Source organism: Burkholderia sp. Nafp2/4-1b, from assembly GCF_003635165.1.
In the GTDB taxonomy this organism is placed as follows: Bacteria; Pseudomonadota; Gammaproteobacteria; order Burkholderiales; family Burkholderiaceae; genus Burkholderia.
Window position 1 is genome coordinate 57,386 of sequence record NZ_ML058606.1, and the last position, 55,455, is coordinate 112,840.

Below are 55,455 nucleotides of genomic sequence, written 5' to 3' on the forward strand. Positions count from 1 at the left end.
GGGAGCTGCGAGCATGCGCAGCAGCGAGGTCAGGCGAAAGGACACGGTGGATCTCCGGGTGGGTAGCGGGGTATTTCGTGGGGTATGTCGCGGCGTATCGCGCCACGCCGCGCACGATGGCGCGGCGCGTGCGCTCACGCGTGGCGCAATTGCAGGTCGGCGGCCGGCGCTGCGATCGTCGCGCCGTCGCGCACCGTGTGCGGCAGGATCAGCGACGTGCGCTCGATCGTCGCGCCGCCGATGCATTCGACGAGGCGCCGCCACGCGTGGCGGCCGATGTCCTGGTTCGGCGTCGCGACGCTCGCGAGCGGCGGCGCGAGCAGCTCGCCGAGCGCGATGCCGTCGAAGCCGAGCACCGACAGGTCGTCGGGAATCGAGAAGCCCGCGCGGCGCAGGCCGCGCATCACGACCATCGCGAGCACGTCGTTGCTGCAGAAGAGGGCGGTCGGGCGCGTTGCCTTCGCGGTGAGATGCGCGAGCACCGCGTCGGGCAGCTCGGCTGCATTGAAGTCGACTTCGACCGGCGGCAGCGTCGCGACGCCGGCTTCCTCGAGCGCCTGCGCGTAGCCGAGATGGCGCTGGCGCGCGCGATCCGACGCCACGAGCGAGCCGGCCAGCATCAGCACGCGACGATGGCCGCGCGCGGTCAACAGGCGCACGCCGTCGTACGCGGCGCTGCGGTTGTCGACCGACACCGACGGGCGCCGCTGCGTGTCGTTGTGCATCAGCACGTAGTGCGGGCCGTCGCGGTCGAGCATGTCGAGCAGCGGATGCGTGTCCGCATCGGCGACGGTCAGGATCAGCCCTTCGACGCGCTGCTCGCGCAGCGTCTCGATCGCGTGGCGCTCGCGCGCCGCGTCGTATTCGGTCGTCATCAGGATCAGCTTGAAGCCCGCCGCGGTCGCGAGTTCGTCGATGCCGTGCAGGCAGTCGGCGAACACCGGGTTCGACAGCGTCGGCAGCACGACGCCGATGAGGCGCGTGCGCTCGCCGCGCAATTGCCGGCCGAGCGGGCTCGGGCGGAACTGCAGCGTGTCGATGGCGGTGCGGATCGTCGCGAGCGTCGCGGGACTGACGGTATGCGGCGCGTTGATCGCGCGCGAAACGGTGGCGATCGAGAAGCCCGCGAGGGCAGCGACATCCTTGATGGTGGGGGTCATGGCGTGAAGCGATGTAAACGTTTTCGACGGGGAAATTATCGAAAACGTTTGTGACTTCGCGATGACGCGCGAGACGTCTGTTTCGCAAAAGGTGCGATACAAACTTCAGACGTTTTGCATCTGGTGAACGGGGCGGCTTCGATTGTATCGGCAGGATGTTGCGCCGCGGGAAGAAATCGCCAACGGTGTCGTATCGATGTCGATTGCGGCCGTGAATGGGGCCGCGAACGGCGCACGCGCACATGCTGCGTCGCGATGTGCTGCGCGGGAATCGGGGAACGCATGCGCAAGCAATGGTAGAATCGCGTCCGCCCTTTTGCCGGGGTGATGAAATTGGTAAACATAGCGGACTTAAACGATTGAGTGCCCGGCCGGAAACGGTCGGTGCAGAACCCTTCAAATTCGGCGAAACCCCTGATGCGCGACACGCGTCGAGGCAACGCCGAGCCAAGCCTCGCGGCACGACTGCAGCGAGGAAGGTGTAGAGACTAGACGGGGGGCGCCTAAGGCGCACGGGCGGCGATCACGCCCGCGCGCGATGGCGAAGGCATAGTCCAGCGCACGAACGGCGTCGTTCCGACGACGCCGACTTCGAAAGAAGCAGTGTGACGAAAATCCGCCGCCTTAATTGGCTTGCCGGTTCAAGTCCGGTCCCCGGCACCATCGATCGCGTCGACGCGATTCGAGCAAGGTCTGAAAACCCGCGAGCAGCGCTGCACTCGCGGGTTTTTTGTTTGGCATCGCCATGCGCCGGCGCTGCAACGGAATTCGCGCGGGCAGCATCGCTGCGACGAAAGCAACGCCATGTGATACTGGGCACGCCCGTCGCACGGCACGTCGGTGCCGGCGGCGGCACACGCGCTAACGTCGTTCGCCTCCAACGCAGTTCGCCTTCGTCCCGCAACACCACCCGCCATGACCGACTCGACCCATCATTATTACGAACCCGCGCAAGGCCACGGCCTCCCGCACGATCCGTTGAACGCGATCATCGGCCCGCGCCCGATCGGCTGGATTTCGTCGCGCGGCAGCGACGGCACGGTCAACCTCGCGCCGTACAGCTTCTTCAACGCGTTCAACTATCGTCCGCCGATCATCGGCTTTTCGAGCACCGCCGCGAAGGACAGCCTGCGCAACGTGCAGGAGACCGGCGAGTTCGTGTGGAATCTCGCGACGCGCGAGCTCGCCGAGCGGATGAACCAGACCTGTGCCGCGGTGCCGTACGACGTCGACGAATTCGAACTGGGCGGCCTGACCGCGCTTGCGTCGCGTCTCGTCAACGTGCCGCGCGTGGCGGAAAGTGGCGTCAATTTCGAATGCAAGGTGACCGACGTGATCCGGCTGCGCGATCATCACGGCGTCGACACGCCCGCCACGCTGGTGCTCGGCGAAGTCATCGCGGTGCATATCCGCCATGATCTGCTGAAGGACGGCATCTTCGATACCTTCGGCGCGGGCATCATTCTCCGCGCGGGCGGACCGACCGCCTACGTGCACGTCACGCCCGACAGCCGCTTCGACATCGCGCGACCCGACGCGTAATTCATCACCGGCCGGAACGATCCGGCACGCGCACGCTGGAGCGTGCGAGCGCAGCAGAACACGCCCACAGAATGACCCCGCCGATATCCAGGATTTCGCGGGGTCTTTTGTTTCGTATCCTCCGACATGATCTGAACGGCCGTTGACGCATCGCAGCACAGGCGAGCGTCGTTCATCACCCGGTCGGCGCCGGCCGCCCGTCCACCTTCGTCATGGCAAATCTGCTCACGGCAAACGAGCGGGTTGGGCATCGACGCGGCGCACCGCAAGGCATAGATTCCCAAGGTTGGCGTGCTTATCCGCGCGCCAGCTCGCGCGTGAGCCGGCAACCGGCCGCGCGTTTCATATCAGCGTGAGACACAATCGAGCGTGGAGACGACACGATGAGCCTGTCAGAGCCATTGCGTCTGCATGTGCCGGAGCCCACCGGGCGTCCGGGCTGCAAGACGGATTTTTCCTATCTGCATCTATCGCCGGCCGGCGCGGTTCGTCGGCCGCCGATCGACGTTGCGCCGGCGGACACCGCCCATCTCGCGCGCAGCCTCGTGCGCGTGCTCGACGACCACGGCCAAGCCGTCGGCCCGTGGGCACCGGACCTCGACGATGCGCGCCTGATCGCCGGGATGCGCGCGATGCTGAAGACCCGCATCTTCGACGCGCGGATGATGATCGCGCAGCGTCAGAAGAAGATCTCCTTCTACATGTTGAGCCTCGGCGAAGAGGCGATCGGCGCCGCGCATGCGATGGCGCTGCGTCACGGCGACATGTGCTTCCCGACCTACCGGCAGCAGAGCATCCTGATCGCACGCGACGTGCCGCTCGAGCGGATGATCTGCCAGCTGATGTCGAACGAAGGCGACCCGCTGAAGGGCCGCCAGCTTCCGGTGATGTACTCCGATCGGGAGGCCGGCTTCTTCTCGATTTCCGGCAACCTCGCGACGCAGTTCATCCAGGCGGTCGGCTGGGCGATGGCGTCGGCGATCAAGGGCGACACGAAGATCGCGTCCGCGTGGATCGGCGACGGCGCGACCGCGGAAGCCGACTTCCACACCGCGCTGACGTTCGCGCACGTGTATCGCGCACCGGTCGTGCTGAACGTCGTCAACAACCAGTGGGCGATCTCGACGTTCCAGGCGATCGCGGGCGGCGAGGGCACGACCTTCGCCGGGCGCGGCGTCGGTTGCGGCATCGCGTCGCTGCGCGTCGACGGCAACGATTTTCTCGCGATCTACGCGGCATCGACGTGGGCCGCCGAGCGCGCGCGCCGCAATCTCGGCCCGACGCTGATCGAGTGGGTCACCTACCGCGCGGGCGCGCACTCGACGTCGGACGATCCGACCAAATACCGGCCAAGCGACGACTGGGCCCATTTCCCGCTCGGCGATCCGATCGCCCGCTTCAAGCAGCACCTGATCGCGAAAGGCATCTGGTCGGACAGCACGCACGACGCGCTTACGGCCGAGCTCGAAGCCGAGGTGATTGCCGCGCAGAAGGAAGCGGAGAAGTTCGGGACGCTCGCCGACGATCGCATTCCGTCGCCGGCGTCGATGTTCGACGACGTGTACAAGGAGCTGCCCGCGCACCTGCGCCGTCAGCGCCAGGAACTGGGAGCGTGATCATGGCGCAACATGAAACGACGACGGCATCGGGGCAGCCGATGACGATGATCCAGGCGCTGCGCTCCGCGATGGACGTGATGCTCGAGCGCGACGGCGACGTGGTGGTGTTCGGGCAGGACGTCGGCTACTTCGGCGGCGTGTTCCGCTGCACCGAAGGGCTGCAGGCCAAGTACGGCAAGTCGCGCGTGTTCGACGCGCCGATCTCCGAAGGCGGGATCGTCGGCGCGGCGGTCGGGATGGGCGCGTACGGTTTGCGGCCGGTTTGCGAGATCCAGTTCGCCGACTACTTCTATCCGGCGTCCGACCAGATCGTGTCGGAAGGCGCGCGGCTGCGCTATCGCTCGGCGGGCCAGTTCACCGCGCCGATGACGATCCGGATGCCGTGCGGCGGCGGCATCTACGGCGGCCAGACGCACAGCCAGAGCCCGGAGGCGATGTTCACGCAGGTCTGCGGATTGCGCACGGTGATGCCGTCGAATCCGTACGACGCGAAAGGGCTGCTGATCGCATCGATCGAGAACGACGATCCGGTGATCTTCCTCGAGCCGAAACGCCTGTACAACGGGCCGTTCGACGGCCATCACGAGCGTCCGGTCACGTCGTGGCTCAAGCATCCGGGCAGCGCGGTGCCGGAAGGCTATTACACGGTGCCGCTCGATACGGCCGCGATCGTGCGGCCCGGCAACGACGTGACGGTGCTGACGTACGGCACGACCGTTCACGTGTCGCTTGCCGCGGCGGAGGAAACCGGCATCGACGCGGAAGTGATCGACCTGCGCACGCTGTGGCCGGTCGACCTCGACACGATCGTCGCCTCGGTGCGCAAGACTGGCCGCTGCGTCGTCGTGCACGAAGCGACGCGCACCTGCGGCTATGGTGCGGAACTGGTGTCGCTCGTGCAGGAGCATTGCTTCTATCACCTGGAAGCACCGGTCGAGCGGACGACGGGCTGGGACACGCCGTATCCGCACGCGCAGGAATGGGCGTATTTCCCCGGCCCGGCCCGGGTTGGCGAAGCGTTGCGACGCGTGATGGAGGCGTGAGATGGGCATTCATGTCATCAAGATGCCGGATATCGGCGAAGGGATCGCCGAGGTCGAGCTGGTGGCCTGGCACGTGCAACCTGGCCAGACGATCGCCGAGGATCAGCCGCTCGCCGATGTGATGACCGACAAGGCGGCGGTGGAGATTCCGTCGCCGGTCGCGGGCAAGGTGCTGGAACTTGGCGGCCGGATCGGCGAGATGATGGCGGTCGGCAGCGAGCTGATTCGTCTCGAAGTCGAAGGCGAGGGCAACCTGAAGCCGGGTGCGAAGGGGCGGGATGCGGCAGCGGAGGCGGCGCCGCGTCCGGCGCCGGCCGACGTGCACGCCAAGCCGTCCTCTGTCGAAGAGGAATCCGAAACGCATGCGTCGTCGCGGGCAAAGACGCACGCAACGCCGCCCGCGGCGCATCGCGCACCGGCCGAGCCGCATCGCGCGGAACGTGCGGCACAGCCGCGCGCGGCGCTCGCGCCGGCCGAACGGCCGCTTGCGTCGCCGGCGGTGCGCCAGCGCGCGTGGGACATGGGCATCGAGCTGCGCTTCGTGCGCGGCACGGGCGACGCAGGGCGCATCCTGCACGCGGACCTCGATGCGTATGCGCGCACGGGCGGCCATGGTGCCAGTCGTGGCTCGCAAGCGCACGGTTACGACGAGCGCAACGACGAAATCGAAGTGCCGGTGATCGGCTTGCGGCGCGCGATCGCGCGCAAGATGCAGGAAGCGAAGCGCCGCATTCCGCACTTCAGCTACGTCGAGGAAATCGACGTTACCGAGCTCGAAGCGCTGCGCGCGGAGTTGAATCGCCGTTACGGCGACACGCGCGGCCGGCTCACGCCGCTGCCGCTGCTGATCCGCGCGATGGTGATCGCGCTGCGCGACTTCCCTCAGATCAACGCGCGCTACGACGACGAAGCCGGTGTCGTCACGCAATACGGCGCGGTGCACATGGGCGTCGCGACGCAGACGGACGGCGGCCTCACGGTGCCCGTGCTGCGCCACGCGGAAGCGCGCGACGTCTGGTCTATCTCGGCGGAAATCGCGCGGCTTGCCGATGCGGTGCGCGCGAATCGCGCGCAGCGCGACGAGCTGACCGGCTCGACGATCACGATCTCGAGCCTCGGCGCACTCGGCGGCATCGTGTCGACGCCGGTGATCAACCATCCTGAGGTCGGCATCGTCGGCGTGAACCGGATGGTCGAGCGGCCGATGATCCGCGACGGCGCGATCGTCGCGCGCAAGATGATGAACCTGTCGTCGTCGTTCGACCATCGCGTGGTCGACGGCGCGGACGCGGCCGAATTCATCCAGGCCGTGCGCGGGTTGCTCGAGCGCCCGGTATTGCTGTTCGTGGAGTGAGCGCGATGGCGAACGAACACACCACATTGCTCGTCATCGGCGGCGGGCCGGGCGGTTACGTCGCCGCGATTCGCGCGGGGCAGCTCGGCATTCCGACGGTGCTCGTCGAGCGCGAACGGCTCGGCGGCACGTGCCTGAACATCGGCTGCATTCCGTCGAAGGCGCTGATCCACGTCGCCGACGCGTTCGAGCAGGCGTGCGGACAGGCAGGCGAAGGCATGCTCGGCATTCGCGTGCGCACGCCGGAGATCGATATCGCGAAAAGCGTCGCGTGGAAGGACGGCATCGTCGAGCGGCTCACGCGCGGCGTCGGCGCGCTGCTGAAGAAGCACGGCGTGCGCGTGCTGCATGGCGACGCGCGCGTCGTCGACGGCAAGACGGTCGACGTCGTCGCCGGCGATCACACGACGCGCATCGCATGCGAACACCTGCTGCTCGCGACGGGCTCGGAACCGGTCGCGCTGCCGTCGATGCCGTTCGGCGGTCACGTCGTGTCGTCGACCGAAGCGCTGTCCCCGACGTCGCTGCCGAAGCGGCTGGTCGTCGTCGGCGCCGGGTACATCGGGCTCGAACTCGGGACCGTCTATCGCAAGCTCGGCGTCGACGTGAGCATCGTCGAAGCGGCTGAGCGCGTGCTGCCTGCGTATGACGCGGAACTCGCGAAGCCGGTCGCCGATTCGCTCGCGCGGCTCGGCGTCGGCCTGTGGCTGGGCCACAAGGTGCTGGGCCTCGCGACCGACGGCGCGGTGCGCGTGCAGGCGCCCGACGGCGCGGAGCAGACGCTTGCGGCCGATCGCGTGCTGGTGGCCGTGGGCCGCCGGCCGCGCGTCGACGGCTTCGGGCTCGAAGCGCTGCCGCTCGATCGCAACGGCCGCGCGCTGCGTATCGACGACGAATGCCGCACGTCGATGCGCAACGTGTGGGCGATCGGCGACGTCGCCGGCGAGCCGATGCTCGCGCATCGCGCGATGGCGCAGGGCGAGATGGTCGCGGAGCTGATCGCGGGACGGCGCCGCAAATTCATACCCGCGTCGATTCCCGCCGTGTGCTTCACCGACCCTGAGGTCGTCACGTCCGGCTGGTCGCCCGACGACGCGAAGGCGGCCGGCGTCGACTGCATCAGCGCGTCGTTCCCGTTCGCGGCGAACGGGCGCGCGATGACGCTTCAGGCCACCGACGGTTTCGTGCGCGTCGTGGCGCGACGCGATACGCATTTGATCGTCGGCTGGCAGGCGGTCGGGCGCGGCGTGTCGGAACTGGCCGCGGCGTTCTCGCAGTCGATCGAGATGGGCGCGCGGCTCGAGGACGTCGGCGGCACGATCCACGCGCATCCGACGCTCGGCGAAGCGATGCAGGAGGCGGCGTTGCGCGCGCTGGGGCATGCGCTGCATGTGTGATCCCGATGCGGCATGCATGGCCGAACGGAGCCCCGCTGCGGCGGGGCTTTTTGTTTTGCGTGCCGGACGCGATGTACGCGCTGAGCCAGCCGGATCTCTCGCGACAGCGTGTCGTCGGTGCGTCGAAGAATGACGAGAACGCGCCGATGGAGGCGCTGGCGCCGATGCAGAAACCGATCCAAGCGGATCGTGCGGCCCGCACGTTGCCAGTCGCCGACTGGCACAGCGGCCATCGCTCCTCGACGGCGCCGACACGCGGTTCCACACGCGTGCGTGGCGGCATGACCGGCCGGTTGCAGCGCGGCGAAGCCGGTCGTTGACCGTGACGAGCGAACCGTTCATCGTGTCGATAGCGCGGCCGGTTGCCGCGCACGGGCGGGTGCTCTGCCGCACGACATGCGCGCGCGGCGGCGCGCGATTTTCGCTTCCCGGCCGCCTGTAGCGGCTCCACACGGAACTATCCGAATGAAACTGCTGCTCGTCGGCGCGACCGGACTCGTCGGGCGCCACGTTCTCGAACTCGCGCTGGCCGATGCGCGGGTCGACCGGGTCGTCGTGCTCGCGCGCCGGCCGTTGTCGCCGCATCCGAAGCTGCGCGCGCTCGCGGTCGACTTCGATCATCTGCCCGAGACGGCCGACGCGTGGCAGGCCGATGCCGTGATCTGCACCCTCGGCACCACGATGCGGGCCGCAGGCTCGCAGGCAGCATTCCGCCGCGTCGATCACGACTATCCGCTCGCGGTCGCGCGCCTCGCGCACCGGTACGGCACGCCGACCTACGTACTGAATTCCGCGCTCGGCGCGGATGCTGCGTCGCGCATCTTCTACAACCGCGTGAAGGGCGAGGTCGAGCAAGCGCTCGCGGGCATCGGCTTCACGTCGCTCACCTGTGTGCGACCGGGCCTGATCGGCGGCAGCCGCGACGAATTCCGGTTCGGCGAACGGCTGCTGGTGCTTGCGCTCAGTGCCGCCGGGTCGCTGTTGCCGCTGAAGTGGCGCGTGAATCCGGCGCCGCGCATTGCGCGCGCGCTGCTCGATGCCGCGCTCGACGCGCGCCCGGGCGTGCACGTGATCGGATCGGAACGGCTCGCCTGAACGAAAGGGCGGTGGGCGTCGATCAGTTGTGCCCGACACCATCGAGCGGGCCCAACTGCTCCGCGAGCGCATCGCGGAACGCGTCCAGCACTTCGCCGCCATCGTTGTTGCGCGGCGTCGCGAGCTGGAATTCCACCGTGTGGCGTAAGACTGTTTCGTCACACGATTCGATAGGGCGAACGCGGCATGCCGGCTGACCTACGATGAAGACATTGCGTCCATCCCGGCCGAACCGTGTGCACCCACTACCGCGCCCCCGATGAAGACCCCGGCATCAGCGAACTGAGGATCGGCATCGGCGACCTGTATCGCCGCGATCCGTGGCGGCCCGACGTGTATCCCGACTACGCGGCGCCGATCGCGCTTGCCGACGGCGACGGGCTCGCGGTCGTCAGCGCGGTGTTCGGCTTCTGGCCGAAATTCATGCAGCCCGAGCGCGTCGATGAAAACGGCCGCAAGCGAAAGAAGCTCGATACCGTCAACGCGCGCGCGGAAACGGTCGCCTCGTCGCGGCTCTACGGCAACGCATGGCGCAACGGCCAGCGCTGCCTGATTCCGGTGCGCTGGATCGTCGAGCCGTGCTACGAGACGGGCCGCAACGTGTGGCATCGGATCGGCGTCGACGGCTGGCAACCGTGCTGCGTCGCCGGCATCTGGCGGCGTTACGAAACGCCGGACGGCCGCGAGCGGATCGGCATGACGATGCTCACGGTCAATGCCGACGATCACCCCGTGTTCGCACGCATGCATCGGCCCGGCGACGAGAAGCGGGGCGTCGTGATGCTGCGTCGCGACGACTACGACGAATGGCTGCACGTGCGCGACATCGAAGCCGCGCGCCGCATGCTGAACCTGCTTCCCGTCGACGACCTCGTCGCCGCACCCGATCAGCCGCCCGCGGGCACCTGAGCTTTCATTTTTCATTCGCGCGACCCGCTGCTGCACAGGCACGCGCGCGCCGACCTTTCAGACGATTTCGAAAGTTGCCCGATATCGGGTAATCCCCGATATCGGGCAAGTTGTATATACAAGATCATCCGCTGGCAATGTCGGCACACGTCGTGCCGGTTGCGCGCCAGCGTGCAGACCGTGCGTGCGTGGCGCATGCCGGCGATCCACGGCGCACCGCACCCGACGAGCCGAAAGGGCGGCTCGGCACATTTTCGTCTCGTCCAAACCATTTGTGATCCTCAGTATCTTGGAGATTTTCCCGTGTCAACGAATCCCAGTGGAAAAGCCGGCGGTCTGATCGAGGTACGCTCGATCGATTTCATTCCCGACGCCGAACGCCACGGCGGACTGCTGAGCCAGTTCACGCTGTGGCTGTCGGCGAACATGCAGATCACGGCCATCGTCACGGGCGCGCTGGCGGTGGTGCTCGGCGGCGACGTGTTCTGGTCGCTGGTCGCGTTGCTGCTCGGCCAGCTGGTCGGCGGCGCGGTGATGGCGCTGCACGGCGCGCAGGGGCCGCAGCTCGGGTTGCCGCAGATGATCTCGAGCCGCGTGCAGTTCGGCGTCTACGGCGCGATGATTCCGATCGTGCTCGTGTGCCTGATGTACATCGGCTTTTCCGCGAGCGGCTCGGTGCTTGCCGGGCAAGCCGTCGCGCAACTGCTGCACGTCGACGACGCGGCCGGCATCCTGCTGTTCGCGGCCGTGATCGTCGTGCTGACGGTGTTCGGCTATCGCGCGATCCACTTCGTCGGCCGGATCGCGAGCGTGATCGGCATCGTTGCGTTCGTCTATATGTTCACGCAGCTGTTCGCGAACCACGACGTCGGCGCGCTGCTCGCGAACAAGCATTTCTCGCTCGCGAGCTTCCTGCTGTCGATGTCGTTGTCCGCGTCGTGGCAGATCGCGTTCGGCCCGTACGTCGCCGACTATTCGCGCTACCTGCCGCGCTCGACGTCGTCGGTCGCCACCTTCCTCGCGGTCGGCCTCGGCTCCGTGCTCGGCGCGCAGGCGGCGATGGTGTTCGGCGTGTTCGCGGCCGCGCTGGCCGGCAGCCAGTTCGCGCACCATGAAGTGTCGTATATCGTCGGCCTCGGCTCGACGGGCGCGGTGGCGGCGTTGCTGTACTTCAGCATCGCGTTCGGCAAGGTGACGGTGACCGCGCTCAACGCGTACGGCAGCTTCATGTCGATGGCGACGATCGTCAGCGGGTTCCGCGGCAAGGGCGCGGTGTCGTCGAAGAGCCGCCTCGTCTACATCTTCGGGATGATCTGCGTGTCGACGCTGATCGCGCTGGCCGGCCGCCATTCGTTCCTGAAGGAATTCACCGCGTTCATCCTGTTCCTGCTCGCGTTCTTCACACCGTGGAGCGCGATCAACCTGGTCGACTACTACTGCTTCACGCGTTCGCGCTACGACGTGCCGGCGCTGTCCGATCCGGACGGCCGCTACGGCCGCTGGAACGTGATGGCGATCACGATCTACGTGGTCGGCATCCTCGTGCAGGTGCCGTTCATGTCGACGCACATCTACACGGGTGCGCTCGTCGACGCGCTCGGCGGCACCGACATCTCGTGGATCCTCGGCCTCATCGTGCCGGCCGTGCTGTATTACATCGCCGCCCGCGCATCGCGCCGGAGCATCCCCGAGCGCCTGATCCTGCCGCTCGAACGCGGCGAGGTTTGATCGCGCATCGCATCGTCCGTCGGGCCGGCCAGCAGCCGGCCTGAGCGGCCCGCCGCGCCCGACCCCGGGCGCGCGCGGCAGTCACGCTGTACCCATCTTCGTTATTCGCGATGCCGGCATGGCAGACCACCGTGCCGGCATCGTTTCATTCCCTTATCATTGAATAGCATGACTAAACAAATGAACGCACGAGACAATCGTTCCGGGGCGCGGTCGGCGCATGCCGGTCTTCGCATCGCAGTCGCGGCCGCATGCGTGGGCGGCTCGGGTGCCGCGCTCGCGCAGGACGGCGTCACGCTGTACGGCGTGATCGACGAATTCGCGCAGTACGTGAACACGGGCAACGGCTATACGGCAGCGATCGGCTCCGGTGGCCAGTGGGGCAGCCGCTTCGGGATGAAGGGCGGCGAGGACCTCGGCGGCGGCCAGAAGATAGAGTTCGCGCTCGAGAACGGCTTCAACCCGAATGACGGTTCGCTCGCAAGCGCCGGCAGCATGTTCAACCGGCAGGCGTGGGTCGGCATCGCAGGGCAGTGGGGCAAGGTGCGCGCGGGCCGCCAGAATTCGCCGCTGTTCAACGACCAGGGCGGGCAGGATGCGTTCGGCGGCGTCACGCAGGCGTCCGGCATGGACAACCTGACCGTGTTCGCGTTTCGCACCAGCAATACGCTGTCGTACCAGAGCCCGGAGATCGCCGGCTTCCAGGCCGGGCTGTACTTCGGATTCGGCGACGCGGGCGGCGTGCGCTCCGCGGGTTCCAGCCAGCAGTTCGACCTGACGTACACGCACGGGCCGTTCGCGGCGTTCGTCGCGGGGCAGTGGCTGAAGAACCGGACGGCGACCACCACCGATCGCACGATCCTGGCCGGCGCATCGTACGAGATCGGCAAGGCAACCGTGTACGGCGGTTTCTCCGCGGTGAAGTGGGCCGACCTCGGGATCGATTCGCGCGTGTACGGGCTGTCGGTCAAGTATCAGCTCAACCCGGCGAACTACGTCGCGCTCGGCTATGCATACTTGCACGACCAGACGTCGCAGGGCGACCACGCGGACCAGTTCGGGCTGATGTACGAATACGACCTGTCGAAGCGCACGAGCTTCTACGGTGCGCTGTCGTACCTGCGTAACCGCAACCAGGCCGGCTACACGCTCGCCGGCGCGGCGAACCCGGGCCTGCCGCTCGCGTATCCGGGCGCGAACGCGCGCGGCGTGCAGCTCGGCATCGTGCATCGCTTCTGACGATGCAGCGGGCGCCGGGCCGGCGCCTGCTTCATCCCCGTTGCGACTGCGCCGATACGCGAATGGGCGTATTCGCGCGCTTACATCCCGAGCCGTTCCGCGAGCGAATGACGCTGCATGCAGCGCTCCATCGCATCGAGGAACGCCTGCTCGGCCGCGTTCATCTTGCGGTCGCGATGCCACAGCAGGAACACGTCGACGTCGACGAGCCCGTCGTCGGGCGGCAGCCGCCACAGCCGTTGCTGCGCGATGTCGTCGCGCACGATGTGCTCGGGCAGGCAGCCGATGCCGTAACCGGCGAAAATCAGCCGCCGCACTTCCTCGAGGCTCGGCGACGACGCGACGATGCGTCCGGTGAACCCCTTCTGGTCGCGGAACACCGTGAGCGGCGACAGGCTGTCGCCGATCTGGTCGCTCGTGAACGACACGAAGTTCTCCGCGAGGAGATCGTCCATCCGTAGTTGTGTCTGCCCGAACAGCCGATGATGGCGGCCGCAGTAGATCGCATAGCGCTGCCGCAGGAAGCAGCGCATCTGCAGCTTGTCGTGCGGCGTGCGGCACAGGCCGAGCCCGGCGGTGGCCGTTTTCTGCAGCAGCGACGACAGGATGTCCGACGAGCGCATTACTTCGATCTGCAGATCGATGCGCGGATACGCGCGATGGAAGTCGGCCAGGAATTCGTCGTAGACGGGCGACTCGATGCGGCTCACCGTCAGCAAGCGGATCGTGCCGGTGAGGTCGGCCGTGCTGTCGTCGAGCTCCGTCTCGAGCCGCGACACGCCACCGTAGATGTCGCTCGCGATCCGGTACACGGCCTCGCCCGCCGGCGTCGGTGCGAAGTGCGCGCCGCGCCGCTCGATCAATTTGCGCTCGAGTGCCTCTTCGAGCCGCCGCAGCGCCTGGCTGACGGCCGGCTGCGTCACGTGCAGGCGCGCGGCCGCGCGGCTCACGCTGCGCTCCTGCATGATCACCAGATAGGTGCGCAGCAGGTTCCAGTCGAGGCGATCGTTGAGGAAGGGAGCGAGATCGGCGCGCATCGGGTCTCCGGGCGAGGCAAGGTGGCAGTCATTAGTTAAATTTATACGCCGAATAATAACTTGAAATTTGACTAATGACGGGCGGTCGCCGATAAAGGAGGGGCGCCGCACCGTGCGGCGCGAGGCCGCGCCAGACGGCTGCCCTCACGATATTGCGTGCGCCGCGCCGCGGCGCGCGCCAGGAGCCAGCATGACCCAGTCCCTTCCTTCCGCCCGCCAGCCGGCGCGTGCCGCGACGGCCGCGTTCATCGGCACGATGATCGAGTGGTACGACTTCTACATCTACGCGACCGCCGCCGCGCTGGTGTTCGGCGAACTCTATTTCCCGTCGCATGACCCGTTCGTCAGCACGATGGCGTCGTTCGCGACGTTCGCGGTCGGCTTCTTCGCGCGCCCGCTCGGCGGCCTCGTGTTCGGCCATCTCGGCGATCGCATCGGCCGCAAGAAGGCGCTGATGACGACGCTGATGATGATGGGCGTCGCGACCGTGTGCGTCGGGCTGCTGCCCGACTATTCGAAGGTCGGCATGCTCGCGCCCGCGCTGCTCGTTCTGCTGCGCGTCGTGCAGGGGATCGCGGTCGGCGGCGAGTGGGGCGGCGCGGTGCTGATGGCGGGCGAACACGCGCCGCAAGGCCGTCGCACGTTCTTCGCGTCGTTCGCGCAACTCGGCAGCCCGGCCGGCCTGATCCTGTCGTTGGTCGCGTTCCGCGCGGTCACGTCGATGGACAAGGCCGACTTCCTCGCGTGGGGCTGGCGCCTGCCGTTTCTCGCGAGCTCGGTGCTGCTCGTCGTCGGCATCCTGATCCGGCTCGGCGTGAATGAGTCGCCGGAATTCGCGCGCGTGAAGGAAGCGAACCGCACGGTGAAGCTGCCGGTCGCCGAAGTGTTCCGCTCCGCGTCGGGGCTCGTGCTGCTCTGCATCGGCGCGAACACGATCGGGATCGCCGGCGTCTATTTCACCAACACATTCATGATCGCTTACACGACGCAGTACGTCGGCGTGTCGCGCTCGCTGATCCTCGACAGCCTGTTCGCGGTCGCGATCATTCAGTTCATCGGGCAGCCGATCGCCGCGTGGATCGCCGAACGCATCGGCGGCGCGCGTTTCCTCAAGATCGCCGCGCTGCTCGCGATGCTGTCGCCGTACCCGATGTTCATGCTCGTGCAGGGCGGCACGTCCGCTTCGCTCATCGCGGGCATCGCGCTCGCGGTCGTGTGCATGTCCGGCTTCTATTCGGTGATCGCGGGCTTCGTCAGCGGCGTGTTCCCCGCGCACGTGCGCTATTCGGCGATCTCGCTCGCGTACCAGGTGTGCGGCGCGATCGCGGGCGGGCTGACGCCGCTCGTCGGCACCTGGCTCGCACATCGCTTCGTCGGCCAGTGGTGGCCGCTCGCGGTGTTCTACACGTGTCTCGCCGGCATCTCGCTGCTGTGCATCGTGGCGCTCGATGCGCGCCGCGCGGCGCAGCCGGCCGCGGCCGAAGCGCTCGGCTCGCATTGACCGCGCGCAGCGACCCTCAACGCACAATTCAATCGGAGTTCGAATGAAAGACTTGCTGGAGATCGACGGTGCCCGGCTTTGGCAGAGCCTCGCCGACATGGCACGCATCGGCGCGACGCCGCGCGGCGGCGTGCGGCGCCTCGCGCTCACCCACGACGATCGCCGCGGGCGCGACCTGTTCGCGCAGTGGTGCCGCGATGCGGGGATGACGGTGAGCATCGACGCGGTCGGCAACCTGTTCGCGCGGCGCGACGGCGCCGATGCGCAGGCCGCGCCGGTGCTGATCGGCAGCCATCTCGACACGCAGCCCGAAGGCGGGCGCTTCGACGGCGTGTACGGCGTGCTCGCCGCGCTTGAACTCGTGCGCACGCTGAACGATGCGGGCATCGTGACCGACAAGCCGCTCGAGATCGTATCGTGGACCAACGAGGAGGGCGCGCGCTTCGCGCCCGCGATGCTGGGGTCCGCCGTGTTCACGGGTGCGCTGCCGCTTGAAGACGCATTGTCGAAGCAGGACGCCGACGGCATCACGCTCGGCGCCGCGCTGGACGCATGCGGTTATCGCGGTACGCGCGCGCCGGGCGGTGCGGTCGACGCGTATTTCGAAGCGCATATCGAACAGGGGCCGGTGCTCGAGGCGAACGGCACGACGATCGGCGTCGTCACGGGCGGGCAGGCGATCCGCTGGCTCGACGTGAGCGTGACGGGCGTGGCCGCGCATGCGGGCACGACGCCGATGCCGTATCGCAAGGACGCGTACTTCGCGGGCGCGCAGATGGCGCTCGAACTCGAACGGATCGTTGCCGGCTACGCACCGCGCGGGCTCGCGACGATCGGACAGGTCACGATCCGCAACGCGTCGCGCAACACGATCGCCGGCGACGTGACGTTCACCGTCGACTTGCGCCATCACGACGATGCACAAGTCGATGCGATGGAGCGCGACCTGCGCGACGCGTGCACGCGCGTGGCCGCCGCGCGCGGCGTGCAGGTGTCGATCGACACCTGCTGGCGCAGCCCGGCGACGCCGTTCGACCGGGCCTGCGTCGAACTTGTCGCACAGGCGGCTGACGCGTTCGGCTATACGAACGAGCGGATCGTCAGCGGCGCCGGTCACGATGCGATCCTGCTCGCGCGCCGCGTGCCGACCGCGATGGTGTTCATCCCGTGCGTCGACGGGCTGTCGCACAACGAAGCGGAAGATGCGCTGCCCGACGACGTGACGCGCGGCACGAACGTGCTGCTCAATGCGGTGCTCGCGCGTGCCGGTGTCGTGGCGCGCACGGTCGCGACGAACGCTGCGGCCGCGGCAGCACACGACGCATGACGCGGTAACCCGACGAGAACGAACGATGAACACCTATTTCCACCCCGAACAGTTGCTGCACCATCCGCGCACCTACCTGTCGCGCGGCAAGATGCGCGAGCCGCAGGAAGTGCCCGAGCGCGCGGCGCGGCTGGTCGCGGCCGTGCGCGCGCTCGACTTCGACGTGCGCGAGCCGCTCGATCGCGGCACCGCGCCGATCGCGGCCGTGCACGACACGAACTACCTGCGCTTTCTGGAAGAAGCGCACCGCGACTGGAAACGGATGCCCGACGACTGGGGCGACGAAGTGATGTCGAACGTGTTCGTGCGCGATCCGAATCCGCTGCGCGGCGTGCTCGCGAAAGCCGCGCGCTATCTCGCCGATGGCAGTTGCCCGATCGGCGCGAATACGTGGCGTGCCGCGTACTGGTCCGCACAGAGTGCACTCGCGGCCGCGGCGGACGTCAACGACGGCGCGCGCGACGCGTACGCGCTGTGCCGGCCGCCCGGCCATCACGCGCGCCGCGATGCGGCCGGCGGCTTCTGCTACCTGAACAATGCGGCGATCGCCGCGCAGGCGCTGCTCGGTCGCCATCGCCGCGTCGCGATCCTCGACACCGACATGCATCACGGGCAGGGCGTGCAGGAGATCTTCTACGGTCGCGACGACGTGCTGTACGTGTCGATCCACGGCGATCCGACCAATTTCTACCCGGTCGTCGCGGGCTACGAGGAGGAGACGGGCGCGGGGGCCGGCGACGGCTACAACCTGAACCTGCCGATGCCGCACGGTGCACCTGAATCGACGTTCTTCGAGCGGCTCGACGACGCGCTGCGCGCGCTCGCGCGGTTCCAGCCCGATGCGCTCGTGCTCGCGCTCGGCTTCGACATTTACAAGGACGACCCGCAATCGCAGGTCGCCGTCACGACCGACGGCTTCGGGCGGCTCGGCGGCGCGATCGGTGCGCTCGGTTTGCCGACGGTGATCGTGCAGGAAGGCGGTTATCACCTCGAGAGCCTCGATGCGAATGCGCGCGCGTTCTTCGGCGGGTTCGGCTCGGCGCGCTGACGCGTCGTTTTGACGGAGACGCCGGACACCCAGCAATCGACACGACGCCCGCGTCGATTTCCGACGCGGGCGTGGTGTCGATTGCGGTACCGCACATCGGTCCCCACGCCGGTCACGGCGCGGGACGCCGTGCACTTACGAGTTCGCGGCGACCGGCGCGCGGCGGCGCTGCATGACCTGCAGCGCGACCAGCGCGAGCCCTGCCGCGGCAATCAGTCCGCCCACGAGCGGCACCGCCGCGTAGCCGAAGCCGGCCGAGATCGCTGCGCCGCCGGCTGCCGCGCCGAGCGCATTGCCGAGATTGAACGCGCCGATGTTGACGGCCGACGCGAGGCCCGGCGCTTCGTGTGCGGCGCGCATCACGCGCATCTGCAGCGGCGGGACCACCGCGAACGTCGCGACACCCCAGACCAGCAGCGTGACCGCGGCACCGGCATGCGTTTGCGCGAGCAGCGGGAACGCGGCCATCGTCACGATCAGCAGCACCAGGAAGCCGATCAGCGTGCCGTCGAGCGAGCGGTCGGCGAGGCGGCCGCCGGCGATATTGCCGATCGAGAAGCCGACGCCGATCAGCACGAGCATCGCGGTCACGAAGCCGGGCGTCGCACCGGTCACGTGTTCGAGCGTCGGCGCGACGTACGTGTACAGCGTGAACATCGCACCGGCGCCGAGCACCGTGGTCCCGAGCGCGCCGAGCACGACCGGGCGCGTCAGTACCGACAGTTCCGCACGCAGGTTCGGCATCTTGCCGGCCTCGCCCTTCGGCAGCGCGGCGAAGAGGCCGGCGATCGCGATCAGGCCGAGCGCCGCGGTCGCCGCGAACGACATGCGCCAGCCGATCATCTGGCCGAGCCAGGTCGCCGCCGGCACGCCGCCGACGTTCGCGATCGTGAGACCCATGAACATCGTCGCGACCGCGCTGGCCTGTTTGTCGCGCGGCACGAGGCTCGCGGCGACCACCGAGCCGAGCCCGAAGAACGCGCCGTGGTTGAGGCTCGTGACGAGTCGTGCGAGCAGCAGCGTCGTGTAGTCCGGCGCGACGGCCGACAGCAGGTTGCCGATCGTGAAGATCGACATCAGCGCGATCAGTGCCGAGCGGCGCGACCAGCGCGCGAGCAGCAGCGTCATCAGCGGTGCGCCGACCATCACGCCGATCGCGTACGCGCTGATCAGCATGCCGGCCTGCGGAATCGACACGTGCACGCCGTCGGCGATCACCGGCAACAGGCCCATCGGCGAGAACTCGGTCGTGCCGATGCCGAACGCACCGGCGGCGAGCGCGAGCAGCGGCAGCGCGGCGCTGCCGCCCGGGCGGGAAGGAGAAGAAGTCGTGGTGTTCACGCGATGCGCTCCTGTAAGCATGAGGCAACGGCATCGAGCCATTGCGGACAGGGTGAAGTGTGCCCGCAGTACCTTTGCGGAAAAAGCCGCATCGGGGCGAAATTATCTTGATTTCATGTCAACAATGCGCGGTTGGGTCGGCATGCGTGCGCGGCCCGCCGGGGCTTTGCGGCGAGGGGGCGGCGGGCCGCCAGTCGCGCGCCGGGCGGGATGCGTGAGGTATTCCCATGCCGATGCGCGAGCCGGTTGCGCGGCGTACCGGCGAACACGGGGAAGGCCGTCGGCGCTCCCCGGTCTCCGGCCATTGGCCAGTTCAGCCATCAACCGAAGCTGATGCTGATGCTGATGCCGGTGATGGGGCCGCGTGTACCAGCGTTACTGCCCGTTCGCGCGCGGCCTCTCTGCCCGCGTGATCGACTTCAGGTCCGAACAGCGTTTTCTCGACGATGATCGATTCGACGTCGGTGATACCGACGAAGCGCAGCCACGCTTCGAGAAACGGCCGCTGAAAGTCGAACGACGCGGCGGGCGTGCTGGATTGCGTCGAATAGTCGAGGCCTCTTGCATAGATCACGACGGCTTTCTTGCCGTTCAGCAATCCCGCTAACCCACGCTCGTCGAATGAGAAGAGCAGGCCGCGGTGGGACACGGCGTCGATGAAATGCTTGAGCTTGTATGGGATGGAAAAATTCCACAGCGGCACGGAGAACAGCAACGTATCCGCGTCGTGCATCCGCTGCGCGAGCTGCCGGAAGCCTGCCCATGCTTGCTGCTGGCCTTCGCTGAGCGGTGTGCCGCTCAAGTCCGCGTATTTGGCATCGAGCGCATCGCCGTCGAGTTCCGGCAATGGCGTCGCCCACAGGTCGAGCACGTCGACCCGATGATCCGGATGCGCGTTGCGCCAGGCTTCCAGATACGCGCGTGCGACGTCGAGTGATGCGGACCGCGACTTGCGCGGGGAGGACTGGATATGCAGCAAGGTCGACATGAAAAAACTCCTGACGGGTTGACGGTCCTCATCAGAACATAGTTCGATTCGAAATATAAACGAAGTATCATCGCGGTACTCAGTAGAATTCGCACTGTATTGCGGGGCATCCCATGTTCGATACCGTTTTGCTGCGCTCTTTCGTGGCCGTCGTCCAGGAAGGCGGGTTCACGCATGCCGCGGCCCGTCTGAACCTGACGCAGTCCGCGGTCAGCGCGCATCTGCGGCGCCTGGAAAAACAGACCGGCCGCGACCTGCTCGTGCGCACCACGCGCTCGGTCACGCTTACGGTGGACGGCGAACTGCTGCTGGGCTACGCGCGCGCCATCCTCGCGCTCAATCAGGATGCGCGGGCGCAACTGCTGCGCGAACCGAGCGCGGGCACGATCCGCGTGGGTCTGTCGGAAGACCTCGCCAATGTCAGGTTGATGCATGTGATGCAGGCGTTTGCCGCGCGGTACCCGCGCATCGAATTCAGCATCAGAGTCGGTATCCCGGGCGAACTGCTCCAGGCGCTGGATCGCGGTGAACTGGATGTGGTGATGGGCGGACGCTGCCACGACGGGCGGGCCGGACGCGTGCTCTGGCGCGAGTCGCTTGTGTGGGCCGGTGCGGATTGGGCGTCGCTCACGCCTGGCGTACCGGTGCCGATCGCGCTGCTGCCGGAACCCTGCCCGTATCGTGAGGCCTCGCTGGCAGCACTGGCCCGTGCGGGCGTGGATTACCGGATCGTGCTCGTGTGCCCGAGCGGCGCCGGCCTGTGCGCGGCCGCACACGCGGGCTTTGCGGTGACACCGATCGTGCACACACAACTTGCGCACGGCTTGCGTGCGATCCCGCCGGATGCCGGCCTGCCGGCCCTGCCCGATGTCGAGTTCACGATGTTCGCGGCGCCTGGCGCGTCGGCCCGGGTTGTCGATGAACTCGGCAACGCGATCGTGTTGGCATTCGCGCACCGGGGATGACGACGGTCATCGCGGCGACAGGGCCGGGATTGTCGCGGCCAGCGGCACACGCATCGTCATCGGCTCACGAAATTCCACGAAGAACCAAAAAAAACCCCGGTCACAGGGGGACCGTGACCGGGGCGGAAAGGCATCCTCTCTTTGGCACGAGGGTTGGATGCGGGCGCAGTATATTTCGGGGCATAACATTTCGATATGACGTTAAACGGCCGTTTTTGGTGCCAATTTAAAAATAGCGGCGTCGCTGCGTCCGTTAGCATCGCTTCGAAAGATCGTTCGTCTGTTCAAACGGACGTTTGAGGCGAACGTTTGAGGCGTGATGGCAGCGGAGCGGAATATCGTGCGACGCCGGCGCGCAAGCGGGGGCGCATCGACGGTTGCACGACGCCGCGAAATCCGTCGATGGCGCGCGGGCCGCGCCTGCCCGCCGGCAGGTCAGTCCGCGAGGCCGGTCGCCTCGCGCACGGCGTCGATGAACCGCGCGACGACGGGAGAGGCCGGCTTTGCCGCGCCGTCGAACACGAACTCGATGTCGAAGCGGCTCGCGAGCTCGTCGAGCGCGACGAGGCGCACCGTACGCGGGCACGTCGGCGACGCGCTTTCCGGGATGAACGCGCAACCCATGCCGGCCGCGACGAGCCCGATCAACGTCGGGATGTCGCTGCCGACCTGCGCAATGCGCGGCGTGAAGCCGGCCCGTTCGCACTGCGCCATCAGGAAGCGGTGGTGCGCGGCGGAGCGCTGCGCATCGAACCACACGAACGGTTCGTGCGCGACGTCGGCGAGCGTGCGCGGCGCGTGAAAGCGCCCGCCCGGCGGTGCTGGCATCGCGAGCACGAAGCGGTCGCTCAACAGCCGCACGCCGGAAAGATGCGGCGCCTCGTCGCGGCGCCACGCCATGATGCCGCCGTCGAGCTGGCCGCGCGTGAGCGCCGCCGCCTGTTCGGCCGACAGCATCGGCGCGATCGACAACTTCACGTCCGGACTCGCGTCGCGAAACGCTTTCAGCACGTTCGCGACGACCGGCAGCGGCAGGCAGTTCGGCAGCGCACCGAGTCGCAGTTCGCCAAGCTGGCCGGCCGCGCTGCGCAACGCGCGTTCGCGGCTGTCCTGCAGCGTCGCAAGCAGGCCGGTTGCATCCTGCAGGAAGCTCGCGCCGGCCGCCGTGAGCGTGACGCCCGTCGCGCGGCGGATCAGCAGCGGCGTGCCGATCGCGTCCTCGAGCTCGCGGATCTGCCGCGACAGCGCGGGCTGCACGATGCCCGCCGCGCGCGCGCCGGCCATCACGCTGCCGGCTTGCGCGACCGCGACGAAGTAACGCAGGTGACGCAGTTCGATCTGGCGCATGCGATGTCGATTCCGGTATTGATGCGATGGGTATGCCTGCAGAGCATAGCAAACACCATTCGATGGTATTGGAAGGCATGGCCGGCGTGCCGTACGATGGTCGCCGTTGCCGGGCCTGTTCGCAGGTCGCGTGCGTTGCCTGGCGCTTCCCTTGTCCCGATCCTGTCCCGCACCATGCCGCTTCATATTCCGACCCCCTATGTCCGTTCGCAGATCGCGTCGCGCCGTCTCGGCGCGAACATCTGGCTGAAGCTCGACGCGTTGCAGCCGTCCGGTTCGTTCAAGTTGCGCGGCATCGGGGCGGCGTGCGAAGCGCGCCATGCGGGCGGCGCGCGCCGGTTCGTGTCATCGTCGGGCGGCAATGCGGGCATCGCGGTCGCGTATTGCGGCCGCGAGCTCGGCGTGCCGGTGCTCGTCGTCGTGCCGGAAAGCGCGTCGGCCCGCGCGCGCGAGCTGATCCGCGTCGAGGGGGCGGAGGTCGTCGTGCACGGCGCGAGCTGGGCCGAGGCGAATGCGTTCGCGCTGTCCGTCGTTGGAGCGCAGGACGCGTTCGTGCATCCGTTCGACGACCCGGTGCTGTGGCAAGGGCACGCGACGATGATCGACGAGATGGCGGCGACCGGCCCGAAGCCCGACGCGGTCGTGCTCGCGGTCGGCGGAGGCGGCCTGCTGTGCGGGGTGCTCGAGGGGCTTGAGCGCAACGGCTGGCACGACGTGCCGGTCGTCGCGGTCGAGACCGAAGGCGCCGACAGCTACGCGCGCTCGATCGCGCAGGGCCACGCGATCGAATTGCCTGCGATCACGAGCATTGCGACGTCGCTCGGCGCGAAGCGGCCGTGCGACGCGGCGCTCGACTGGGCGACGCGGCATGCGATCCATCCGGTCGTCGTGTCCGATGCGCAGGCGGTGGCCGCATCGCTGCGGTTTCTGGACGAACACCGGATCCTCGTCGAACCGGCCTGCGGCGCCGCGCTGGCCGCGCTCGAACAGCCGGTGCCGGTGCTCGCTTCGGCATCCGATATCGCGGTAATCGTGTGCGGCGGCGTGACGGCGACGGTCGAGCAGATGCAGGCATCGAGTGCGACGTTGCGGTAATGCGGTAACGCGGCAACGCGGAGCGCTTGTGACAGCGATCGAATGCAGATTCGTTGGCCGGCGATGGCGCGGAAGAAGAACCTGAGCTGGGACGGCGGGTGGTCGGCAGAGGGCGGGAGCGTCGCGCGCTAGTCAGCGAAATCGGGAATCGGCGCTATCTTCCCTCGATGTCACGACGGACGTGTGCAGCGGATGGCGGGAGGCGCGGCGAGCTCGCCCGAGAATGCAGGGTGGGAAGGGGACGTATCGACATATCGCGCGCCGCACGCGACAAGCGTGCGGGGCGGGACCACGTTTGCGTGATCAGTTCGTGCCTGGCGCGCTCGCCCCAGCCGGTGCGGACGACGCGACGGAATCGGCGGCGGCAGGAGCGGACGGCTTGTCCGCCGGCGCAGGAGCAGCGCTCGAAGGCGCCGCGGATGTGGATGCTGCACGCGCAGGCGCCGCGACGGCCGGCGCCGGTGCGGCCAGCGCGACAGCCGCGACCGATGCCGAAGCAGCTGCCGGGGCAGACGCGGGTGCGGAAGCGGGTGCGGAAGCGGGTGCCGAAGTGGAAGCCGGCATCGAAGCCGAAGCCGGCGCCGAAGCCGGTGTGGGACTCGAAGCCGGCGCCGAAGCCGGTGCCGGACCCGAAGCAGGCGCAGAACCTGCGCCAGGCGCGGCCGGCGGCACGACACCGCGCATCGTCCCGGGCGCGACCACGGCCGATGCCGCGGCGGGCGCGGCCGGCACGACCGGTGTGCCCGCAGCCGGCGCGACGCTCGGCACCGCAAGCGGCACCGGCGCGGCGGGCGGCGTCGGCACGACCGGCGTCGTCATCTTCATCGGCTCGCCCTGCGGCGTCGGGGCCGGTTCGGGCAGCGGCGCGACGTGCTCCTTCTCCGCTGCCTTCACGGTCGCGCGATCGCGGCGGGCCGGATCGATCTTCAGGAAATGCTCGACGAGATTGAAGAAGCGCTCGTAGAACACGCCGGCGGGAATCGTTTCGCTTGCGGTCTTCACCAGCGCGTCGTCACTCGACCCGATCGGCAGCGACAGCGAGCCGAACACACTGAGCCCGACGCTCGCCGACGTGTTCGACTTCTTCAGTGTGTAGCGATCCTGCACTGCGTTCACGTACGCGATGCTCGACGAGCCGTCGGCGGTCGCATCCGCGCACACGACGTGAAACTCGATCACGACGTGCATGTCGTTGTTCGGCTGGAAATTCTTGCTGCCGTCGACCGCATCGTTGCGCGACGACGACACCACATAGCCCTGGCTCAGCAGCGCGCGCCGCGCGGCCTCGCAGGCCGCGTCGGATTTCGAGCGAAACGTGTGCGCATACGGGCTGCTGGTCGCGTCGAACTGTTCCTGCTGGTAGATCGGCTTGGGCGGCGACGAGCACGCTGCCAGCACGGTCGCGGCCGCGAGCGCGCACGAAACGGAAAACAGGCGAAATCGGTTGTGCATGGCGTCTTTCAAAAGGCTAGGCGAGATGCCGCGCGGGTTGCGGGCGCCGCACTCGCAGGCCGCGCAACGGCGGTGCCTGGTCGTAGGCACATGGCAATCTCGTATGGCCGGGCCGTCATTATAGTTTCGTTTGATGTCGCGCTCGCTTCAGGCGGCCGGCGCCGGCCGCGCGGCGGCGAGCAATTGCGACGCGAGCGGATGGTGTTCGCCGCGCCGCGAGCGGATCGCATGGATCTCCTCGGTCACGTCGCCGGCCCGGCCGAGCCGGCGCAGCCCGCGCAGCAGCGACGCGTCGTTCGCGCCGAGTTCACTGAGCGGAAACACGCCGAGGCCGCGCGCCGCGAACACGGCCATCAGCGCGCTGTCCTCGAATTCCCCGGCGATGCGCGGCACGACCCGTTCGCGCTCCAGCCACAGGTCCAGCCGTGCGCGCAGCGCCGAATGCGCGGTCGGCAGCAGCACCGGCAACTCGGCGAGGCACTGCGGAAAGCGCTGCCGCGCGGTGGGCGTGACGAGTGCCGCGGGGCCATACCAGTCGACCGGCGACGCGACGAGCCGCTCGCTCGTCACGCGCAAATTCGACCCCGATGGCGCGCCTTGGCCGGCGAGCACCAGATCGAGGTGATGCAGGGCCAGTTCGGCCAGCAGCGCGTCGTGCTCGCCCTCGTGGCACAGCAGCCGGAGCGTCGGCGTATCGAGCACCGGCGCGAGGATCGCATGGGCGGCGAGCTTGGAAATCCCGTCCGCGAGGCCGACGGCGAGCCGCACGGTCGGCTGGCTCGCCGCCGCGCGCACTTCGTCCGGAATCAGCCGGCCCATCTCGAAGATGACCTCCGCGCGTGCGTACGCGGCCTGACCCGCGTCGGTCATCGCGACGCCGCGCCCGGCCGGGCGGAGCAGCTGGTGGCCGAGCGATTTTTCCAGTTCGCGGACCTGCGCGCTGATCGTCTGCACGGCCATGTCGAGCCGCTCTGCGGCGCGCGCGAAGCCGCCTTCCTTCACGACGACCCAGAAATAGTACAAATGTCGGAAATTCAGCATCGGATCGATACTTCGTAAAAACCGAACCAAAGATCAGATTGTCACTGATTTTTACGAAGTCATGGGCCACCTATCATCGGGCTTTCCACCTTCGAATCGGCCCTTTTCATGGACTACCTGCTGACGCTTGCCGCCGACCCCGCCGTCTGGGCCGCGCTGCTCACGCTCGTCGTGATGGAAGTCGTGCTCGGCATCGACAACCTGATCTTCATCTCCATCCTCAGCAACAAGCTGCCCGAAGCGCAGCGCGCACGCACGCAGCGCCTCGGTATCGCGCTCGCGCTCGTGATGCGCCTCGCGCTGCTCGGCAGCGTCGCGTGGATCGCGAGCCTGACCGAACCCGTGTTCACGCTGTTCGATCACGCGTTCTCGTGGCGCGACATGATCCTGCTGTCCGGCGGCCTGTTCCTCGTATGGAAGGCGACCACCGAGATGCATCACCACGTGTCGCACGACGGCGACGCCGCAGGCGGAGCCGGCGGCGCGGCCGGCCTGACGGTGTGGGCCGCGATCGGCCAGATCGTGATGCTCGACATCGTGTTCTCGATCGACAGCATCGTGACCGCGATCGGCATGACCGAGCACATCCCGATCATGTTCGTTGCGGTGATCGTCGCGGTGACCGTGATGCTGTTCGCCGCGCAGCCGCTCGCACGCTTCATCGACCGCAACCCGACCGTCGTGATGCTCGCGCTGTCGTTCCTGGTCGTGATCGGCATGACGCTGATCGCGGAAGGCTTCGGTTCGCATGTGCCGAAGGGCTACATCTACGCGGCGATGGCGTTCTCGGCGTTCGTCGAGGGCATGAACATGCTGGCGCGGCGTGCGAAGGCGAAGCGCGCGGCGCGCGCCGATGGTCGCTGAGCAAGCGGGCGGGGGAGGCTCCGCCCTTGTTTCGGAATTCTCAATGAAAGGAGAAGCGCGATGAAATGTCCCGTCTGCAAGACGCCCGACCTGCTGATGGCCGAGCGCCAGTCGATCGAGATCGACTACTGTCCGACCTGCCGCGGCGTGTGGCTCGATCGCGGCGAACTCGACAAGCTGATCGCACGCGAAACCGGCGATGCGCCGACGCGCCGCGACGAGCCGCCCGCCCGTCACGATGCGCAGGCGTCGCACGCTCGAGACGATGGCTGGGGGCGCGATGGCCGCTCGCATGATGATCGTTACCGGCACGACGGCCGGCGCCGCAAGAAGTCGGTGTTCGACCTGTTCGATTTCGATTGAAGGTTGAACGTCGACCATCGAACGTCGAACGCGGCGGAGCACACGCACCGCATCGCATGTCGACAAAAAGCCCCGCCCGGCGTCATGCCCGGCGGGGCGTTTTCATGTTTTCATGCGCGCCGCGCAACCAACCCGCGTCGGCGCTTACGCGTTGCCGGCCGTCACGTCGATGCGGCGCGGGCGCGTTTCCTCGCGGCGGGGAATCGTCAACGTGAGCACGCCGTCGCGCAGGCTCGCGTCGATCCGCGATGTGTCGAGATCGGGGCTCAGCACGAACGTGCGCGCGTAGCGCGGCGCGCGCACTTCCGCATGGCGCACGCGCAGCCCGGCGGGTGTGTCGACGCGCGTGTCGGCTTCGATCGTCAGCGTGTTGTCGTGCACCTTCACGTCGAGGTTCTCGCGCGGCACGCCCGGCAGGTCGGCGCGCAGCGTGACGCGCTGCCGGTCTTCGACGATGTCGACGGCCGGCGTGATCGCGGGCCGGCGTGCCGGCTCGGCGGCAGCAGTAGCAGCGGGGAACGCGGCACCGTTCTGGCGTTCGGTCAGGGTCTGGCTCGTATGCATGTCGTTCTCCTGAAGGTTATTGAACGGTGATCGCACGCGGCTTCGATGCCTCGCGTCGCCCGACGCGAATCAGCAGGCAGCCGTTTTCATAGCGGGCGGTGACCTGGTCGGCATCCGCATTCTGCGGCAGCTCGACCACGCGGCGGAACGCGCCGTGAAACCGCTCCTGCGCATAGGTGCGCACGTCGTCGCCGGCGTCGTGCGGCGCGGGCTTGCGCTCGCCGCTGATCGTCAGCAGGTCCTTGTCGATCGACACGTCGAAGTCGGCCGCGGCCATGCCGGGCGCGAATGCGACGATCTCGATCGCATCGTCGGTCGCGCCGACGTTCAGCGCGGGAAACGTGCCCGTCCGCACCGCGCGGATGCCGGCCGGAAGCTCGCCGAGCCGGCTCGCCATCTGCCGCTGCACGCGGGCGAATTCGTCGAACAGGTCGTGGCCGAAATGGATACCGCTCATGAAGGTCCTCCGGAACAGGAAACGCGAAGCACGCGACGACGCGACGCCGATGGCGAGCGCGATGCGCGGATTTCCGCTGAGTCGAAACAGGGGCAGTGCGCATGACGGGCACTGCCTGGCAACGGGTAATTAGAGGTCGCCGCAGCGGTTTTCAAGAGGGCATGTGCAATTTGCAGCGACGCGTGACGACGCGAATCGATGCGATTCGATGCGACAATCGTCGCGCCATCCACAGACCACGGAGACGGAACGGACATGGACATTCAACGCATCGCGATCGTCGGGGCCGGCGTGATCGGCGCGAGCTGGGCAGCTTTCTATCTGTCGAAGGGCTTCGATGTCGTCGCGACCGATCCCGCGCCGCAGGCCGACGCGCGGCTGCGCGACGCGCTCGCCGCGTTTCTCGGCGAGCGGGCCGCCGAACTTTCCGCGCGGCTGTCGTTCGACGCGGATCTCGTGCGCGCGCTCGACGGTGTCGATTTCGTGCAGGAAAACGGCCCCGAGCGGCTCGACCTGAAGCGCGAGCTGTACCGTCGGATGGACGACGTGCTGCCCGCGAGCGTGCCGATTGCGTCGAGCTCGTCGGGCCTGAAGATGTCCGAGATCCAGACCGCATGCGACAAGCATCCGGAGCGCTGCCTGATCGCGCATCCGTTCAATCCGCCGCACCTGATTCCGCTCGTCGAGCTGGTCGGCGGCGACGCGACGGCTCCAGACGTGATCGCGCGCGTGAAGGATTTCTACGACGCGCTCGGCAAGCAGACCATCGTGCTCAACAAGGAAATGACCGGCCACGTCGCGAACCGGCTCGCGGCCGCGCTGTTTCGCGAGGTGTACCACCTCGTCGGCGAAGGCGTGGTGAGCGTCGCCGATGCGGACAAGGCGGTCGCGTGGGGCCCGGGCCTGCGCTGGGGGCTGATGGGGCAGTGCCTGACCTATCACCTCGGCGGCGGTACGGGCGGCATCGTGCACTTCCTCGAACACCTGTCGGGGCCGATCACGACGTGGTGGGACGACCTCGGCACGCCGTCGTTCGACCCGGCCGTCGATCGCAAGCTGAACGACGAACTGCGCGCGATCCAGGGCGAGCGTTCGATGCAGGAACTGGCGGCCGAGCGCGACCGGTTGCTCGTCGAACTGATCGACGCGCGGCGCCGCAGCTTCCTGCCCTGAGCGCCGTCGTCGCGCCGGGCCGCGGCCAGGCCGCGAAACGCTATTGCTGCGTGGTCGTGCGCGGTGCCGGCGGTGTTTGCGCGAGCCACGCGGGCTGCACGGCCTGCACCAGCTCGCGATTGCGGGCGCGTGTCGCCGCATTCGGCGGATAGTTGCCGTCGTTGGTCGGGAGTTCGCCATCGAGATAGGCTTGCCTCAACTGCGCGACGACTTCCTCTCGCGTGAGGCGCTGCGCGGGCGTGGCGGCATCGGTTTGCGCAAAGGCGGGGGACAGCAGCGCGGCTGCGGCGGTCGCGACGGCGAATCGCAAGACGTTCATGGTGGGGCTCCGATCGAAGGGACGTGACAGCGGACGCGCGGCACGCTGCCGCGCATTCCGATGGGTCCCATTGTCGCGAGCGGGCACTGCGCAGACGCTGACGCGTTCCGGGCAACGCCGTCAGTTGCGCGTGAATGCCGCGGCGGTGCGGCGTCGACGTCATGCTCGACGCGTGACGCGCGATCGAACGCGTTCGTTACAGTTCGGCCGCCGCCGCGATCAGCGTCGCCTCGAGCGCCAGCGTCGAGCGTGACGCAGCCACGGGCCGGTCGATCACGTATTCGAGTTCGCCGAGTTCCGGCAGCCCCGCGTCGAGCCGCGCGAGCCCGGCCGGGATCACGTAGCCGGCGAACGCGCTGACGCCGAGCCCCGCGCTCGCGGCCGCGCGCAGCACCGCGATGCTGCTGCTGACGACGGCGATCCGGTAAGGACGGCCGACCGCCTCGAGCGATTCGAGCACGCGGCGGCGCGACACACTCGGCTCCGGATGCATCGCGAGCGGCAGCACGGCCTCATGACCGGTGATCCGCGAATCGGGGCCGGTGCACCAGTACAGCGGTTCGCTGCGGATCACGCGGCCGCGCCGGCTGCCGGCCACCCGCTTCGCGAACACGAGATCGTGACGGCCTTCGTCGAGTGCATCGAACAGGTCGCCCGACAGCCCGGTCGAGATCGCGAGCTCGACTTCCGGATTGCGCTGCACGAAGCTCGCGAGCGCGGCCGTCAGGTGGGCCGATGCGAAATCCTCCGACATCGCGAGCCGCACCTTGCCCGACAGCGGCGGCCCGCACACCGACGTGACGGCCTCGTCCATCAGTTCCAGGATGCGCACCGCGTAGCGGAACAGCGCGTCGCCGTGCTGCGACAGGTGCACGTTGCGGGTGTCGCGCTCGAACAGCGGGCGGTCGAGCAGCTCCTCGAGGCGGCGGATATGCTGGCTGACGGTCGACTGCGACAGGTTCACGCGCTCGGACGCGGCGGTGAAACTGCCGGACTGGGCGACGGCGACGAAGCTGCGCAGCAGCTCGGGCGGTAACGGACGCATTGCTAAATCCACTGAATCGGTTTCGACAACTTCATAAATGGCCGGATTGTGCGGCGCTAGTATCGGATCACGCGCTGGTGCGTGCCCATGCAAACGGGGCGAACCGGATGCGTAGCCCGTGTCGGGCCGGCGGCTGCATCAGTCAGTCTAAGCCATCCGGCGTCCGGCCCGAAACCGCATCATCCCATCGACCCCCGAGAACGCGCTCGCACGACGAGCCGCCGGGCCGCGGCGCCCCGCCGCAGGAGACAGACAGTCCGCCCGGGATCGGCGTGCGGGCCTGGCTCCCGCACGCGTCAGGCGCCCGTCACGAAGAGACTGGAGACGACTCATGATCATCTACGGAACCGCGCTGCTGGCGTTTTGCCATCTGGCCGGACTGTTCCTCGGCGACTTGCTGGGCGCCGCGATCGGCGTGAAGACCAACGTCGGCGGCGTCGGCATCGCGATGCTGCTGCTGATCTGCCTGCGCCTGTGGCTGCACCGGCGCGGCTGGCTGCCGAAGGAGACCGAGGCCGGCGTCGGTTTCTGGGGCGCGATGTACATCCCGGTCGTCGTAGCGATGGCCGCGAACCAGAACGTCGTCGCCGCGCTGAAGGGCGGCCCGGTCGCGTTGCTCGCCGCGCTCGGTGCGGTCGCGATCTGCGCATGCTGCATCGCGGTACTCGTGCGCATGGGGCGCGACGACACGGCCTTTGCGGGCGTGCCGCAATTCGACGAACAGTAACGGAGGCCGCCATGCTGCAGATGCTCGAAAAAACCGTCGCCCACAACGGGCTCGTCGCGTCGTTCGCGCTGATCGGCCTGATCATGTGGTTGTCGTCGATCGCGTCGCGCAAGCTCACGTTCGGCCGCGTGCACGGCTCCGCGATCGCGATCGTGATCGGTCTGGCGCTCGCGTATGTCGGCGGCGCATTCACCGGCGGCGAGAAGGGGCTGGCCGACGTCAAGCTGTTCGCCGGCATCGGCCTGATGGGCGGCGCGATGCTGCGCGATTTCGCGATCGTCGCGACCGCGTTCGAAGTGCAGCCGACCGAGGCGCGCAAGGCCGGGCTCGTCGGCGTCGCGTCGCTGCTGCTCGGCACCGTGCTGCCGTTCATCGTCGGCGCGTGCGTCGCGCGTGCGTTCGGCTACACCGACGCGGTCAGCATGACGACGATCGGCGCGGGCGCCGTCACCTACATCGTCGGGCCGATCACGGGCGCGGCGATCGGCGCGAGCTCCGACGTGATCGCGCTCAGCATCGCGACGGGCCTCGTGAAGGCGATCATCGTGATGGTGGGCACGCCGGTCGCGGCCAACTTCATGGGGCTCAAGACACCGCGCTCCGCGATGATCTTCGGCGGCCTCGCCGGCACCGTGAGCGGCGTGAGCGCGGGCCTTGCCGCGACCGACCGCCGGCTCGTGCCGTACGGCGCGCTGGTCGCGACGTTCCATACCGGCGTCGGCTGCCTGCTCGGGCCGTCGGTGCTGTTCTTCACGACACGCGCGCTGGTCGGCGCATAGCCGTCGAATGCGATCGGGACGCCTTGCGCACGCAGCCGGCGTGCGCGGGTTCCTGCGGCGCCGCACCCATCGCGGCGTCCTCTGAGTCGCATTCGTCAACATCATCAATCGGCGGCGGTGCCAGGCTTAGAATGCCGCTGAACCATCGAAGCGGGAGAACTGTTCATGACGGGATGGAATCACGCGCGGCAGGCGCGCGATGCACGCCTCGCGGCCGGCGCGGCCTTCGCGCGCGGCAAGCGGGTCGATGCGCGCGACACCGTCGCGTTGCTCGAAGCGGTGCTGCGGCCAGGCGATCGCGTTTGCCTCGAAGGCGACAACCAGAAGCAGGCCGACCTGCTTGCCACCGCGCTCGCCGACGTCGACAGCGCGAAGATCCACGACCTGCACATGGTGCAGTCGGGCGTCGTGCTGCCCGAGCATCTCGACGTGTTCGAACGCGGGATCGCGAAGCGGCTCGACTTCGCCTATTCGGGCCCGCAGTCGCAGCGGATCGCGAAGCTGCTCTTCGGCGGCAAGATCGCGCTCGGCGCGGTGCACACGTATCTCGAGCTGTTCGCCCGCTACTTCATCGACCTTACGCCGCAGGTCGCGCTGATCGCGGCGGTCAGCGCGGACGCCGACGGCAACCTGTACACCGGCCCGAACACGGAAGACACGCCGACCGTCGTCGAGGCCACCGCGTTCAAGGACGGCATCGTGATCGCGCAGGTCGACCGCATCGTCGACAAGGTGCCGCGCGTCGACATCCCGGGCGACCGTGTTCACTTCGTCGTCGAGGCCGGCCGGCCGTTCTACGTCGAGCCGCTGTTCACGCGCGACCCGGCCGCGATCACCGAGACGCAGATCCTGACCGCGATGCTCGCGATCAAGGGCATCTACGAACCGTACGGGATCAAACGCCTGAACCACGGGATCGGCTTCAACACGGCCGCGATCGAGCTGCTGCTGCCGACCTACGGCGCGAAGCTCGGGCTGAAGGGCAAGGTGTGCACGCACTGGGCGCTCAATCCGCACCCGACGCTGATTCCCGCGATCGAATCGGGCTGGGTCGAGCAGATCCACTGCTTCGGTTCCGAAGTGGGGATGGACGACTACATCCGCGCGCGCTCCGACGTATGGTTCACGGGCTCCGACGGGTCGCTGCGCTCGAACCGCGCGTTCTGCCAGACCGCCGGCCTGTATGCGTGCGACATGTTCATCGGCTCGACGCTGCAGATCGACCTGTCGGGCCATTCGTCGACCGTCACCGCCGAGCGGATCGCGGGCTTCGGCGGCGCGCCGAACATGGGCAGCGATGCGCGCGGCCGCCGCCACCCGAGCGAGCCTTGGCTGAAGGCCGGCGCGGAAGCCGACCCCGACACGCCGGCGGCACTGCGGCGCGGCCGCAAGCTGGTCGTGCAGATCGGCGAGACGTTCGGCGACAAGAACGTGCCGATGTTCGTCGAGAAGCTCGACGCGCTGAAGCTCGCCGACAAACTCCAGCTCGATCTCGCGCCGATCATGGTCTACGGCGATGACGTCACGCACATCGTCACCGAGGAAGGCATCGCGAACTTGCTGATTTGCCGCGACAAGGACGAGCGCGAGCATGCGATCCGCGGCGTGGCCGGCTATACGGAAATCGGCCGCGGTCGCGACAAGAGGATGGTCGAGCGGCTGCGAGAGCGCGGCGTGATCCGCCGCCCGGAGGATCTCGGCATCGATCCGCTCGACGCCGACCGCCGCTGGCTCGCCGCGCGCTCGATCAAGGATCTCGTGCACTGGTCGGGCGGCCTCTATGCGCCGCCGGCCCGGTTCCGCAACTGGTGAGGAAGAGGGCATGGAACAGTTGAACTATCGCTTCACCGCGCGTGAGCGCGCGCCGGGCGAACTGGCCACGGCGCTCGTCGGCGTGGTCGCGTCCGGCAATCTCGAGGTGCTCGTCGAGCGCGTGCTGCCCGGCAACGAATGCGAGATCGACATCCGCACCGCGGCGGTCGGTTTCGGCGCGGTATGGCAGGCCGTCGTGTCGGACTTCGTCGAACGGCGCGCGCCGGGCGGCCTGAAGCTGTCGATCAACGACGGCGGTGCGCGGCCCGACATGGTGTCGCTGCGGCTCGCGCAGGCCGTGCGCGCGATCGAGGGGGATGCACGATGAACGACGCGATCCATCACACCGATGACGCCCCCGCGTTCGTCGCGAACCGTGCGAGCTGGTACGAGGCGTCGGCGCGCCAGCGCGTCGACGGGCTGCTCGATGCGGGCAGCTTCACGGAATTCCTCGGGCCGGGCGAACGCGTGACGAGCCCGCACCTGCCGCTGTTCGACCTGCCGCAGCAGTTCGACGACGGGATGGTGGTCGGCCACGGCCGGCTCGACGGCCGGCCGGTGTTCGTCGCCGCGCAGGAAGGCCGCTTCATGGGCGGCGCGTTCGGCGAAGTGCACGGCGCGAAGCTCACCGGGCTCTTGCGCGCGGCGCGCGAGCTCGGCACGCCGGTGCTGATCCTGTTCGATACGGGCGGCGTGCGGCTGCAGGAAGCGAACGCGGGCGAGCTCGCGATCGCCGAGATCATGCGTGCGCTCGTCGAGGCGCGCGCGGCCGGCGTGCCGGTGATCGGGCTGATCGGCGGGCGCGCGGGCTGCTACGGCGGCGGCGGCCTGCTCGCCGCGTGCTGCTCGGCACTCGCGGTGTCCGAGCAGGGCCGCATCAGCGTGTCCGGCCCGGAAGTGATCGAGACCAATCGCGGCGTCGAGGAATTCGACGCGAAGGACCGCGCGCTGATCTGGCGCACGATGGGCGGCAAGCACCGCCGTCTGATCGGCGCTGCGGATCGCTATGTGGCCGACACGCCCGAAGCGTTCCGCGCGGCCGCGCTGGAGCTGATCGGACGTGCGCCGACGTTCGATGCGGCGATGCTGCGCGCGGAGCAGGCGCGTCTCGAAGCACGCGTCGAGCGTTTCGGCGCGTGCAAGGATGCGCTCGACGTGTGGCGTGCGCTCGGCGCGGAACGCCCGGAAGCGATTCCGGGCATGTCCGACGACGAATTCGCGAAGCTCGCCGATCAACTGCAGGAGCAGAAATGAAACGACCCCCACGCGCACTTCGTTCGCAGTCGACCGGTGTTGGCGCTGCAGCGCCGACGCCGGTCCCCCGCACCGTTGCTCCCGAGGAGGCGCCTGCCGTCGACGGCCGGCTTTGCAACGCCGGCCGGCTGCGCGATTTCCCCGTTACGCCCGTTGGGGCGGCCCGGCAGGAGGCAGCATGACGCTCGATGAAGTACTGACTTCGCTCTTTCCCGAAGGCCATTCGATCGCGCGAACCGGCGGCCTGCTGACGGGCCACGCCGAACTGGCCGGCACGCGCGTCGACGTGATCGGCGTCGCCGATCGCTTGCCGTTCGGCATCGACGAAGCGGTGACGCTCGCGGCGCGCGTGCTCGACACGATCGAGCGCGGCGGCGACACGCCGATTCTCGTTCTCGTCGACAGCGACAGCCAGCGGATGAGCAAGCGCGACGAACTGCTGGGCCTGAACGAAGGCTTGTCGCATCTCGCGAAATGCCTGATGCATGCGGAGCTCGCCGGGCACCGGACGATCGGCCTGCTGTACGGTCATACGGCCGCCGGTGCGTTCATCGCGACCGCGCTCGCGACGCGCACGCTGCTCGCGGTGCCGGGCGCGGAGCCGGAGGTGATGGACCTGCCGTCGATGTCGCGCGTGACGAAGCTGCCGATCGACGTGCTGAAGGAAATGGCGCGCTCGACGCCGGTGTTCGCACCAGGCCTCGGCAATCTCGTGAAGATGGGCGCCGTCGACGCCGTGCTCGATCCGGCCCGCGCGCTCGACGCGCAGGTCGGCGAATGGCTCGGCAAGCCGGCCGATCGCACCGACCGTCGCGCGGCGCGCGGCCGGCCGGTCGCGGCCGACGTCGCGCAGCGCGTCGAGGCACTCGCGCGTGCCGCACGCTGACGCACCGCTGCGCCGCCACACGCTCGTCACGCTGACGGCGGCCGGGTGGCGCGCGGCCTGCGCGCGCGATCCCGCGCTGGCGGCCGATCCGCTCGTGCAGGCCTGGGCCGCGCACGGCTGGCCGCTGATCGTGCGCCGCGCGTCGCCGGACGAGGCCGACGCGGCGCGCATCCCGCTCGGCTTGCCGCTGCCGCCGTCGGCGGGCAAGCGGCGGATCGCACTGAACGTCGCCGCCGATGCGCTCGCGTCGGTCCGGCCGCTGCCGACGCTGTCCGATGTGCTCGCCGCTGCGCCCGACACATGGCATCCGACGCTGCGCGAGCTGGATGCGCTCGGCGCGCGCTGCGGCGTGCAGGGCCGCGTGTTCGGCAGCCTCGCGTGGCAGGCGCTGACCGGCGAGCGCTACCTGAGCGAATCGTCCGATCTCGACGTCGTGTTGCCGCTGCCGGAGGCCGCATCGCTCGCCGCGCTGCTCGACGGTCTGGCCGCGCTCGACGCACGCGCACCGATGCGCATCGACGGCGAGTTGCTGCGTGACGACGGCGCGGGCGTGAACTGGCGCGAATTGCAGGCGCGCATGCCCGAAGTCGCGGTCAAGACGGCGATCGCCGTCGAGTTGCTGCCGGCCGACGCATTCACGGGAGGCGCGCGATGAGCGCGTGGGCCGCCCGCCGCGTAGCGGCACCGTCCGACGCCGAGCGCATCGCCGAACTGGCCGAGCGCAGCCTCGTGCTGGAAATCGATACGTATCCGAAACCGGGGCTCGTCAGCCACGTCGACACCGGTAGCCATACGGACATGGACGCCGCGACGTTCACGCGCAGCGCGGCCGTGCTGCGGCCGTACTTCGCGGAACTCGCCGACGCCGGCGCACGCGACGCCGACATGGCCGTGCTGCGCAAGATCGGCCTGCGCGCGGAACACGCGATGCTCGCCGCGACCGGCGGCGTCAATACGCATCGCGGCGCGATCTTCGGGCTCGGGCTGCTGTGCGCGGCGGCCGGCCGCCGGATGGTGCGCGGCACGCCGGCCGCGGCGCGCACGATGACGCTCGGTGCGTGGGTTGCGCAGCGCTGGGGAACCGAGATCCTCGGCGGGCCGCGACTGCCCGACAGCCATGGCGAACGGGCGAGCCGCCGCTATGGCGTCGGCGGCGCGCGTCGCGAGGCGGCCGGCGGGTTCGCGACCGTGTACGGCGTCGGGTTGCCGGCGCTGCGTCGTGCGAAGCGCTGCATGCCGGACGATCCGGAAGCCGCGCGCGTCGAAGCGTGCTTCGCGCTGATCGCCGCGCTCGACGATACGAATCTGCTGCACCGGGGCGGCCAGGACGGCCTCGATTTCGCGCGGGCGACGGCGCGGGCGTTCGTCGCGCGCGGCGGCATCCGCGCGCGCGACTGGCGAGCGCGCGCGGACGCCGCGCACCGCGCATTCGTCGTGCGCCGGCTGAGCCCCGGCGGCGCGGCCGACCTTTTGGCGATGAGCGTGTTCGTCGATGCGCTCGAAGCGCCCGAAGCGGGCGAATCGGGCGAGGATGGGCGATGACGCTGGCGATCCTGTGTTCGGGGCAAGGCGCGCAGCGCGCGGACATGTTCGAGCTGACGGGCGCGGCGCCGCAGGCCGATGCGTTGTTCGCGCACGCGGGCCGGCTCCTCGGCGAGGATCCGCGCGACTGGGTGCGGACCGCGCAACCCGACATGCTGCGCGAGAACCGCGCCGCGCAGATCCTCTGCACCACGCAGGCGCTCGCGGCGGCTGCGCTGCTCGATGCCGTGTTGCCGCGGCGCCGCTGTATCGCCGGATACAGCGTCGGCGAAGTCGCGTCGTGGAGCGTCGCGGGCATGCTAGACCCGCACGACGCGCTCGACCTCGCCGATGCACGTGCGCGCGCCATGGACGCCGCCAGCGGCGGCGATGAACGGATGGCGTTCGTGCGTGGGCTGACGCGCGCACAGCTCGCCCGGCTCTGCGACGGCCGCGATGCGGCGATCGCGATCGCCAACCCGGGCGACGCATTCGTCGTCGCCGGGCGGCAGGCCGATGTCGCCGCGGTGGCCGACGACTCGGCACGCGCCGGCGCATTGCGCGTCGCGCCGGTGTGCGTGCGGATCGCATCGCACACGCGCCGGCTCGCGGCGGCGGTGCCCGTGTTTCGTGCGTCGCTGGCCGCCGTGAACGTCCGCCGGGCGCGGTCCGGCACGCGACTGTTTGCGGGGATCGACGGCGCGTCGGTGCTCGACATCGACATGGGGCTCGACAAGCTCGCGCGGCAGATCGCGGAGCCGGTCGAGTGGGCGGCGTGCCTGGCAGCATGCGTCGAGGCCGGCGCGACCGCGTTTCTCGAACTCGGCCCGGGCCGCGCACTGGCGGAGATGGCGGGCGGCGCGTATCCGGCGCTGCCGGCGCGCAGCGTCGCCGATTTCCGCTCCGTCGACGGCGTCGCGAGCTGGCTCGCGCGGGTCGCGGCCGGCTGACCGAAGGCCGCGCAAGCCGCGCGCAACAGGCAGCGGAATCGGGTCCGGAACCAGCGTGCCGAACGCGCGCCTCACCGCGGGTGTTGCGTCGGCGCAGCACCGTTTCAACAGGCGCTTGCCACGCGAATTGGCGTCGCTACAATGGCGCCCGCCATGAGACCCGCCGCCTTCCTTCTCGCCGCGCTCTGCTGCGCGGCGAGCGCCCACGCCAGCCCGATTCCGTCCGATGCCGCGTCGGTCGGCGCGTACTTTTCGTACGACAATGCGGCGGCCGACGCGACCGTCGACCTGATCGCGCAGGCGCAGCGCCGCGTGCTGCTGGCCGGCTACGCGTACGTGCCGCCCGCGGTCGCGGCGGCGCTGCGTGCGGCGCGTGCGCGCGGGATCGACGTGCGGATCGTGCTGGTGCGTTCGTCGCGAGCCGGCAAGTACAGCGGCGCGGGTTATCTGAAATCGTCCGGCATCGATGTCGCGATCGACTCGCGGCACGGCGATCCGGCGCCGCGCTTCTTGATCGTCGACGACAGCGTCGCGCTGACGACCTTGTCCGACGGCGCGGCCGCGCATGCGGAAACGGTGAACGTGTTCCAGCGCGCGCCGGAGCTCGCGCAGTCGTACGCGCAGTCGTTCTGGCGACTGTACCGGCAGGCCAGCGGGCTCTGACCGGCCGCCCGCACGGGCGAACCCGACCGATCTCCTTCTTCACCGCGATCCGCATACCGCCTCCCCGGTATGACCCCGCTTGCATCAGCGCGGCCGATGAACCATGCTCGTTGGACAGGCGCCGGTGCGCGTGTCGCACATCCGGCGCACCGGCAGGGAGCCGCTCGTGACCGAATGTTTTGCCGATCGCACCGACGCGGGGCGCCAGCTCGCGCACGCGCTGCAGGAGTATGCGGGGCGTCTCGACGTCGTCGTGCTCGCGCTGCCGCGCGGCGGTGTGCCGGTGGCATTGCCGGTCGCGCTGGCGCTGCGCGCGCCGCTCGACGTGCTGGTCGTGCGCAAGCTCGGCATGCCGTCCGATCCCGAATTCGCGATCGGTGCGATCGCGACCGGCGGCGCCATTCATCTGCAGCATGCGGCGATTCGCGCGATGGGCGTGACCGATGCGCAACTGGCCGACGTGATCGTGCGCGAAACCGCCGAACTGCAACGCCGCGACGTGTTGTATCGCGGTGCCCGGCCGCCGCTGCCCGTCGATGGCCGGACCGCGATCGTCGTCGACGACGGCGTCGCGACCGGCGCGTCGATGCGCGTCGCGTTGCAGGCCCTGCGCGAGCGCCATCCCGCGCGCATCGTGGCCGCCGCGCCCGTCGCGCCGGCCGGCACGCGACATGTGTTCGACGATCTGGCCGATGCGTTCGTGACGGTGTTGCAGCCGCGGCCGTTCTTCGGGATCAGCCAGTTCTACGCGCGTTTCGACCAGACCGCGGACGACGAGGTGCGCGCGCTGCTCGATGCGGCCCGCGTGCAGGACGGCGGCATCACGTCCGTTTGACCCGGCGCCGGCGTGCGCGCGGGCGTGCGGCTTCGGCCTGCGCGAATACGCGCTGCAGCGCCGGATGGACGTCGCCGTGCCAGCGCGGCCCCGTGAACAGCCCGTAGTGGTCGCATTCGTCGACATCGAAACGATGACGGTCGCCGGCCGCCAGCCCGCGGCACATGTCGAGCGCCGCATGCGTCTGCCCGGCGCCGGTGACCGCATCGCAGCCGCCTTCGACCGTCAGCAGCGCGACACCGCGCAGCGCGGCCGGTTCCACGCGCTGGCCGCCGACGTCCCACGTGCCATTCGCGAGACGCATCCGCTGGAACACGATATCGACGGTATCGAGGAAATATTCGGCCGGCATGTCGAGTAGCGCCGTGTATTCGCGCAGCGCGCGCCGCGCGTCGGCCAGCGCCGTCAGGTCGAACTGCGACGCGGCGCGCGCGTAGTCCTCGATCAGCAGCAGGAAGCGTTGCGGATACAGCAGCGCGATTTCACCTTGCTGAAGATAGGTCGGGAACACGTGGCGGCCGTGGCCGGGAAAGCGGGGCGGCACGATGTCGATCAGGTGGCGGCGGCACCACGCGAGCGAATGCGCCGCGGCTGTCGTGCCGAGCGTGGTCGGATTGATGCGCGCATCGAGCGGGCCGCCAATCAGCGTGACGCTCGCGGGCGGCGCCAGGCCGCGAGCGGCGCGCAGCGCCAGTGCGCCGAGCGCGGGGACGGTTGCCTGGCATACGGCGACGACATGCAGCGGGCGGTCGTCGCGAACCAGCGCGTCGACGAAGCCGTCGAGCGTCGCCACGTACTCGTCCAGCCCGAAGCGGCCCGACGCGAGCGGCACGTCGCGCGCATTGACCCAGTCGGTCACGCACACGTCGCCGTCGGCGAGCAGTGCCTCGACGGTCTCCCGCATCATCACGGCCGCATGCCCCGCGAGCGGCGCGCACAGCAGCAGCGTGCGCCGCGCACCGTCGCGGGCGAAGCGTCGCAACTGGCAGAACGGCGTGCGCGCGACGATCCGCTCGTCGACGGCCGGCCGCCGGATCTCGAAGCGCGGCGGCCCGGCGGCCGGCCCGAGCAGCGGCTCGAACAGGTCGTCATAGCACGACGATGCGGCGTTCGGCAGCGTCGCGGCGGGCCACACGTCGAACGCGTGACGCGTCGCTTCGCGCCAGGCGCGCATCCATTCCCGCTGCTGCTCGACGACGGCATACCACATGGCGAACCTTGGGCGGAAGGGGCGTGAATCTGCATTATGGTCACTCCGGCCGCCGAGCGGGTGTCTGAAACGTGACCAAATGAAGCGCGTCCTTCCCGCATCTTCCGGCATCGCGCTAGGCGGTGACGCGCGGCGCTGCTACAGTCGTCGGTCCCATTCCTCAAGCGGAGCGTTTGCGATGAAGCTGATCGGCATGCTGGATTCCCCGTTCGTGCGCCGTGTCGCCATTTCGGCGAAGCTGCTCGACTTGCCGTTCGAACACGAGTCGGTGTCGGTGTTCCGTCACTTCGACCGGTTCCGGGCGCTGAACCCGGTCGTGAAGGCGCCGACGCTCGTGACCGACGACGGGACGACGCTGATCGATTCGTCGCTGATCGTCGACTACCTCGACCATCGCGTCGCGCCGGAGCGGCGCCTGCTGCCCGATGCGGCCGACGCACGGCTGCGCGCGCTGGTTCCGGTCGGATTCGCGCTGGCGGCGGCCGAGAAGACGGTGCAGGTCGTGTACGAACAAATGCTGCGGCCGTCCGACAAGCAGCACGCCCCTTGGCTCGAGCGGGTCCTGAGCCAGCTCGACGCCGCGTACGGCGAGCTCGAGCCGCTCGTCGCGGCCGCGAACGGCTGGCTCGGCGGCGCGCGCCTGCTGCAGTCCGACGTGACCGTCGCCGTCGCATGGCGCTTCACGCAGTTCATGGCTGGCGACTACCCGGCGCTCGCGCGGATCGATCCGGCCCGTTATCCGGCGCTGGCCGCGCACTCGGCGCGCGCGGAAGCACTGCCGGCGTTCGTCGAGACGCCGCTCGACTGAAGCGGGCGTCGCTCGCGGCGGCCCAGGCGTGAGCACGAGCACGGGCGAGGGCGGCAGGACCATGTCGTGCCGCGCCGCGACCCCTGCCGACTTCCGCCGCTCATGGGGGCGACGGCGTCCTCGGGGCGTCCGATCACGCGTGATTGTTCGGCGCGGCGAGCACCAGAACCGCATCTCCCGCGCTGCCTTGCTCGCGCGAACAACCGCGAACTACCCGCTCAGCCCCGCCCGGCAAGGACGAGCCGATTGTTCTCGCGCGCTGACAAGTGACTTCGCATTCGCGCCGTTTATCCGGATGCCGCCCGTCCCTAGAATTCACTCCATCGAATATGCATTGCCTGATGGAGCCGAAGATGAGAGCGCTGATCGAATCGAGCCTGTACCACCCGTCCGTCCTGTTGCCGCTGGCCGCGCTGACGCAGCTGATGGTCGAGCGCGACTTCAATCTCGGCCAGGTCGGGCTGATCGTCGCCGCGCGGGGCGCGCAGGCCGCGGTGTCGCGTTCGCGCGCACTGATCTTCTGCCGCCACTGCGAAGCGCACGCATGAGCGCGCATCCGATGCCGTTCCCTCCGATGAATCGATGAAAAAAAGCCCGGCCGGCGCAAGCCGGTCGGGCAGATCGGATTCGAGCGAGCCCCGGCTTCGGCCGGGGCTTTTTCATGCGCGCTCGGCGCTCGGGCAACGCTCAAGCGCGGGCGGTTGCCGCGACGCCGTAGATCTCCGTGTCCTCTTCCTCGCGCAGCTGGCGCACCAGCTGGTGGGCTTCACGATGCGACGCGACGGCCGGCGGCGAGCCCAGCAGCGGCTGGCGCGCGGTTTCGGCGAGCGCGACGACCGACACGATGCCGATCACGGCAGCGCCCATCATGTAGTACGCGGGCATCATCAGGTTGTGCGTCACGTCGACGAGCCATGCGGTCATCAGCGGCGTGGTGCCGCCGAACAGCGACACCGACACGTTGAAGCCGATCGCGAGCGCGCCGTAGCGGATCTCGGTCGGGAACAGCGCCGGCAGCGCCGACGGCATCACGCCGGTGAAGCACGACAGCAGCACGCCGAGGATCAGCAGGCCGCCGAACACCGACGCGGTGGTGCCCGCATGGATCAGCAGCATCGACGGGATCGACAGCACGAGCAGGCCGACGCAGCCGGCCAGCATCACGGGCTTGCGGCCGATCTTGTCCGACAGGCGGCCGGCGGCGAGCGTCAGCGGCATCATCAGCACCATCACGATCAGCACCAGCACGAGGCTGTGCGACTCGTCGAAGTGCAGGGTCGACGACATGAAGCTCGGCAGGTACGACAGCACCATGTAGTCGGTCACGTTGAAGATCAGCACGAGGCCGACGCAGAGCAGCAGCGCGCGCCAGTTGCGCATCAGCGTTTCGCGGAAGCGCGCCTTCGGCACGGCCTTGTCCTGCGCTTCGCGCTCTTCGGCCTGGCGCTTGAACGCCGGCGTTTCCTCGAGCTTCATCCGGATGTACAGGCCGATCAGGCCGAGCGGGCCCGCGATCAGGAACGGCACGCGCCAGCCCCACGACAGCAGCGCTTCCTGCGACAGCGACGCCGTGAGCAGCGCGACGACGCCCGCACCCATCACGTAGCCGATCAGCGTGCCGAACTCGAGGAAGCTGCCCATGAAGCCGCGGCGCTTGTCGGTCGAGAACTCGGCGATGAAGGTCGCCGCGCCGCCGTATTCGCCGCCGGTCGAGAAGCCCTGCACGAGGCGGGCGGCGAGCAGCAGGATCGGCGCCATGATGCCGATCGACGAATAGCTCGGGATCAGGCCGATCGCGAAGGTGCCGACGGCCATCATGATCATCGTGGCCGCAAGCACGCGCTGGCGGCCGATGCGGTCGCCGAGCGGGCCGAACACCATGCCGCCGAGCGGGCGCACGAGGAACGCGGCCGCGAACGTGCCGAAGGTCGCGAGCAGCTGCGCGGACGGGCTGCTGGACGGGAAGAACACCTTGCCGAGCGTGACGGCGATATAGCTGTAGACGCCGAAGTCGAACCATTCCATCGCATTGCCGATGGCCATCGCGCTGACGGCGCGCTTGAGCAGGCTCTGGTCGACGACGGTGATGTCGTCCGCGGCGAGCGTGGTTGCGCCGGACGACGTGGTGGAAGAAGCAGCGGTCGGGCTGACGTGTGTTGCGGTCAAGGTCATGCACTCCTTTGACTGCGCCGGAACGGGCGAGCCGTCCGACACGGTTTGCCGGTAAGCGCGATGTCGAGTGCTACGCGTCGGGGCAAGCCTTTAAGCGCTTACTGCACGTGAGGCGGTAAGGAGCCAAGGGACTGCTTCGACGCGGGCCCGATGGGCCGTCGCGACGGTGCGCTCGTGAGAAGGGGCCGCGTGATGCGAGCGGCGAATTGCCGGTGCGGACGGAGCCTGCGTGCCGGCAAACGCCCCGGAGGGGCAGCGAAACGAGAAAAGCGGGCCTGTCGGGCGGGCTTTCCTGATGGGTGCAATTTCGGTCGAAGCACCGGCCCGCAACGCGCGGACGGACTTGTCTCGAAATCGAATAGACAGATATTGAATGTTGAAACAGGCGACATGATAGCACGATGACAGACGATCGTGCAAATTGCCCGCAATCCCCCGTGCGGCGGGGGTTCCCGCAGGGCGCGCTCCGGTATGATCGGCGGCGCGCGACGGGTCGCGCGGCCGGCCGCACGCGGGCCGAATTTGCGAGGAATCGGATGACGGAACTGATGAAGACTGCGGCGCTGTTCGCCGTCACTGCGCTGGCCGAGATCGTCGGCTGCTATCTGCCGTGGCTCGTGCTGAAGGGCGGCCGGCCGGCTTGGTTGCTGGTGCCGGCCGCGCTGTCGCTTGCGCTGTTCGCATGGCTGCTGACGCTGCATCCGAGCGCGGCGGGGCGCACCTACGCGGCGTACGGCGGCGTGTATATCGCGGTGGCGCTGATCTGGCTGCGGGTGGTCGACGGCGTTGCGTTGACCCGCTGGGATGCGGTGGGCGCGGTGCTCGCGCTTGGCGGGATGGCCGTGATTGCGCTGCAGCCGCGCGTGTGAACGCGGCCGCAGGCATGGCTGGCGGGAAACGACGTCAGGCGGCTTCGGCGGTGTCCGTTGCTGCGGACTGGCGCCACACGCAGGTGCCCTTGACCGACTTGTCGAGCTCGTCGAGCTGCGTCTGGTGCGCAGCGAGCTCGTCGTCGCTGGCCGCGACGACCGGCAGGTCGAGCGCCGCGAGCGACACGCGCTGGCCGTTCGCCGCGCCGCCGTCGGCGCCGATGTCGTCCAGCATGTCTATCACGAGGCTGTCCTGGCCGCGCGTCATCGCGAGATAGACCTCCGCGAGCAGCTCCGAGTCGAGCAGTGCGCCGTGCAGCGTACGGTGCGCGTTGCTGATGCCGAAGCGGTCGCACAGCGCGTCGAGCGAGTTGCGCTTGCCGGGGAACATCTGCTTGGCCTGCACGAGCGTGTCGATCACGCCGCCGCAATGCTCGGTAAAGGGCGGCAGGCCGAGCCGCGTGAATTCGGCATCCAGGAACCCGAGGTCGAACGGCGCGTTGTGGATGATCAGCTCGGCGTCCTTCACGAAGTCGCGAATCTGGTCGACGACTTCCGCGAACTTCGGCTTGTCGCTCAGGAACTCGGTCGTGAGGCCGTGCACGGCCAGCGCGCCCGGATCGCTGTCGCGCTCGGGGTTCACGTAGATGTGCAGGTTGTTGCCGGTGAGCCGCCGGTTCAGCAGCTCGACGCAGCCGATTTCGATCAGGCGGTCGCCGGTGCGGGGATTCAGGCCGGTGGTTTCGGTATCGAGAATGATCTGGCGCATGTCGGATAAATCGGGAAAGACAGTAGGGCGGCCTGGGTTCAGGCCACGAGCGATTCGACGCCGCGATTGGCGAGCGCGTCCGCGCGTTCGTTTTCGGGATGGCCCGCGTGGCCTTTCACCCAGCGCCACTCGATCTCGTGCTGCGCGACAAGCGCATCGAGCCGTTTCCACAGGTCGGCGTTCTTCACGGGCGTTTTCGCCGCGGTCACCCAGCCTTTCTTCTTCCAGCCGTGGATCCACTCGCTGATGCCTTTCTGCACGTATTGCGAGTCGGTGTGGACGATCACGCGGCACGGCCGCTTCAGCGCCTCGAGCGCGGCGATCACGCCCATCAGTTCCATGCGGTTGTTGGTCGTGTTGGGCTCGCCGCCGAACAGCTCCTTTTCGCGGTCGCCGTAGCGCAGCAGTGCGCCCCAGCCGCCGGGGCCGGGGTTGCCCTTGCAGGCGCCGTCGGTATAGATGTCGATGGTGTCGGTGGTCATGAATGTTCTTGATGGGTGGTCGGGGTGGCCGCCGGCGTGAGGCCCGGCGCGAGCACGGGCTTCTTGATCTTGATCGGGCCGATCAGGCGCATGCCGCGCACGCGCTTGACGGCCGTCACCATGTAGACGGCGCCGAAGATCGGCCACCAGCGGTCGCCGGCGGCTTCCATGAAGCCGTAGCGGGCAAGCCATTTGTCGGTGACGAGCGGCGGCCGGTAGCAGCCGAAGCGGCCGCGCTCGAGGTCGAAGCCGAGCAGCTTGATCCAGTCCTTCAACCGGATGAACGCGATCTGGTCGCGCGTGGCGGGCACGAACGGCCGATTCGCCATGCGCCCGAACGTTTGCCGCATGCCCCACAGGCTCAGCGAATTGAAGCCGGTGATCACGAGCTGGCCTTCCGGCATCAGCACGCGTTCGGCCTCGCGCAGCAACCGGTGAGGGTCGGACGTGAATTCGAGCGTGTGCGGCATCACGATCAGGTCCACGCTTTGCGACTCGAACGGCAGGTCGAGCAGGTCGCACCAGGTCGTGCTGCGACCGGCCGGTGCCGGTTCGGGCGTGTGCGCAGCGCGCGCCCACGGATATTGATAGGGTGCGCTCGCGCCGCTCGCCGGATCGAGCACGAGGCCGCGATACGGCATGCGGTTCTCGCGCAGCGCATCGAGCTGCGGCAGGCCGAGCTGGAGCGCATGAAACCCGAACACGTCGGATACGATCCGGTCGAGCTGCGCCTGCTCCCAGCCCAGCACGTAGCGGCCGGGCGGCGAATCGGTCCAGGCGGGCCAGTCTATAATTTGTGGATCGGACATAACGATGGTTGCGCGCCCATGAACGAGCTGGAATACGTGCCGGTGCCGGCATTCGAAGACAATTACATCTGGCTCGTCTCGGACGGCCGCGATGCGATCGCCGTCGACCCGGGTGAAGCCGCGCCGGTGCGTCGTGTTCTTGCCGAACGCGGCTGGCGGTTGACCGCTATTTTACTCACGCACCACCACGCCGACCATGTCGGCGGTGTCGCGGCACTGCGCGATAGCCAACCGGACGATGCTCCGCTCGTCGTATACGGCCCCGACGCCGAGGCGATCGGCGTGGTCACGCGGCCGCTGGCAGGCGGCGATCGCGTGACGATCGACGCGCCGGCGCTCTCGTTCGACGTGCTGGACGTGCCGGGTCATACGCGCGGCCACATTGCTTATTTTCAAACGGCCGGTCAAGGAGCAGCGGCGCCTCACGTGTTCTGCGGCGACACGCTGTTCTCGTGCGGCTGCGGGCGGCTGTTCGAAGGCACGCCCGCGCAGATGCTCGCGTCGCTCGACGCGCTCGCGGCGCTGCCCGGCGACACCCGCGTGCATTGCGCACACGAATACACGCTGTCGAACATCCGCTTCGCGCTCGCATGCGAGCCGGGCAACGCCGCGCTCGCCGCGTGGCGCGACGACGCGCAGGCGCTGCGTGCGCGCGGCGTGCCGACGCTGCCCACGACGATCGCGCACGAGCGCGCCGTCAACCCCTTCATGCGGTCGGACAGCACGGCGATCCACGCGACGCTCGAAGCCGAGTTGCATGAAACGGTGCCGGACCGGCTGGCGGCATTCACGTTGATGCGCGAGTGGAAAAACCGCTTCCGATGACGTATTTCGGAGGACTCCAAACCTCAGGTGGCGTCTGTAAAAATTGCTGCAAATGTAGGATTTCGCTGAGTTTTCGGTGTTTTTATTGACGTGAAGCACGCACTTCCGTAGTATCGCCTGCAATTTCCAGCCGTCGGAAGCCGAGATTTTCATGCGACTTATATTGAGTGCGATGGTGGTCCTGCTACTCGCCGCTTGTGCGAGCCAGGCCCCTGTCGCCAACAACGCCGCCGATTCGCAGGCGACGTCCAACTACCTCCGTAAATCAGCCACCGCCAAAGAAACTGTCGACGTCGACAAGCAATCCGTCGGCGAACTGACCAGTGCAGACTCCGATCTGTGGGCGCGCATTCGCCGCGGCTTCCAGATGCCGGACCTGCAGACCGACCTCGTCGACATGCAGACGACGTGGTACACCCAGCGTCCCGATTACGTGCAGCGCATGACCGAGCGCTCGCAGAAGTATCTGTATCACATCGTCGAGGAACTCGAGGCGCGCCACATGCCGACCGAGCTCGCGCTGCTGCCGTTCATCGAATCCGCGTACAACCCGCAGGCGCTGTCGGTCGCGAAGGCGGCCGGCATGTGGCAGTTCATGCCGGGCACGGGCCGGACCTACAACCTGAAGCGCAACATGTGGCAGGACGAGCGCCGCGACGTGCTCGCGTCGACGAGCGCCGCGCTCGACTACCTGTCGCGCCTGCATGACATGTTCGGCGACTGGTATCTCGCGCTTGCCGCGTACAACTGGGGCGAGGGCAACGTGCAGCGCGCGATCGCGCGCAACCAGGCGGCCGGCCTGCCGACTGACTACCAGAGCCTGCGGATGCCGAACGAGACGCGCAACTACGTGCCGAAGCTGCAGGCGGTGAAGAACATCATCGCGAATCCGCAGCAGTTCGGCCTGGTGCTGCCGGACATCCCGAACCACCCGTACTTCGTGACGGTCACGACGTCGCACGACATCGACGTCGCGGTTGCCGCGAAGCTCGCGAACCTGTCGCTCGACGAATTCCGCTCGCTGAACCCGTCGTTCGCGAAGCCGGTGATCCTCGGGGCGACCGAGCCGCAGATCCTGCTGCCGTTCGATAACGCGGCGGCGTTCGAGAAGAACCTGAAGGCGTACAACGGGCAACTGGCGTCGTGGACCACCTATACGGTCAGCGAGCGCGCGCGTCCGGCCGTGATCGCCGAAAAGATCGGCGTCGACGCCGATACGCTGATGTCGGTCAACAAGATTCCGGCCGGCATGCGCCTGAAGCCCGGTTCGACGATCGTCGTGCCGCGCGGCGATGACGTCGACGAGGACATCAGCGCCGACGTCGCGGAAAACGGCGTGCTCGCGATGGAGCCCGACGTGCCCGACACGCGCAAGATGCTGATCCGCGTGCGCCGCAAGCAATCGATGGCGGCGCTCGCCGGCCGCTACGGCGTGTCGGTCGGTCAGTTGAAGGCATGGAACCGCACGCATCGCGACATGGTGATGCCGGGCCAGGCGGTCGTGCTGCACGTGCCGGTCGGCCGTGCGGTGCCGGCCGAGCCGGGGCCGGAGCGGATCGCGACGGCGGTCGGCGGCGCGCACATCGAGCGCGCGAGCTTGTCGGTCGGCGGCAAGTCGCGCGGCGGCAAGCACGCGGCCGCGAAGCCCGCGGCACGCGCGGCGAAGGCAGCGCCGGCCAAGGCCGCGCCGAAGGCTGCCGCACATACGGGCAAGAAGAAGTAACGACGTATCGCGGTCGCGATCGCGGCGCGACGGTCCGGCAGGGCCGCGCGCTTGCGTTATCATCCGACGAAACGCGCAGCAACGCCGTCACCCAGGTGACGGCGTTTTCGTTTGTGCGCGGCAGCGGGCCGCTGCTTCACCGGGCTTGAAACAACAGGGAGAGGCGATGTCATCGGTGCAGGTGAGGGTGCTCGCGCTGTTTGCGATCGGGTATTTCGTGTCGTATGTGTTCCGCGGCGTCAATCTCGGCTTCGCGCCGTTCGTCACGCACGAACTCGGGTTGTCGGCCGCCGATCTCGGGCTGCTCACCAGTCTCTATTTCCTCGGCTTCGCCGGCGCGCAGATTCCGGCCGGCGTGCTGCTCGATCATTTCGGCCCGCGCCGCGTGACGGCCGGGATGCTGCTGTTCGCGGCGGCCGGCGCCGCGGTATTCGGCGTCGCGCACGACCTCGGCACGATGATGGTCGGCCGGCTCCTGATCGGCGTCGGCGTGTCGGTGTGTCTCGGCGCGGCGTTCAAGGCGCTCGCGCAGCACTTTCCGGTCGGCCGGCTGCCGCTCGTCAACGGCCTCGTGATGGCCGTCGGCGGGCTCGGCGGCGTCGCGGTCGGCTCGCCGCTGACCTGGCTGCTCGGCGTGACCAGCTGGCGCGTGATCTGCGCCGGGCTCGCGGTACTGACGATCGTCGTCGCGGCGGCGATCGGCGTCGGCGCGCCGGAAGCCGAACGTCCGCGCCACCAGGGCGGGCTCGTCAGTCAGTTCAAGGGCACGTGGCACATCCTGGGCAGCCGCGCGTTCTGGAAGATCTCGTCGTTCTCGATCGTCACGCAGGGCGTGTTCTACGCAATGCAGTCGCTGTGGGTCGGGCCGTACCTGCGCGATGTCGCGGGGTTCGATGCGCAGCACGCCGCGCGGCTCGTGTCGGTGCTCGGCTTCGCGATGATGGCCGGCTGCGTCGGTTTCGGCGCGGCCGCGCGCATGCTCGAGCGGCGCGGGGTGTCGGTCCAGGCGTTTTGCGGTGTCGGCATGGCGCTGTTCGTCGTCACGCAGGTCGCGATCGTCGCGCGCGTGCCGCTGCCGCCGGCCGTGCTGTGGGCGGCGTACGGCATGTTCGGCGGCGTCGGAATCCTGACCTACGCGGTGCTGGCCGGCCGCTTCCCGGCCCAACTGATCGGTCGCGCGAACACGACGCTCACGCTCGTGATCTTCGTGCTGATCTTTGCGTTCCAGATCGGCATCGGCGCGGTGCTGTCGCACTGGCCGGCCGTCGACGGCCATTACCCGGCCGCGGCGCACGTCACCGCGTGGAGCGTGCTGCTCGCGCTGCAGCTCGCGAGCGGCGCCTGGTCCGTGTGGCCCGCGCGCAGCGCTGGCAAGTGCGCCGATCCGGCGGTACGCTGACGGGTAGGGCGGCTGCCGAAACGGGGCCGCAGCACCGGCTTGCGCGCGTGTTTGCCACGGCGTCGCGCGCGTCGCATGCACGATGGGACCGCCATATCGATTGAAGATAGGGCCATTTTCGGGCTATAATTTAAAAGTTTGTGCTGATCAACCTCGCACCCTAGCGCCTACCTCACTTATCCCGTTCATCCGCCGCACGCCGCCTGTCGGGCGATGCCGCGAAGCCTCGTGCGCCACGCGCCGGGTTCGCGTGCCGCCAGCGCAGATCGCGTCCAGCAAGCGACTCCGCGCGCCTACGCAGCGCGGCGCTCGCGCGGCAGGGTAAACAGGTCGGCAGCAGGGTGTTCCCCAAGGAGCCTCCCGTGTTGCCGTCTTTTTCTCCCGCCTTGCTTGCACTCGCCGACGGCACGGTCTTTCGTGGTTATTCGATCGGGGCCGAAGGCCACACGATCGGTGAAGTCGTGTTCAACACCGCGATTACCGGCTATCAGGAAATCCTGACAGATCCGAGCTACGCGCGTCAGATCGTCACGCTCACCTACCCGCATATCGGCAACTACGGCGTCAACGCCGAAGACGTCGAAGCCACGAAAGTCCATGCCGCCGGCCTGATCATCCGTGATCTGCCCACGCTCGCATCGAACTTCCGCATGGACCGCACGCTCGGCGATTACCTGCGCGACGAAGGCGTCGTCGCGATCGCCGGCATCGATACCCGCAAGCTGACCCGTATCCTGCGCGACAAGGGCGCCCAGAGCGGCTGCATCCTGGCCGGCTCGGACGACGAGGCGAAGGCGATCGAGCTCGCGCGCTCGTTCGCGGGCCTCGCGGGCATGGATCTCGCGAAGGTCGTGTCGACCACCAAGCCGTTCGAGTGGAAGCAGACCGAGTGGCGCCTCGAAAGCGGCTACGGGATGCAGCAAGCCCCGAAGTACCGCGTCGTCGCGTATGACTTCGGCGTCAAGTACAACATCCTGCGCATGCTCGCGGAGCGCGGCTGCCACGTGACGGTGCTGCCGGCCGAGGCGAGCGCGGCCGACGCGCTCGCGCTGAATCCGGACGGCATCTTCCTGTCGAACGGCCCCGGCGACCCGGAACCGTGCGACTACGCGATCGCGGCGACCAAGGAGTTCATCGAGCGCGGCGTGCCGACCTTCGGCATCTGCCTGGGGCACCAGATCATGGGCCTCGCGGTCGGCGCAAAGACGCTGAAGATGAAGACGGGCCACCACGGCGCGAACCATCCGGTGAAGGACCTCGGCGACGGCCGCGTGGTGATCACGTCGCAGAACCACGGCTTCGCGGTCGACGCGGATTCGCTGCCGGCCAACGCGCGCGTCACGCACGTGTCGCTGTTCGACGGCACGCTGCAGGGCTTCGAGCTCACCGACAAGCCGGCCTTCTGCTTCCAGGGCCACCCGGAAGCGTCGCCCGGCCCGCACGACATCGGCTACCTGTTCGACCGTTTCACCGCACTGATGGACGCGGCGAAGCAGCGCAACGCCTGACGCAACTGACGCAACCGAAGAACGGGAGATTCGCATCATGTTCGGCCACGCACTCGGCATCACGGATATCTGGACCTACGTGTTCGGCGTGATCTTCATCATCCTGCTGCCGGGACCGAACTCGATGTACGTGCTGTCGCTCGCGGCGCAGCGCGGCGTGAAGGCCGGCTATCGTGCGGCCTGCGGCGTGTTCGTCGGCGACACGGTGCTGATGGTGCTGTCCGCCGCGGGCGTCGCGTCGCTGCTGAAGGCGAACCCGCTGCTGTTCTCCGTCGTCAAGTACGGCGGCGCCGCGTATCTGCTGTACATCGGTGCAGGGATGTTGCGCAGCGCGTGGCAGAAGCTGCGTGCGCGCGGCGATGCGCTGGTCGATGCGCCGCAGGCGGTCGACGGCGAGCGGTCTTTCGACAAGCCGTTCCGGAAAGCGCTGATCGTGAGCCTCCTGAATCCGAAGGCGATCCTGTTCTTCATCTCGTTCTTCATCCAGTTCGTCGACCCGGCATTCCCGCATCCCGCGCTGTCGTTCGTCGTGCTCGGGGCGATCGCGCAATGCGCGAGCTTCCTGTATCTGAGCACGCTGATCTTCGCGGGTGCACGGCTCGCCGAGCATTTCCGTCGCCGCCGCAGGCTCGCGGCGGGTGCGGCGAGCAGCGTGGGCGGCCTGTTCATCGGTTTCTCGGTGAAGCTGGCGCTCGCCACCATGAGCTGAGCGCAGCCGCCGATCCGCGACCACGCCACGACGAAGCCACGACAAAGATTACTTACTGAATTCACAAGCCATGCCAAAACGCACAGACATCAAAAGCATCCTCATCATCGGCGCCGGCCCGATCATCATCGGCCAGGCTTGCGAGTTCGACTATTCGGGCGCGCAGGCTTGCAAGGCGCTGCGTGAAGAGGGCTACAAGGTCGTCCTCGTGAACAGCAACCCGGCGACGATCATGACCGACCCGAACACGGCCGACGTCACGTACATCGAGCCGATCACGTGGGAAGTCGTCGCGCGCATCATCGAGAAGGAGCGCCCGGACGCGATCCTCCCGACGATGGGCGGCCAGACCGCGCTGAACTGCGCGCTCGACCTGCACCACCACGGCGTGCTCGAGAAGTTCGGCGTCGAGCTGATCGGCGCGTCGCCGGAAGCGATCGACAAGGCCGAAGACCGCCAGAAGTTCAAGGACGCGATGACCAAGATCGGTCTCGGTTCCGCGAAGTCGGGCGTCGCGCACTCGATGGAAGAGGCGACCCAGGTGCACGCCGAGATCATGGCGCTCACCGGCGGCAGCGGCTATCCGGTCGTGATCCGTCCGTCGTTCACGCTCGGCGGCTCGGGCGGCGGCATCGCGTACAACCGCGAAGAGTTCGAAGAGATCTGCAAGCGCGGCCTCGACCTGTCGCCGACGCGCGAACTGCTGATCGAGGAATCGCTGCTCGGCTGGAAGGAATACGAGATGGAAGTCGTGCGCGACCGCGCCGACAACTGCATCATCGTGTGCTCGATCGAAAACCTCGACCCGATGGGCGTGCACACCGGCGACTCGATCACGGTTGCGCCTGCGCAGACGCTCACCGACAAGGAATACCAGATCCTGCGTAACGCATCGCTCGCGGTGCTGCGCGAGATCGGCGTCGACACGGGCGGCTCGAACGTGCAGTTCTCGATCAACCCGAAGGACGGCCGCATGGTCGTCATCGAAATGAACCCGCGCGTGTCGCGTTCGTCGGCGCTCGCGTCGAAGGCAACCGGCTTCCCGATCGCGAAGGTCGCGGCGAAGCTGGCGGTCGGCTACACGCTCGACGAGCTGAAGAACGAAATCACCGGCGGCCAGACGCCGGCCTCATTCGAGCCGACGATCGACTACGTCGTCACGAAGATCCCGCGTTTCGCGTTCGAGAAATTCCGCGAAGCCGATTCGCGCCTGACCACGCAGATGAAGTCGGTCGGTGAAGTGATGGCGATCGGCCGCACGTTCCAGGAATCGTTCCAGAAGGCGCTGCGCGGCCTCGAAGTCGGCGTCGACGGTCTCGACGAGAAGTCGACCGACCGCGACGAGATCGCGATCGAGATCCACGAGCCGGGCCCGGATCGCATCTGGTACGTCGGCGATGCGTTCCGCATCGGCATGACGGCCGAAGAGATCTTCGCGGAAACCGCGATCGACCCGTGGTTCCTCGCGCAGATCGAACAGATCATCCTGAAGGAAAAGGCGCTGTCGGGCCGCACGCTCGCATCGCTGACGTTCGACGAGCTGCGTTACCTGAAGCAGAGCGGCTTCTCCGACCGTCGTCTCGCGAAGCTGCTCGGCGCGACGCCGGAAGACGTCCGCAAGCGCCGCGTCGAATTGAACGTGCGCCCGGTCTACAAGCGCGTCGACACGTGCGCGGCAGAATTCGCGACCAAGACGGCCTACATGTACTCGACCTACGAGGAAGAGTGCGAG

The 55,455-nt window shown here is 68.4% G+C and carries 55 protein-coding genes (2 of these 55 only partly in view); 38 read left to right on the forward strand and 17 right to left on the reverse strand.

Features of this window, described 5'->3' with window-relative positions; all coding sequences use genetic code 11:
- Window positions 1-45 carry the start of an ABC transporter substrate-binding protein gene (locus tag C7H84_RS16195; protein ID WP_121859728.1) on the reverse strand. The gene continues 984 nt to the left of window position 1, outside the view, so 45 of the gene's 1,029 nt are visible here — the first part of the coding sequence; it begins with the start codon at window positions 43-45; the stop codon falls past the left edge of the window.
- An 89-nt stretch (window positions 46-134) separates the two neighbouring features.
- Window positions 135-1,160: a substrate-binding domain-containing protein gene (locus C7H84_RS16200; RefSeq protein ID WP_121859729.1), complete on the reverse strand. Its 1,026-nt coding sequence runs from the start codon at window positions 1,158-1,160 to the stop codon at window positions 135-137.
- A gap of 915 nt (window positions 1,161-2,075) precedes the next feature.
- Here C7H84_RS16200 and C7H84_RS16210 point away from each other — a divergent pair.
- From C7H84_RS16210 to C7H84_RS16265, 10 genes are all read left to right on the forward strand, one after another.
- Entirely contained in the window at window positions 2,076-2,702 is a 627-nt protein-coding gene (locus tag C7H84_RS16210; RefSeq protein ID WP_121859730.1) for a flavin reductase family protein, read from the forward strand.
- A 383-nt stretch (window positions 2,703-3,085) separates the two neighbouring features.
- Window positions 3,086-4,318 carry a 3-methyl-2-oxobutanoate dehydrogenase (2-methylpropanoyl-transferring) subunit alpha gene (locus tag C7H84_RS16215; RefSeq protein ID WP_121859731.1) on the forward strand — a complete coding sequence of 411 codons (1,233 nt, stop codon included), beginning with the start codon at window positions 3,086-3,088 and terminating at the stop codon, window positions 4,316-4,318.
- A gap of 2 nt (window positions 4,319-4,320) precedes the next feature.
- Window positions 4,321-5,364: an alpha-ketoacid dehydrogenase subunit beta gene (locus C7H84_RS16220; protein WP_121859732.1), complete on the forward strand. Its 1,044-nt coding sequence runs from the start codon at window positions 4,321-4,323 to the stop codon at window positions 5,362-5,364.
- Between the two features lies 1 nt (window position 5,365).
- On the forward strand, window positions 5,366-6,718 hold the full coding sequence (locus C7H84_RS16225; protein WP_121859733.1) for a dihydrolipoamide acetyltransferase family protein: 1,353 nt from the start codon (window positions 5,366-5,368) through the stop codon (window positions 6,716-6,718).
- Between the two features lie 5 nt (window positions 6,719-6,723).
- The gene (gene lpdA / locus C7H84_RS16230) at window positions 6,724-8,115 is read left to right on the forward strand and encodes a dihydrolipoyl dehydrogenase (protein ID WP_121859734.1); all 1,392 of its coding nucleotides are present in this window, start codon (window positions 6,724-6,726) and stop codon (window positions 8,113-8,115) included.
- Between the two features lie 71 nt (window positions 8,116-8,186).
- A complete protein-coding gene (locus tag C7H84_RS16235; protein WP_162999290.1) occupies window positions 8,187-8,435 on the forward strand; it encodes a hypothetical protein in 249 nt (82 codons plus the stop codon).
- 145 nt (window positions 8,436-8,580) lie between these two features.
- Window positions 8,581-9,210 (forward strand): NAD(P)H-binding protein, encoded by a 630-nt coding sequence (locus C7H84_RS16240; protein WP_121859736.1) that lies wholly within the window; start codon window positions 8,581-8,583, stop codon window positions 9,208-9,210.
- A gap of 234 nt (window positions 9,211-9,444) precedes the next feature.
- Entirely contained in the window at window positions 9,445-10,119 is a 675-nt protein-coding gene (locus C7H84_RS16250; protein ID WP_121859737.1) for an SOS response-associated peptidase family protein, read from the forward strand.
- A 303-nt stretch (window positions 10,120-10,422) separates the two neighbouring features.
- Window positions 10,423-11,847 (forward strand): cytosine permease, encoded by a 1,425-nt coding sequence (locus C7H84_RS16260; protein WP_121859738.1) that lies wholly within the window; start codon window positions 10,423-10,425, stop codon window positions 11,845-11,847.
- 168 nt (window positions 11,848-12,015) lie between these two features.
- A complete protein-coding gene (locus tag C7H84_RS16265) occupies window positions 12,016-13,086 on the forward strand; it encodes a porin (protein ID WP_121859739.1) in 1,071 nt (356 codons plus the stop codon).
- Between the two features lie 80 nt (window positions 13,087-13,166).
- On the opposite strand, the gene C7H84_RS16270 is transcribed toward C7H84_RS16265, so the two are convergent.
- Window positions 13,167-14,123: a LysR family transcriptional regulator gene (locus C7H84_RS16270; protein WP_121859740.1), complete on the reverse strand. Its 957-nt coding sequence runs from the start codon at window positions 14,121-14,123 to the stop codon at window positions 13,167-13,169.
- Between the two features lie 190 nt (window positions 14,124-14,313).
- Between C7H84_RS16270 and C7H84_RS16275 the strand changes: the two genes are divergently transcribed.
- The 3 genes from C7H84_RS16275 to C7H84_RS16285 are packed head-to-tail and all read left to right on the forward strand — an operon-like array spanning window position 14,314 to window position 17,999.
- Window positions 14,314-15,624, forward strand: a complete 1,311-nt coding sequence (locus tag C7H84_RS16275) for an MFS transporter (RefSeq protein ID WP_121859741.1) — start codon at window positions 14,314-14,316, stop codon at window positions 15,622-15,624.
- 43 nt (window positions 15,625-15,667) lie between these two features.
- Window positions 15,668-16,951 carry a Zn-dependent hydrolase gene (locus tag C7H84_RS16280; protein ID WP_121859742.1) on the forward strand — a complete coding sequence of 428 codons (1,284 nt, stop codon included), beginning with the start codon at window positions 15,668-15,670 and terminating at the stop codon, window positions 16,949-16,951.
- A gap of 25 nt (window positions 16,952-16,976) precedes the next feature.
- A complete protein-coding gene (locus C7H84_RS16285; RefSeq protein WP_121859743.1) occupies window positions 16,977-17,999 on the forward strand; it encodes a histone deacetylase family protein in 1,023 nt (340 codons plus the stop codon).
- A gap of 135 nt (window positions 18,000-18,134) precedes the next feature.
- Here C7H84_RS16285 and C7H84_RS16290 read toward each other — a convergent pair whose 3' ends face one another.
- Together C7H84_RS16290 and C7H84_RS16295 are read right to left on the reverse strand one after the other, a co-directional pair.
- The gene (locus tag C7H84_RS16290) at window positions 18,135-19,340 is read right to left on the reverse strand and encodes an MFS transporter (RefSeq protein ID WP_121859744.1); all 1,206 of its coding nucleotides are present in this window, start codon (window positions 19,338-19,340) and stop codon (window positions 18,135-18,137) included.
- Window positions 19,341-19,653: 313 nt separating this feature from the next.
- Window positions 19,654-20,328 (reverse strand): NAD(P)H-dependent oxidoreductase, encoded by a 675-nt coding sequence (locus C7H84_RS16295; RefSeq protein ID WP_121859745.1) that lies wholly within the window; start codon window positions 20,326-20,328, stop codon window positions 19,654-19,656.
- A gap of 113 nt (window positions 20,329-20,441) precedes the next feature.
- On the opposite strand from C7H84_RS16295, the gene C7H84_RS16300 reads away from it, so the two are divergent.
- Window positions 20,442-21,293 carry a LysR substrate-binding domain-containing protein gene (locus C7H84_RS16300; RefSeq protein WP_121859746.1) on the forward strand — a complete coding sequence of 284 codons (852 nt, stop codon included), beginning with the start codon at window positions 20,442-20,444 and terminating at the stop codon, window positions 21,291-21,293.
- A gap of 435 nt (window positions 21,294-21,728) precedes the next feature.
- Here C7H84_RS16300 and C7H84_RS16305 read toward each other — a convergent pair whose 3' ends face one another.
- A complete protein-coding gene (locus C7H84_RS16305) occupies window positions 21,729-22,640 on the reverse strand; it encodes a LysR family transcriptional regulator (protein ID WP_121859747.1) in 912 nt (303 codons plus the stop codon).
- A 174-nt stretch (window positions 22,641-22,814) separates the two neighbouring features.
- On the opposite strand from C7H84_RS16305, the gene C7H84_RS16310 reads away from it, so the two are divergent.
- Complete coding sequence (locus tag C7H84_RS16310) at window positions 22,815-23,735, forward strand: pyridoxal-phosphate dependent enzyme (protein ID WP_121859748.1); 921 nt, start codon at window positions 22,815-22,817, stop codon at window positions 23,733-23,735.
- 303 nt (window positions 23,736-24,038) lie between these two features.
- Here the strand turns inward: C7H84_RS16310 and C7H84_RS16315 are convergent, their stop codons facing one another.
- Complete coding sequence (locus tag C7H84_RS16315) at window positions 24,039-25,187, reverse strand: DUF2242 domain-containing protein (protein ID WP_121859749.1); 1,149 nt, start codon at window positions 25,185-25,187, stop codon at window positions 24,039-24,041.
- A 147-nt stretch (window positions 25,188-25,334) separates the two neighbouring features.
- On the reverse strand, window positions 25,335-26,228 hold the full coding sequence (locus C7H84_RS16320) for a LysR family transcriptional regulator (RefSeq protein ID WP_121859750.1): 894 nt from the start codon (window positions 26,226-26,228) through the stop codon (window positions 25,335-25,337).
- Window positions 26,229-26,336: 108 nt separating this feature from the next.
- Between C7H84_RS16320 and C7H84_RS16325 the strand changes: the two genes are divergently transcribed.
- On the forward strand, window positions 26,337-27,092 hold the full coding sequence (locus tag C7H84_RS16325) for a TerC family protein (RefSeq protein ID WP_121859751.1): 756 nt from the start codon (window positions 26,337-26,339) through the stop codon (window positions 27,090-27,092).
- A 60-nt stretch (window positions 27,093-27,152) separates the two neighbouring features.
- Entirely contained in the window at window positions 27,153-27,455 is a 303-nt protein-coding gene (locus C7H84_RS16330) for a zf-TFIIB domain-containing protein (protein ID WP_121859752.1), read from the forward strand.
- 144 nt (window positions 27,456-27,599) lie between these two features.
- Here the strand turns inward: C7H84_RS16330 and C7H84_RS16335 are convergent, their stop codons facing one another.
- Together C7H84_RS16335 and C7H84_RS16340 are read right to left on the reverse strand one after the other, a co-directional pair.
- The gene (locus C7H84_RS16335; protein ID WP_121859753.1) at window positions 27,600-28,019 is read right to left on the reverse strand and encodes an Hsp20/alpha crystallin family protein; all 420 of its coding nucleotides are present in this window, start codon (window positions 28,017-28,019) and stop codon (window positions 27,600-27,602) included.
- Window positions 28,020-28,035: 16 nt separating this feature from the next.
- Entirely contained in the window at window positions 28,036-28,476 is a 441-nt protein-coding gene (locus C7H84_RS16340) for an Hsp20/alpha crystallin family protein (protein WP_121859754.1), read from the reverse strand.
- Window positions 28,477-28,731: 255 nt separating this feature from the next.
- Between C7H84_RS16340 and C7H84_RS16345 the strand changes: the two genes are divergently transcribed.
- Window positions 28,732-29,649, forward strand: coding sequence for a 3-hydroxyacyl-CoA dehydrogenase NAD-binding domain-containing protein (locus C7H84_RS16345; protein WP_121859755.1), 918 nt, complete (start codon window positions 28,732-28,734; stop codon window positions 29,647-29,649).
- A gap of 40 nt (window positions 29,650-29,689) precedes the next feature.
- On the opposite strand, the gene C7H84_RS16350 is transcribed toward C7H84_RS16345, so the two are convergent.
- Complete coding sequence (locus C7H84_RS16350; RefSeq protein WP_121859756.1) at window positions 29,690-29,968, reverse strand: DUF4148 domain-containing protein; 279 nt, start codon at window positions 29,966-29,968, stop codon at window positions 29,690-29,692.
- A gap of 196 nt (window positions 29,969-30,164) precedes the next feature.
- Window positions 30,165-31,013: a LysR substrate-binding domain-containing protein gene (locus tag C7H84_RS16355; RefSeq protein ID WP_121859757.1), complete on the reverse strand. Its 849-nt coding sequence runs from the start codon at window positions 31,011-31,013 to the stop codon at window positions 30,165-30,167.
- A 331-nt stretch (window positions 31,014-31,344) separates the two neighbouring features.
- On the opposite strand from C7H84_RS16355, the gene madL reads away from it, so the two are divergent.
- The 11 genes from madL to C7H84_RS16410 all read left to right on the forward strand — a co-directional run bounded on the left by madL (window position 31,345) and on the right by C7H84_RS16410 (window position 40,440).
- On the forward strand, window positions 31,345-31,740 hold the full coding sequence (madL, locus tag C7H84_RS16360; RefSeq protein WP_121859758.1) for a malonate transporter subunit MadL: 396 nt from the start codon (window positions 31,345-31,347) through the stop codon (window positions 31,738-31,740).
- A gap of 11 nt (window positions 31,741-31,751) precedes the next feature.
- The gene (gene madM / locus C7H84_RS16365; RefSeq protein ID WP_121859759.1) at window positions 31,752-32,519 is read left to right on the forward strand and encodes a malonate transporter subunit MadM; all 768 of its coding nucleotides are present in this window, start codon (window positions 31,752-31,754) and stop codon (window positions 32,517-32,519) included.
- Between the two features lie 165 nt (window positions 32,520-32,684).
- The gene (mdcA, locus tag C7H84_RS16370; protein ID WP_121859760.1) at window positions 32,685-34,331 is read left to right on the forward strand and encodes a malonate decarboxylase subunit alpha; all 1,647 of its coding nucleotides are present in this window, start codon (window positions 32,685-32,687) and stop codon (window positions 34,329-34,331) included.
- A gap of 10 nt (window positions 34,332-34,341) precedes the next feature.
- Window positions 34,342-34,659 (forward strand): malonate decarboxylase acyl carrier protein, encoded by a 318-nt coding sequence (mdcC, locus tag C7H84_RS16375; RefSeq protein WP_121859761.1) that lies wholly within the window; start codon window positions 34,342-34,344, stop codon window positions 34,657-34,659.
- Window positions 34,656-35,585, forward strand: coding sequence for a biotin-independent malonate decarboxylase subunit beta (locus C7H84_RS16380; RefSeq protein ID WP_121859762.1), 930 nt, complete (start codon window positions 34,656-34,658; stop codon window positions 35,583-35,585). Before mdcC ends, C7H84_RS16380 begins: the two co-directional genes overlap by 4 nt.
- Window positions 35,586-35,763: 178 nt before the next feature.
- Window positions 35,764-36,471, forward strand: a complete 708-nt coding sequence (gene mdcE / locus C7H84_RS16385; protein WP_121859763.1) for a biotin-independent malonate decarboxylase subunit gamma — start codon at window positions 35,764-35,766, stop codon at window positions 36,469-36,471.
- A complete protein-coding gene (gene mdcG / locus C7H84_RS16390) occupies window positions 36,458-37,126 on the forward strand; it encodes a malonate decarboxylase holo-[acyl-carrier-protein] synthase (protein WP_121859764.1) in 669 nt (222 codons plus the stop codon). The genes mdcE and mdcG overlap by 14 nt, the downstream gene beginning before the upstream one ends.
- Window positions 37,123-38,013, forward strand: a complete 891-nt coding sequence (gene mdcB, locus C7H84_RS16395; RefSeq protein WP_121859765.1) for a triphosphoribosyl-dephospho-CoA synthase MdcB — start codon at window positions 37,123-37,125, stop codon at window positions 38,011-38,013. Before mdcG ends, mdcB begins: the two co-directional genes overlap by 4 nt.
- Window positions 38,010-38,942 carry an acyltransferase domain-containing protein gene (locus C7H84_RS16400; RefSeq protein ID WP_121859766.1) on the forward strand — a complete coding sequence of 311 codons (933 nt, stop codon included), beginning with the start codon at window positions 38,010-38,012 and terminating at the stop codon, window positions 38,940-38,942. Before mdcB ends, C7H84_RS16400 begins: the two co-directional genes overlap by 4 nt.
- Window positions 38,943-39,083: 141 nt before the next feature.
- On the forward strand, window positions 39,084-39,605 hold the full coding sequence (locus tag C7H84_RS16405) for a phospholipase D-like domain-containing protein (RefSeq protein WP_121859767.1): 522 nt from the start codon (window positions 39,084-39,086) through the stop codon (window positions 39,603-39,605).
- 166 nt (window positions 39,606-39,771) lie between these two features.
- The gene (locus tag C7H84_RS16410) at window positions 39,772-40,440 is read left to right on the forward strand and encodes a phosphoribosyltransferase family protein (protein ID WP_121859973.1); all 669 of its coding nucleotides are present in this window, start codon (window positions 39,772-39,774) and stop codon (window positions 40,438-40,440) included.
- Here the strand turns inward: C7H84_RS16410 and phaZ are convergent.
- The gene (gene phaZ, locus C7H84_RS16415) at window positions 40,427-41,650 is read right to left on the reverse strand and encodes a polyhydroxyalkanoate depolymerase (RefSeq protein WP_121859768.1); all 1,224 of its coding nucleotides are present in this window, start codon (window positions 41,648-41,650) and stop codon (window positions 40,427-40,429) included. The two genes, C7H84_RS16410 and phaZ, sit on opposite strands and share 14 nt — an antisense overlap.
- Window positions 41,651-41,828: 178 nt before the next feature.
- Here phaZ and C7H84_RS16420 point away from each other — a divergent pair, with 178 nt between their 5' ends.
- Together C7H84_RS16420 and C7H84_RS16425 are read left to right on the forward strand one after the other, a co-directional pair.
- On the forward strand, window positions 41,829-42,458 hold the full coding sequence (locus tag C7H84_RS16420; RefSeq protein ID WP_121859769.1) for a glutathione S-transferase: 630 nt from the start codon (window positions 41,829-41,831) through the stop codon (window positions 42,456-42,458).
- A 341-nt stretch (window positions 42,459-42,799) separates the two neighbouring features.
- Window positions 42,800-43,006: a hypothetical protein gene (locus tag C7H84_RS16425; RefSeq protein ID WP_121859770.1), complete on the forward strand. Its 207-nt coding sequence runs from the start codon at window positions 42,800-42,802 to the stop codon at window positions 43,004-43,006.
- A gap of 139 nt (window positions 43,007-43,145) precedes the next feature.
- Here the strand turns inward: C7H84_RS16425 and proP are convergent, their stop codons facing one another.
- Window positions 43,146-44,630 (reverse strand): glycine betaine/L-proline transporter ProP, encoded by a 1,485-nt coding sequence (gene proP, locus C7H84_RS16430; protein ID WP_121859771.1) that lies wholly within the window; start codon window positions 44,628-44,630, stop codon window positions 43,146-43,148.
- A gap of 536 nt (window positions 44,631-45,166) precedes the next feature.
- Between proP and C7H84_RS16440 the strand changes: the two genes are divergently transcribed.
- Complete coding sequence (locus C7H84_RS16440; protein ID WP_121859772.1) at window positions 45,167-45,499, forward strand: YnfA family protein; 333 nt, start codon at window positions 45,167-45,169, stop codon at window positions 45,497-45,499.
- Window positions 45,500-45,533: 34 nt separating this feature from the next.
- Here C7H84_RS16440 and dnaQ read toward each other — a convergent pair whose 3' ends face one another.
- Genes dnaQ through C7H84_RS16455 form a run of 3 tightly spaced genes read right to left on the reverse strand, consistent with a single transcriptional unit; the run spans window position 45,534 to window position 47,559 of the window.
- Window positions 45,534-46,268: a DNA polymerase III subunit epsilon gene (dnaQ, locus tag C7H84_RS16445; RefSeq protein WP_121859773.1), complete on the reverse strand. Its 735-nt coding sequence runs from the start codon at window positions 46,266-46,268 to the stop codon at window positions 45,534-45,536.
- 38 nt (window positions 46,269-46,306) lie between these two features.
- Window positions 46,307-46,750, reverse strand: coding sequence for a ribonuclease HI (gene rnhA / locus C7H84_RS16450; protein ID WP_121859774.1), 444 nt, complete (start codon window positions 46,748-46,750; stop codon window positions 46,307-46,309).
- Window positions 46,747-47,559: a class I SAM-dependent methyltransferase gene (locus C7H84_RS16455; RefSeq protein ID WP_121859775.1), complete on the reverse strand. Its 813-nt coding sequence runs from the start codon at window positions 47,557-47,559 to the stop codon at window positions 46,747-46,749. The genes rnhA and C7H84_RS16455 overlap by 4 nt, the downstream gene beginning before the upstream one ends.
- An 18-nt stretch (window positions 47,560-47,577) precedes the next feature.
- Here C7H84_RS16455 and gloB point away from each other — a divergent pair, with 18 nt between their 5' ends.
- The 6 genes from gloB to carB form a co-directional block, all read left to right on the forward strand.
- On the forward strand, window positions 47,578-48,384 hold the full coding sequence (gloB, locus tag C7H84_RS16460) for a hydroxyacylglutathione hydrolase (protein ID WP_121859776.1): 807 nt from the start codon (window positions 47,578-47,580) through the stop codon (window positions 48,382-48,384).
- 151 nt (window positions 48,385-48,535) lie between these two features.
- Window positions 48,536-50,107 (forward strand): transglycosylase SLT domain-containing protein, encoded by a 1,572-nt coding sequence (locus tag C7H84_RS16465; protein WP_121859777.1) that lies wholly within the window; start codon window positions 48,536-48,538, stop codon window positions 50,105-50,107.
- A 166-nt stretch (window positions 50,108-50,273) separates the two neighbouring features.
- On the forward strand, window positions 50,274-51,506 hold the full coding sequence (locus C7H84_RS16470; RefSeq protein ID WP_121859778.1) for an MFS transporter: 1,233 nt from the start codon (window positions 50,274-50,276) through the stop codon (window positions 51,504-51,506).
- Between the two features lie 362 nt (window positions 51,507-51,868).
- Window positions 51,869-53,014: a glutamine-hydrolyzing carbamoyl-phosphate synthase small subunit gene (gene carA / locus C7H84_RS16480; RefSeq protein ID WP_121859779.1), complete on the forward strand. Its 1,146-nt coding sequence runs from the start codon at window positions 51,869-51,871 to the stop codon at window positions 53,012-53,014.
- A gap of 37 nt (window positions 53,015-53,051) precedes the next feature.
- A complete protein-coding gene (gene leuE / locus C7H84_RS16485; RefSeq protein WP_121859780.1) occupies window positions 53,052-53,723 on the forward strand; it encodes a leucine efflux protein LeuE in 672 nt (223 codons plus the stop codon).
- 70 nt (window positions 53,724-53,793) lie between these two features.
- Window positions 53,794-55,455, forward strand: the 5' portion of a protein-coding gene (carB, locus tag C7H84_RS16490) for a carbamoyl-phosphate synthase large subunit (protein ID WP_121859781.1). It continues 1,593 nt past the right edge of the window; the window shows 1,662 of its 3,255 coding nt (coding positions 1-1,662); the start codon lies at window positions 53,794-53,796; its stop codon lies beyond the right edge, outside the window.

What these genes read in the sequence shown, in the direction of transcription:
- C7H84_RS16200 (WP_121859729.1), bottom strand. Translation starts at nt 1,160, where the DNA reads ATGACCCCCACCATCAAGGATGTCGCTGCCCTCGCGGGCTTCTCGATC.
- C7H84_RS16210 (WP_121859730.1), top strand. Translation starts at nt 2,076, where the DNA reads ATGACCGACTCGACCCATCATTATTACGAACCCGCGCAAGGCCACGGC.
- C7H84_RS16215 (WP_121859731.1), top strand. Translation starts at nt 3,086, where the DNA reads ATGAGCCTGTCAGAGCCATTGCGTCTGCATGTGCCGGAGCCCACCGGG.
- C7H84_RS16220 (WP_121859732.1), top strand. Translation starts at nt 4,321, where the DNA reads ATGGCGCAACATGAAACGACGACGGCATCGGGGCAGCCGATGACGATG.
- C7H84_RS16225 (WP_121859733.1), top strand. Translation starts at nt 5,366, where the DNA reads ATGGGCATTCATGTCATCAAGATGCCGGATATCGGCGAAGGGATCGCC.
- lpdA (WP_121859734.1), top strand. Translation starts at nt 6,724, where the DNA reads ATGGCGAACGAACACACCACATTGCTCGTCATCGGCGGCGGGCCGGGC.
- C7H84_RS16235 (WP_162999290.1), top strand. Translation starts at nt 8,187, where the DNA reads ATGTACGCGCTGAGCCAGCCGGATCTCTCGCGACAGCGTGTCGTCGGT.
- C7H84_RS16240 (WP_121859736.1), top strand. Translation starts at nt 8,581, where the DNA reads ATGAAACTGCTGCTCGTCGGCGCGACCGGACTCGTCGGGCGCCACGTT.
- C7H84_RS16265 (WP_121859739.1), top strand. Translation starts at nt 12,016, where the DNA reads ATGACTAAACAAATGAACGCACGAGACAATCGTTCCGGGGCGCGGTCG.
- C7H84_RS16270 (WP_121859740.1), bottom strand. Translation starts at nt 14,123, where the DNA reads ATGCGCGCCGATCTCGCTCCCTTCCTCAACGATCGCCTCGACTGGAAC.
- C7H84_RS16275 (WP_121859741.1), top strand. Translation starts at nt 14,314, where the DNA reads ATGACCCAGTCCCTTCCTTCCGCCCGCCAGCCGGCGCGTGCCGCGACG.
- C7H84_RS16280 (WP_121859742.1), top strand. Translation starts at nt 15,668, where the DNA reads ATGAAAGACTTGCTGGAGATCGACGGTGCCCGGCTTTGGCAGAGCCTC.
- C7H84_RS16285 (WP_121859743.1), top strand. Translation starts at nt 16,977, where the DNA reads ATGAACACCTATTTCCACCCCGAACAGTTGCTGCACCATCCGCGCACC.
- C7H84_RS16295 (WP_121859745.1), bottom strand. Translation starts at nt 20,328, where the DNA reads ATGTCGACCTTGCTGCATATCCAGTCCTCCCCGCGCAAGTCGCGGTCC.
- C7H84_RS16300 (WP_121859746.1), top strand. Translation starts at nt 20,442, where the DNA reads ATGTTCGATACCGTTTTGCTGCGCTCTTTCGTGGCCGTCGTCCAGGAA.
- C7H84_RS16305 (WP_121859747.1), bottom strand. Translation starts at nt 22,640, where the DNA reads ATGCGCCAGATCGAACTGCGTCACCTGCGTTACTTCGTCGCGGTCGCG.
- C7H84_RS16310 (WP_121859748.1), top strand. Translation starts at nt 22,815, where the DNA reads ATGCCGCTTCATATTCCGACCCCCTATGTCCGTTCGCAGATCGCGTCG.
- C7H84_RS16315 (WP_121859749.1), bottom strand. Translation starts at nt 25,187, where the DNA reads ATGCACAACCGATTTCGCCTGTTTTCCGTTTCGTGCGCGCTCGCGGCC.
- C7H84_RS16320 (WP_121859750.1), bottom strand. Translation starts at nt 26,228, where the DNA reads ATGCTGAATTTCCGACATTTGTACTATTTCTGGGTCGTCGTGAAGGAA.
- C7H84_RS16325 (WP_121859751.1), top strand. Translation starts at nt 26,337, where the DNA reads ATGGACTACCTGCTGACGCTTGCCGCCGACCCCGCCGTCTGGGCCGCG.
- C7H84_RS16330 (WP_121859752.1), top strand. Translation starts at nt 27,153, where the DNA reads ATGAAATGTCCCGTCTGCAAGACGCCCGACCTGCTGATGGCCGAGCGC.
- C7H84_RS16335 (WP_121859753.1), bottom strand. Translation starts at nt 28,019, where the DNA reads ATGCATACGAGCCAGACCCTGACCGAACGCCAGAACGGTGCCGCGTTC.
- C7H84_RS16340 (WP_121859754.1), bottom strand. Translation starts at nt 28,476, where the DNA reads ATGAGCGGTATCCATTTCGGCCACGACCTGTTCGACGAATTCGCCCGC.
- C7H84_RS16345 (WP_121859755.1), top strand. Translation starts at nt 28,732, where the DNA reads ATGGACATTCAACGCATCGCGATCGTCGGGGCCGGCGTGATCGGCGCG.
- C7H84_RS16350 (WP_121859756.1), bottom strand. Translation starts at nt 29,968, where the DNA reads ATGAACGTCTTGCGATTCGCCGTCGCGACCGCCGCAGCCGCGCTGCTG.
- C7H84_RS16355 (WP_121859757.1), bottom strand. Translation starts at nt 31,013, where the DNA reads ATGCGTCCGTTACCGCCCGAGCTGCTGCGCAGCTTCGTCGCCGTCGCC.
- madL (WP_121859758.1), top strand. Translation starts at nt 31,345, where the DNA reads ATGATCATCTACGGAACCGCGCTGCTGGCGTTTTGCCATCTGGCCGGA.
- madM (WP_121859759.1), top strand. Translation starts at nt 31,752, where the DNA reads ATGCTGCAGATGCTCGAAAAAACCGTCGCCCACAACGGGCTCGTCGCG.
- mdcA (WP_121859760.1), top strand. Translation starts at nt 32,685, where the DNA reads ATGACGGGATGGAATCACGCGCGGCAGGCGCGCGATGCACGCCTCGCG.
- mdcC (WP_121859761.1), top strand. Translation starts at nt 34,342, where the DNA reads ATGGAACAGTTGAACTATCGCTTCACCGCGCGTGAGCGCGCGCCGGGC.
- C7H84_RS16380 (WP_121859762.1), top strand. Translation starts at nt 34,656, where the DNA reads ATGAACGACGCGATCCATCACACCGATGACGCCCCCGCGTTCGTCGCG.
- mdcE (WP_121859763.1), top strand. Translation starts at nt 35,764, where the DNA reads ATGACGCTCGATGAAGTACTGACTTCGCTCTTTCCCGAAGGCCATTCG.
- mdcB (WP_121859765.1), top strand. Translation starts at nt 37,123, where the DNA reads ATGAGCGCGTGGGCCGCCCGCCGCGTAGCGGCACCGTCCGACGCCGAG.
- C7H84_RS16400 (WP_121859766.1), top strand. Translation starts at nt 38,010, where the DNA reads ATGACGCTGGCGATCCTGTGTTCGGGGCAAGGCGCGCAGCGCGCGGAC.
- C7H84_RS16405 (WP_121859767.1), top strand. Translation starts at nt 39,084, where the DNA reads ATGGCGCCCGCCATGAGACCCGCCGCCTTCCTTCTCGCCGCGCTCTGC.
- phaZ (WP_121859768.1), bottom strand. Translation starts at nt 41,650, where the DNA reads ATGTGGTATGCCGTCGTCGAGCAGCAGCGGGAATGGATGCGCGCCTGG.
- C7H84_RS16420 (WP_121859769.1), top strand. Translation starts at nt 41,829, where the DNA reads ATGAAGCTGATCGGCATGCTGGATTCCCCGTTCGTGCGCCGTGTCGCC.
- C7H84_RS16425 (WP_121859770.1), top strand. Translation starts at nt 42,800, where the DNA reads ATGGAGCCGAAGATGAGAGCGCTGATCGAATCGAGCCTGTACCACCCG.
- proP (WP_121859771.1), bottom strand. Translation starts at nt 44,630, where the DNA reads ATGACCTTGACCGCAACACACGTCAGCCCGACCGCTGCTTCTTCCACC.
- C7H84_RS16440 (WP_121859772.1), top strand. Translation starts at nt 45,167, where the DNA reads ATGACGGAACTGATGAAGACTGCGGCGCTGTTCGCCGTCACTGCGCTG.
- dnaQ (WP_121859773.1), bottom strand. Translation starts at nt 46,268, where the DNA reads ATGCGCCAGATCATTCTCGATACCGAAACCACCGGCCTGAATCCCCGC.
- rnhA (WP_121859774.1), bottom strand. Translation starts at nt 46,750, where the DNA reads ATGACCACCGACACCATCGACATCTATACCGACGGCGCCTGCAAGGGC.
- C7H84_RS16455 (WP_121859775.1), bottom strand. Translation starts at nt 47,559, where the DNA reads ATGTCCGATCCACAAATTATAGACTGGCCCGCCTGGACCGATTCGCCG.
- gloB (WP_121859776.1), top strand. Translation starts at nt 47,578, where the DNA reads ATGAACGAGCTGGAATACGTGCCGGTGCCGGCATTCGAAGACAATTAC.
- C7H84_RS16465 (WP_121859777.1), top strand. Translation starts at nt 48,536, where the DNA reads ATGCGACTTATATTGAGTGCGATGGTGGTCCTGCTACTCGCCGCTTGT.
- C7H84_RS16470 (WP_121859778.1), top strand. Translation starts at nt 50,274, where the DNA reads ATGTCATCGGTGCAGGTGAGGGTGCTCGCGCTGTTTGCGATCGGGTAT.
- leuE (WP_121859780.1), top strand. Translation starts at nt 53,052, where the DNA reads ATGTTCGGCCACGCACTCGGCATCACGGATATCTGGACCTACGTGTTC.